The sequence below is a fragment of the Enterobacter asburiae genome (assembly GCF_001521715.1).
Lineage (GTDB): Bacteria > Pseudomonadota > Gammaproteobacteria > Enterobacterales > Enterobacteriaceae > Enterobacter > Enterobacter asburiae.
On the sequence record NZ_CP011863.1, the window covers coordinates 342554 to 399981 of the forward strand.

Annotated in this window: 58 protein-coding genes and 6 tRNA genes (2 of these 64 running past the window's edge); 29 read left to right on the top strand and 35 right to left on the bottom strand. The window is 54.4% G+C overall.

Going from position 1 to position 57428, the window contains the following annotated elements; translation table 11 throughout:
* The 6 genes in view from ACJ69_RS01685 to ACJ69_RS01710 are tightly spaced (at most 24 nt apart) and all read left to right on the top strand, a layout consistent with a single transcriptional unit that may run on beyond the window.
* Positions 1–12, top strand: the final stretch of a protein-coding gene (locus tag ACJ69_RS01685; protein ID WP_000941096.1) for a DUF1804 family protein. 489 nt of this gene lie to the left of the window's left edge; only the last 12 of its 501 coding nucleotides appear in the window; the start codon falls outside the window, past its left edge; it ends in the stop codon at positions 10–12.
* Positions 5–211 (top strand): hypothetical protein, encoded by a 207-nt coding sequence (locus ACJ69_RS01690; protein ID WP_001568913.1) that lies wholly within the window; start codon positions 5–7, stop codon positions 209–211. The genes ACJ69_RS01685 and ACJ69_RS01690 overlap by 8 nt, the downstream gene beginning before the upstream one ends.
* Positions 212–235: 24 nt before the next feature.
* Positions 236–1885 carry a phage terminase large subunit gene (gene terL, locus ACJ69_RS01695; protein ID WP_059346330.1) on the top strand — a complete coding sequence of 550 codons (1650 nt, stop codon included), beginning with the start codon at positions 236–238 and terminating at the stop codon, positions 1883–1885.
* Positions 1886–1887: 2 nt separating this feature from the next.
* Positions 1888–3456: a DUF935 domain-containing protein gene (locus ACJ69_RS01700; protein ID WP_048703798.1), complete on the top strand. Its 1569-nt coding sequence runs from the start codon at positions 1888–1890 to the stop codon at positions 3454–3456.
* Positions 3443–4702: a phage head morphogenesis protein gene (locus tag ACJ69_RS01705; protein WP_059346331.1), complete on the top strand. Its 1260-nt coding sequence runs from the start codon at positions 3443–3445 to the stop codon at positions 4700–4702. The genes ACJ69_RS01700 and ACJ69_RS01705 overlap by 14 nt, the downstream gene beginning before the upstream one ends.
* On the top strand, positions 4699–5241 hold the full coding sequence (locus ACJ69_RS01710; protein WP_059346332.1) for a phage virion morphogenesis protein: 543 nt from the start codon (positions 4699–4701) through the stop codon (positions 5239–5241). Before ACJ69_RS01705 ends, ACJ69_RS01710 begins: the two co-directional genes overlap by 4 nt.
* Before the next feature lie 110 nt (positions 5242–5351).
* Here ACJ69_RS01710 and ACJ69_RS26025 read toward each other — a convergent pair whose 3' ends face one another.
* Positions 5352–5585 (bottom strand): hypothetical protein, encoded by a 234-nt coding sequence (locus tag ACJ69_RS26025; RefSeq protein ID WP_232248396.1) that lies wholly within the window; start codon positions 5583–5585, stop codon positions 5352–5354.
* Between the two features lie 37 nt (positions 5586–5622).
* Between ACJ69_RS26025 and ACJ69_RS01720 the strand changes: the two genes are divergently transcribed.
* The 19 genes from ACJ69_RS01720 (at position 5623) to ACJ69_RS01810 (ending at position 21123) form a co-directional block, all read left to right on the top strand.
* Complete coding sequence (locus ACJ69_RS01720) at positions 5623–6738, top strand: phage protease (RefSeq protein WP_059346333.1); 1116 nt, start codon at positions 5623–5625, stop codon at positions 6736–6738.
* Between the two features lie 11 nt (positions 6739–6749).
* Positions 6750–7142, top strand: coding sequence for a hypothetical protein (locus ACJ69_RS01725; protein ID WP_021567605.1), 393 nt, complete (start codon positions 6750–6752; stop codon positions 7140–7142).
* Positions 7143–7155: 13 nt separating this feature from the next.
* On the top strand, positions 7156–8064 hold the full coding sequence (locus ACJ69_RS01730; protein ID WP_021567604.1) for a Mu-like prophage major head subunit gpT family protein: 909 nt from the start codon (positions 7156–7158) through the stop codon (positions 8062–8064).
* Positions 8064–8471, top strand: coding sequence for an HI1506-related protein (locus tag ACJ69_RS01735; RefSeq protein ID WP_045261516.1), 408 nt, complete (start codon positions 8064–8066; stop codon positions 8469–8471). Before ACJ69_RS01730 ends, ACJ69_RS01735 begins: the two co-directional genes overlap by 1 nt.
* Positions 8472–8474: 3 nt before the next feature.
* Complete coding sequence (locus tag ACJ69_RS01740) at positions 8475–8903, top strand: gp436 family protein (protein ID WP_021567602.1); 429 nt, start codon at positions 8475–8477, stop codon at positions 8901–8903.
* Complete coding sequence (locus ACJ69_RS01745; RefSeq protein WP_059346334.1) at positions 8903–9562, top strand: DUF1834 family protein; 660 nt, start codon at positions 8903–8905, stop codon at positions 9560–9562. Before ACJ69_RS01740 ends, ACJ69_RS01745 begins: the two co-directional genes overlap by 1 nt.
* Positions 9549–9770 carry a hypothetical protein gene (locus tag ACJ69_RS01750; protein ID WP_054829991.1) on the top strand — a complete coding sequence of 74 codons (222 nt, stop codon included), beginning with the start codon at positions 9549–9551 and terminating at the stop codon, positions 9768–9770. The genes ACJ69_RS01745 and ACJ69_RS01750 overlap by 14 nt, the downstream gene beginning before the upstream one ends.
* On the top strand, positions 9757–11175 hold the full coding sequence (locus ACJ69_RS01755; RefSeq protein ID WP_054829992.1) for a phage tail sheath subtilisin-like domain-containing protein: 1419 nt from the start codon (positions 9757–9759) through the stop codon (positions 11173–11175). Before ACJ69_RS01750 ends, ACJ69_RS01755 begins: the two co-directional genes overlap by 14 nt.
* A 13-nt stretch (positions 11176–11188) precedes the next feature.
* The gene (locus ACJ69_RS01760) at positions 11189–11563 is read left to right on the top strand and encodes a hypothetical protein (RefSeq protein WP_054829993.1); all 375 of its coding nucleotides are present in this window, start codon (positions 11189–11191) and stop codon (positions 11561–11563) included.
* The gene (locus ACJ69_RS01765) at positions 11564–11956 is read left to right on the top strand and encodes a hypothetical protein (protein ID WP_059346335.1); all 393 of its coding nucleotides are present in this window, start codon (positions 11564–11566) and stop codon (positions 11954–11956) included.
* A gap of 134 nt (positions 11957–12090) precedes the next feature.
* Positions 12091–14232 (top strand): phage tail tape measure protein, encoded by a 2142-nt coding sequence (locus ACJ69_RS01770; RefSeq protein WP_059346336.1) that lies wholly within the window; start codon positions 12091–12093, stop codon positions 14230–14232.
* Positions 14229–15560 carry a DNA circularization protein gene (locus ACJ69_RS01775; RefSeq protein ID WP_059346337.1) on the top strand — a complete coding sequence of 444 codons (1332 nt, stop codon included), beginning with the start codon at positions 14229–14231 and terminating at the stop codon, positions 15558–15560. The genes ACJ69_RS01770 and ACJ69_RS01775 overlap by 4 nt, the downstream gene beginning before the upstream one ends.
* Positions 15544–16761, top strand: a complete 1218-nt coding sequence (locus tag ACJ69_RS01780; RefSeq protein WP_059346338.1) for a phage baseplate assembly protein — start codon at positions 15544–15546, stop codon at positions 16759–16761. Before ACJ69_RS01775 ends, ACJ69_RS01780 begins: the two co-directional genes overlap by 17 nt.
* The gene (locus ACJ69_RS01785) at positions 16745–17350 is read left to right on the top strand and encodes a phage baseplate assembly protein V (RefSeq protein ID WP_054829994.1); all 606 of its coding nucleotides are present in this window, start codon (positions 16745–16747) and stop codon (positions 17348–17350) included. Before ACJ69_RS01780 ends, ACJ69_RS01785 begins: the two co-directional genes overlap by 17 nt.
* A gap of 89 nt (positions 17351–17439) precedes the next feature.
* The gene (locus tag ACJ69_RS01790) at positions 17440–17790 is read left to right on the top strand and encodes a phage GP46 family protein (protein ID WP_059346339.1); all 351 of its coding nucleotides are present in this window, start codon (positions 17440–17442) and stop codon (positions 17788–17790) included.
* Positions 17790–18857, top strand: a complete 1068-nt coding sequence (locus tag ACJ69_RS01795) for a baseplate J/gp47 family protein (RefSeq protein WP_059346340.1) — start codon at positions 17790–17792, stop codon at positions 18855–18857. The genes ACJ69_RS01790 and ACJ69_RS01795 overlap by 1 nt, the downstream gene beginning before the upstream one ends.
* Positions 18854–19420, top strand: a complete 567-nt coding sequence (locus ACJ69_RS01800) for a YmfQ family protein (protein WP_054829995.1) — start codon at positions 18854–18856, stop codon at positions 19418–19420. Before ACJ69_RS01795 ends, ACJ69_RS01800 begins: the two co-directional genes overlap by 4 nt.
* 6 nt (positions 19421–19426) lie before the next feature.
* Complete coding sequence (locus tag ACJ69_RS25555) at positions 19427–20746, top strand: hypothetical protein (protein WP_059346341.1); 1320 nt, start codon at positions 19427–19429, stop codon at positions 20744–20746.
* Positions 20746–21123: a tail fiber assembly protein gene (locus ACJ69_RS01810; protein WP_096216684.1), complete on the top strand. Its 378-nt coding sequence runs from the start codon at positions 20746–20748 to the stop codon at positions 21121–21123. Before ACJ69_RS25555 ends, ACJ69_RS01810 begins: the two co-directional genes overlap by 1 nt.
* Positions 21124–21170: 47 nt before the next feature.
* Here ACJ69_RS01810 and ACJ69_RS01815 read toward each other — a convergent pair whose 3' ends face one another.
* The 13 genes from ACJ69_RS01815 to leuS all read right to left on the bottom strand — a co-directional run bounded on the left by ACJ69_RS01815 (position 21171) and on the right by leuS (position 34759).
* Positions 21171–21923: a YbeF family transcriptional regulator gene (locus tag ACJ69_RS01815; protein WP_407027161.1), complete on the bottom strand. Its 753-nt coding sequence runs from the start codon at positions 21921–21923 to the stop codon at positions 21171–21173.
* A 291-nt stretch (positions 21924–22214) separates the two neighbouring features.
* A complete protein-coding gene (gene lipB / locus ACJ69_RS01820; protein ID WP_059346342.1) occupies positions 22215–22856 on the bottom strand; it encodes a lipoyl(octanoyl) transferase LipB in 642 nt (213 codons plus the stop codon).
* Between the two features lie 94 nt (positions 22857–22950).
* The gene (gene ybeD / locus ACJ69_RS01825; RefSeq protein ID WP_006177135.1) at positions 22951–23214 is read right to left on the bottom strand and encodes a DUF493 family protein YbeD; all 264 of its coding nucleotides are present in this window, start codon (positions 23212–23214) and stop codon (positions 22951–22953) included.
* A 106-nt stretch (positions 23215–23320) separates the two neighbouring features.
* Entirely contained in the window at positions 23321–24532 is a 1212-nt protein-coding gene (gene dacA, locus ACJ69_RS01830) for a D-alanyl-D-alanine carboxypeptidase DacA (protein WP_014069323.1), read from the bottom strand.
* 139 nt (positions 24533–24671) lie between these two features.
* Positions 24672–25784, bottom strand: a complete 1113-nt coding sequence (gene rlpA, locus ACJ69_RS01835) for an endolytic peptidoglycan transglycosylase RlpA (RefSeq protein WP_059346343.1) — start codon at positions 25782–25784, stop codon at positions 24672–24674.
* 16 nt (positions 25785–25800) lie between these two features.
* The gene (gene mrdB / locus ACJ69_RS01840) at positions 25801–26913 is read right to left on the bottom strand and encodes a peptidoglycan glycosyltransferase MrdB (RefSeq protein ID WP_023310746.1); all 1113 of its coding nucleotides are present in this window, start codon (positions 26911–26913) and stop codon (positions 25801–25803) included.
* 2 nt (positions 26914–26915) lie between these two features.
* Positions 26916–28817: a peptidoglycan DD-transpeptidase MrdA gene (gene mrdA, locus ACJ69_RS01845; protein WP_023310747.1), complete on the bottom strand. Its 1902-nt coding sequence runs from the start codon at positions 28815–28817 to the stop codon at positions 26916–26918.
* Between the two features lie 28 nt (positions 28818–28845).
* Positions 28846–29313: a 23S rRNA (pseudouridine(1915)-N(3))-methyltransferase RlmH gene (rlmH, locus tag ACJ69_RS01850; RefSeq protein WP_023310748.1), complete on the bottom strand. Its 468-nt coding sequence runs from the start codon at positions 29311–29313 to the stop codon at positions 28846–28848.
* A 3-nt stretch (positions 29314–29316) separates the two neighbouring features.
* On the bottom strand, positions 29317–29634 hold the full coding sequence (gene rsfS / locus ACJ69_RS01855; protein ID WP_023334893.1) for a ribosome silencing factor: 318 nt from the start codon (positions 29632–29634) through the stop codon (positions 29317–29319).
* A 269-nt stretch (positions 29635–29903) separates the two neighbouring features.
* Complete coding sequence (gene nadD / locus ACJ69_RS01860) at positions 29904–30569, bottom strand: nicotinate-nucleotide adenylyltransferase (RefSeq protein ID WP_029740134.1); 666 nt, start codon at positions 30567–30569, stop codon at positions 29904–29906.
* Positions 30562–31593 (bottom strand): DNA polymerase III subunit delta, encoded by a 1032-nt coding sequence (gene holA, locus ACJ69_RS01865; RefSeq protein WP_059346344.1) that lies wholly within the window; start codon positions 31591–31593, stop codon positions 30562–30564. Before holA ends, nadD begins: the two co-directional genes overlap by 8 nt.
* Positions 31593–32162: an LPS assembly lipoprotein LptE gene (gene lptE, locus ACJ69_RS01870; protein WP_054830202.1), complete on the bottom strand. Its 570-nt coding sequence runs from the start codon at positions 32160–32162 to the stop codon at positions 31593–31595. The genes holA and lptE overlap by 1 nt, the downstream gene beginning before the upstream one ends.
* Positions 32163–32176: 14 nt before the next feature.
* Positions 32177–34759 carry a leucine--tRNA ligase gene (gene leuS / locus ACJ69_RS01875; protein ID WP_047648409.1) on the bottom strand — a complete coding sequence of 861 codons (2583 nt, stop codon included), beginning with the start codon at positions 34757–34759 and terminating at the stop codon, positions 32177–32179.
* Positions 34760–34973: 214 nt separating this feature from the next.
* Here leuS and ACJ69_RS01880 point away from each other — a divergent pair, with 214 nt between their 5' ends.
* Positions 34974–35456, top strand: a complete 483-nt coding sequence (locus ACJ69_RS01880; RefSeq protein WP_029740138.1) for a zinc ribbon-containing protein — start codon at positions 34974–34976, stop codon at positions 35454–35456.
* Positions 35457–35510: 54 nt separating this feature from the next.
* On the opposite strand, the gene rihA is transcribed toward ACJ69_RS01880, so the two are convergent.
* The 10 genes from rihA to miaB all read right to left on the bottom strand — a co-directional run bounded on the left by rihA (position 35511) and on the right by miaB (position 45786).
* Complete coding sequence (rihA, locus tag ACJ69_RS01885) at positions 35511–36452, bottom strand: pyrimidine-specific ribonucleoside hydrolase RihA (RefSeq protein ID WP_054830203.1); 942 nt, start codon at positions 36450–36452, stop codon at positions 35511–35513.
* 120 nt (positions 36453–36572) lie between these two features.
* On the bottom strand, positions 36573–37298 hold the full coding sequence (locus ACJ69_RS01890; RefSeq protein WP_059346345.1) for an amino acid ABC transporter ATP-binding protein: 726 nt from the start codon (positions 37296–37298) through the stop codon (positions 36573–36575).
* On the bottom strand, positions 37298–37972 hold the full coding sequence (gltK, locus tag ACJ69_RS01895; protein ID WP_023334900.1) for a glutamate/aspartate ABC transporter permease GltK: 675 nt from the start codon (positions 37970–37972) through the stop codon (positions 37298–37300). Before gltK ends, ACJ69_RS01890 begins: the two co-directional genes overlap by 1 nt.
* Positions 37972–38712 carry an amino acid ABC transporter permease gene (locus ACJ69_RS01900; RefSeq protein ID WP_023310756.1) on the bottom strand — a complete coding sequence of 247 codons (741 nt, stop codon included), beginning with the start codon at positions 38710–38712 and terminating at the stop codon, positions 37972–37974. The genes gltK and ACJ69_RS01900 overlap by 1 nt, the downstream gene beginning before the upstream one ends.
* Before the next feature lie 155 nt (positions 38713–38867).
* Positions 38868–39773 carry an amino acid ABC transporter substrate-binding protein gene (locus ACJ69_RS01905; protein WP_008501049.1) on the bottom strand — a complete coding sequence of 302 codons (906 nt, stop codon included), beginning with the start codon at positions 39771–39773 and terminating at the stop codon, positions 38868–38870.
* Positions 39774–40175: 402 nt separating this feature from the next.
* Positions 40176–41714, bottom strand: coding sequence for an apolipoprotein N-acyltransferase (gene lnt, locus ACJ69_RS01910; RefSeq protein WP_047648403.1), 1539 nt, complete (start codon positions 41712–41714; stop codon positions 40176–40178).
* A 5-nt stretch (positions 41715–41719) separates the two neighbouring features.
* Entirely contained in the window at positions 41720–42598 is an 879-nt protein-coding gene (corC, locus tag ACJ69_RS01915; RefSeq protein ID WP_021242574.1) for a CNNM family magnesium/cobalt transport protein CorC, read from the bottom strand.
* 89 nt (positions 42599–42687) lie between these two features.
* Positions 42688–43155: an rRNA maturation RNase YbeY gene (gene ybeY, locus ACJ69_RS01920; RefSeq protein ID WP_008501052.1), complete on the bottom strand. Its 468-nt coding sequence runs from the start codon at positions 43153–43155 to the stop codon at positions 42688–42690.
* Positions 43152–44198 (bottom strand): PhoH family protein, encoded by a 1047-nt coding sequence (locus ACJ69_RS01925; protein ID WP_008501053.1) that lies wholly within the window; start codon positions 44196–44198, stop codon positions 43152–43154. Before ACJ69_RS01925 ends, ybeY begins: the two co-directional genes overlap by 4 nt.
* Positions 44199–44361: 163 nt before the next feature.
* Positions 44362–45786: a tRNA (N6-isopentenyl adenosine(37)-C2)-methylthiotransferase MiaB gene (gene miaB, locus ACJ69_RS01930; protein WP_032641703.1), complete on the bottom strand. Its 1425-nt coding sequence runs from the start codon at positions 45784–45786 to the stop codon at positions 44362–44364.
* A 135-nt stretch (positions 45787–45921) separates the two neighbouring features.
* Between miaB and ubiF the strand changes: the two genes are divergently transcribed.
* On the top strand, positions 45922–47097 hold the full coding sequence (ubiF, locus tag ACJ69_RS01935) for a 3-demethoxyubiquinol 3-hydroxylase (protein ID WP_059346346.1): 1176 nt from the start codon (positions 45922–45924) through the stop codon (positions 47095–47097).
* Between the two features lie 109 nt (positions 47098–47206).
* Here ubiF and ACJ69_RS01940 read toward each other — a convergent pair.
* The 11 genes from ACJ69_RS01940 to nagB all read right to left on the bottom strand — a co-directional run bounded on the left by ACJ69_RS01940 (position 47207) and on the right by nagB (position 53966).
* Positions 47207–47281, bottom strand: a tRNA-Gln gene (locus tag ACJ69_RS01940).
* 36 nt (positions 47282–47317) lie between these two features.
* Positions 47318–47392: transfer RNA gene (locus ACJ69_RS01945), tRNA-Gln, on the bottom strand.
* Positions 47393–47432: 40 nt separating this feature from the next.
* A tRNA-Met gene (locus tag ACJ69_RS01950) sits at positions 47433–47509 on the bottom strand.
* A 17-nt stretch (positions 47510–47526) separates the two neighbouring features.
* Positions 47527–47601, bottom strand: a tRNA-Gln gene (locus tag ACJ69_RS01955).
* 23 nt (positions 47602–47624) lie between these two features.
* Positions 47625–47709 (bottom strand) — tRNA-Leu (locus ACJ69_RS01960).
* Positions 47710–47717: 8 nt separating this feature from the next.
* Positions 47718–47794: transfer RNA gene (locus ACJ69_RS01965), tRNA-Met, on the bottom strand.
* A 226-nt stretch (positions 47795–48020) separates the two neighbouring features.
* The gene (gene asnB / locus ACJ69_RS01970; protein ID WP_023310762.1) at positions 48021–49685 is read right to left on the bottom strand and encodes an asparagine synthase B; all 1665 of its coding nucleotides are present in this window, start codon (positions 49683–49685) and stop codon (positions 48021–48023) included.
* 249 nt (positions 49686–49934) lie between these two features.
* The gene (nagD, locus tag ACJ69_RS01975; RefSeq protein ID WP_059346347.1) at positions 49935–50687 is read right to left on the bottom strand and encodes a ribonucleotide monophosphatase NagD; all 753 of its coding nucleotides are present in this window, start codon (positions 50685–50687) and stop codon (positions 49935–49937) included.
* Positions 50688–50732: 45 nt separating this feature from the next.
* Positions 50733–51953 (bottom strand): DNA-binding transcriptional regulator NagC, encoded by a 1221-nt coding sequence (gene nagC, locus ACJ69_RS01980; protein WP_021242995.1) that lies wholly within the window; start codon positions 51951–51953, stop codon positions 50733–50735.
* Positions 51954–51961: 8 nt separating this feature from the next.
* Positions 51962–53110 (bottom strand): N-acetylglucosamine-6-phosphate deacetylase, encoded by a 1149-nt coding sequence (gene nagA / locus ACJ69_RS01985; RefSeq protein WP_054829874.1) that lies wholly within the window; start codon positions 53108–53110, stop codon positions 51962–51964.
* Positions 53111–53165: 55 nt separating this feature from the next.
* Entirely contained in the window at positions 53166–53966 is an 801-nt protein-coding gene (gene nagB / locus ACJ69_RS01990; protein ID WP_023310765.1) for a glucosamine-6-phosphate deaminase, read from the bottom strand.
* A gap of 328 nt (positions 53967–54294) precedes the next feature.
* Here nagB and nagE point away from each other — a divergent pair, with 328 nt between their 5' ends.
* Together nagE and glnS are read left to right on the top strand one after the other, a co-directional pair.
* Positions 54295–56316, top strand: a complete 2022-nt coding sequence (gene nagE / locus ACJ69_RS01995; RefSeq protein ID WP_071886541.1) for an N-acetylglucosamine-specific PTS transporter subunit IIBC — start codon at positions 54295–54297, stop codon at positions 56314–56316.
* A gap of 169 nt (positions 56317–56485) precedes the next feature.
* Positions 56486–57428 carry the 5' portion of a glutamine--tRNA ligase gene (gene glnS / locus ACJ69_RS02000; RefSeq protein WP_029740147.1) on the top strand. It continues 725 nt past the right edge of the window, so the window shows 943 of its 1668 coding nt (coding positions 1–943); its start codon is at positions 56486–56488; its stop codon lies beyond the right edge, outside the window.

The following is a 57428-nucleotide window of genomic DNA, read 5'->3' on the forward strand; positions in this document are numbered from 1 at the left end:
CACTATGGCTGACCAGTTAATCCGGGTTAACAGTGAAAATTATGTGATGGCCAGTGACGTGCTGGGGGTCCGGTTCGCGGGCGGTAGAAACGTAACCGTCGCGACGTCGACAGGTTGCTACAGCCTTGACGTTGATCGAGATAAAACCGGCATCGAGTCGATGAACCGCTTCATCAGCGAGGTTAATAAAGCCCTCCGTAATCACCATTAACAGGCTGTTAAGGGCAAATTAATCATGGCCAGAACTAAGTTATCCAGCAAAGATTTTCTTGCCGAACTGGCGGAACTCTCCGCCAGTCTTCGTCGCACCATTGAAGCCGAAGATGTGGGCTTTGACCCCTCTGCAGCGGCAATTGCTGAACGTCGCGGCCTCGTTGCAGACCCTGTAACGGGGTTTGAATACTTTGTGCAGCATTATTTCCCGCACTATGTTCGCCATTCCGCCCGCAGTGAGTTGCATAACTATCTTTACAAGCGCCTTCCTGAAATCATCCAGGCCACGGGGAGTCAGAACGATGCAATAGCGGCTCCGCGTGGTGAAGCCAAATCCACCATCGTGAGTCAGCTTTTTGTCATCTGGTGCATTGTGCTGGCGCTCAAGCATTACCCGGTCATCATTATGGACTCCATCGACCAGGCCTATCCGATGCTGGAGGCGATAAAGGCGGAACTGCAGTTTAACCCCCGCCTGCTGATGGACTTCCCTGAAGCGACGGGCGGCGGCCGCGTCTGGCAGGCCGGGACAATTCTCACCCGCAACGACATTAAGGTGCAGGTCGCCGGTAGTGGTAAAAAGCTGCGTGGCCTGCGCCATGGCCCGTATCGACCTGACCTAGCTGTGCTCGATGATATCGAGAACGACGAGCTGGTGCGTAACCCTGAGCAGCGTGACAAGCTCGATAACTGGCTCAAAAAAACCGTCCTGCCGCTTGGCGGCGCGGGGGCCAAGTTCGATGTGGTGTATATCGGGACAATCCTGCACTACGATTCCGTGCTTTCCCGCACCCTTAAAAATCCGCTATGGACGCGGGCCCGGTTTAAAGCGCTCATCAGCTGGCCGCACAATATGTCGCTGTGGGATAAATGGGAAGAGATCCTGCGTAACAACGACGAAGATGGTCAGATGCTGGCGCAGGCATACTACCGTGAGCATCAGGCTGAGATGGATGAAGGAGCTGTTGTGTCATGGGCTGCGCGTCCGCTTTATGCCCTGATGCTCATCCGTGCCCGTGATGGCCACAGCACCTTTGATGCGGAATATCAGAACGATCCCGTCAGCGGCGAAGATGCGCCATTTACCGGCTGCATTAACTTCTGGGTCAACCGCCTTAACGAGTGGCGCTTCTATGGTGCATGTGACCCCAGTCTGGGTAAACACGGTAACAGCCGTGACCCTTCTGCGTTGCTGGTCGGCGGTTTCAACCGCTTCACCGGCATTCTGGATGTTGTTGAAGCGCGTATCCGTAAGCGTGTGCCGGACAAAATTATCTCTGACGTTATCGAGCTGCAGCAGGATTATAACTGCCTGGTCTGGGCGGTCGAGTCCGTCCAGTTCCAGGAGTTCCTGCGCACAGAACTGGTGAAGCGTTCCGCTGCGATGGGTATCCCCGTTCCTGCCAGGGCCGTCACGCCTTCGGTTGATAAGCTCCTGCGCATTGAGTCACTGCAGCCACATATGGCCAACGGCCTGATACGTCTGCACCCTTCCCAGACCACACTTATCGACCAGCTCCGGCATTTCCCCAAAGCTGACCATGATGACGGGCCTGATGCCCTGCATATGCTCTGGATGCTGGCCGTTTCCGGCGCTGGTAATTTCGAGTTTAAAGCTGTTCCCCGCCGTGGCCATAGCGGGGACAGGTTCGGTCCTTCAGGAGGATTTTGATAATGGTTCAGATTCTTGACCAGTATGGTCGCCCGCTAAATAAAGAGGTGCTTAAAGCCCCCCAGTCCTCCCGCACGTTCGAGCTGCAGCGTGACTGGCCAACTCACCCCTCACGGGGAATGACCATTGCCCGTCTTCCTCGTTTGCTTGAAGCGGCAGAGCGCGGCGACCTGGCAGCTCAGGCTGACCTTTTCGAAGATATGGTTGAGCGGGACGGGCATATCTTTTCTGAAATGGCCAAGCGCAAGAATGCGCTGCTTACTCTGGACTGGAGCATCGAGCCACCGCCGAACGCGACGGCGGAAGAAAAGCAGATCGCCGCGATGGTGGCCAGCTGGTTCGCTGACCTTCAGGAGATGGAAGATATTACCCTGAACGCAGCGGAAGCTATCGGGCATGGCTTTTCCGCTCAGGAGATTGAAAAGTGGGAGCTTGACGGCAATCTGTGGCTGCCCGTCAAAATCAAACTGCGTCCGCATCGCTGGTTCTGTACCACGCCGGAAGCCGGGGACGAGGTGCGTCTTAACACCGGCACGCTGGGTGGAGAAGAACTCTGGCCGTTTGGCTGGCTGGTGCATACGCACAACGCCAAGTCAGGTTATATCGCGCAGTCAGGGTTATACCGCGTGCTGGTCTGGCCGTATCTGTTTAAAAACTACAGCGTGCGCGATCTCGCTGAGTTCCTTGAAATCTACGGACTGCCGCCGCGTATCGGGTCGTATATGTCCGGGGCCAGCCAGGATGAGCAGGATAAACTCATGGAGGCACTAGTCAGTATCGGTCATAACGCATCGGGGATTATTCCTGACAACACCAAAATCGAATTTAAGGATGCCGCCGAGGGGCAATCCGATCCTTTCATGGCGATGATTAACTGGTGCGAACGCACCGCGTCAAAAGTCATTCTTGGCGGCACGCTGACGTCACAGGCGGACGGTAAGTCCTCAACCAATGCGCTCGGAAATGTGCATAACGAAGTCCGCCACGATCTGCTGACCGCTGATGCCCGCCAGCTGGAAGGGTTTTATCGTGGCTTCATTCGTATGCTGCTGGCCATTAATGGTTATAACGTCAGCCCCCGCCGTCAGCCGCGCCTGGTATTTGATACCCGCGAGCTGGAGAGCATTGAAACCTTCGCCAATGGTGTTTCCGCGCTGGTACGCGCCGGGATGGACACTATCCCGACCTCATGGATACACAAAAAGGTCGGGATTCCGGTACCAAAAGATAACGAAGCTGTGCTGACGCCGCCTGCTGCACCCTCTCCGGTGGGGCTGAGCACCACGCCGGTATTCCGCCATTTCACGGCACTGAGCACCACGGGTGAGGTTATTGACCCTGCGCAGGATGCGCTGGACAGCGCCACATCGCCAGGGGAGAGCATCGCGGTGGCTATGGATAAGCTGATTGCGCCGCTGGTCTCGGCCCTGAGCAAGGGGCAAAGCCCTGATGAGGCACTGGATATCATTGCTGCGAGTTATCCTCAGCTGGATGATGCGCAGCTGCAACAGCTGATAAAGCAGGCGCTGTTTGTCAGCGAGGTCTGGGGACGACTCAATGCCGAAAGCTGATGTTGATCTGGGGTACGCCATCCGGTTAAAGCCCGAAGAAGCAATTGCCTACTTCGAATCGAAGGGCTACGTCACTGGCTTTAACTGGCACGATGTTGAAGCCCGCGCCCACGCCACCAGTTTCACCGTGGCGGGCGTCCTTAAACAGGATGTACTTGAGGATATTCATAAATCGCTGCGCGAGCATATTGTTAACGGCGGCACGCTCCGGGACTTCGAACGGCAGATTACCCCAACGTTGATCCGTAAGGGCTGGCTTGCCGACCGTGCCAGGCTGGTCGCCGATGAAGATGGCGTTCTGGAGGGTAAACAACTCACGCCACGCCGTCTGCGCACCATCTTTGAAACCAATATGCAGGCGGCGTATGGTGCCGGTCGCTATGCGGAGCAGATGGCCAACGCGGAGTTTCGCCCCATATGGGAACGCGTGGCCGTCATGGACATGCACACCCGGCCACTCCACGCCAGGCTCAATGGTTTCACTGCCCGCTATGACGATCCTGTGTGGCAGTTCATGTACCCGCCTGACGGATACCACTGCCGCTGCCGCATTCGCGCCCGAACCCAGGCGGATGCTGACCGCATGGGGATTGAGGTCAAATCGTGGGAGCAGGACATTGTCACGGTACAACAGGCATGGGGACCAAAAGAAACCCGTGACGTTAAGGCATTACGCTTCAACGGTGAGCTTTACACCCCTGATGCCGGATTCGGGCACAATCCAGGTCAGGGCTGGCTCTCTTCTCTCGGACAGCGCCTTATGGATAAATCTGCAACCACCACGCCCCGGATTGCCTCTCAGGCCATCCATGAAACACTGTCTGAACCTGCTGTGCTGGATGCCGTCAGCGATGATGTGCGTCGCTGGGTCGACACCGTCAGCGTGCGGCAGAAGACCCGTGGCGACCTGAGGCGCGTCGGCGGTATCCAGCCTGAGCTGCTGAATCGCCTCGAAGAGCGTGGTGTTAACGGTGCGATCACATTAAGCATTCACGAAGAGGATGTCCGGCTGGCCCCAGGCCCGATGTGGTCAGAGCTTCCCGTACTGCTCCGTCAGCCAGCTGGTGTCTGGCTTGATGATGATGCTCTGGTGTGGCTCCTCTCCGGGCAGAACGGCATCCGCGCGGTGCGTGGTGTGGAGTCTGACGATGGCTGGCGTCTGTCGCTGATGAACGCAGGTGCCACAGTCACCCCAGGCGATGTGTTATCTGAACGCGCGGCGCAGCTGCTGGAGCTGAAACCATGAGCTACGCCATCAAATATGACATTGGTGACTTTGAGCGCTCACTCGGGGAACTCATTAAAAAGCTGGAAAACCGCGCTCCCCTGATGCGCGAGATGGCCGCTGCCATGGGCGATGCCGTCGAAGAAAACTTCGCGCAACAGGGTCGACCGGCGTGGATGGGCTGGAGCCCGGCATACGCCCGTCAGCGCCGGGGCGGTAAAATTCTCCAGAAGAGCGGTCGACTGGCGGCAAGTATCACCCAGTACAGCACGAATGATGAGGCGACGGTCGGGACCAATGTGAAATACGCCCGCATCCACCAAGAGGGCGGGGAAATCAGCATTCCGGCCCGCAGCCAGAAAGCCTACTATCGCCAGAACAAGGATGGTTCAGTGGGTAACCGGTTCGTTAAAAAATCCCGCTCCAACTTTGAGCAGTGGAACACTATCGGGGCGTATAAAATTAAGATGCCCGCGCGTCCTTTCCTCCATCTCACCGAAGATGACGTGGAGAAGATGGAGAATACGGCTGAGCAGTATCTGAAACGTATTTTAGACTGAGGGCAAATTCGTCCTGTAACGCGCTGTGACGCGTTCAGTCTGATTGTGCTAGAGTGATTCGCCAAAGAGGTGTTCAGACGTTTTTAAAAGCGGTTTAAAAAGGTCTGGGCTCATAAATGCATTACGGGAGCGAGCAACTGGACACATTCAAAGCTTTCCTTGATTATTTCACCCCGCAGCAGTGGGTTTTCATTGGCATCTTTGGGGGCCTGGTTATAAAGGTTGCTGAGTGGTTCACTGACCGATACTTTTCCCGCAGGCATCAGAAGCGTCAGTCTGCTAAACCCGATAAGCCGACAACCAAAGAAAACGATCCTCAGCGTTAATCCACTGAACCCCTTCATCTGAACCTCCCCGCAGTGGTGCCGTATCGTCGGCACCATGAAAAAGACACTCATCGCTTCACTCACCCAGGAAATAAACACCGCTACCCCCGGTGTCATTCAGCTCTTTCCGGCTGGTGAATTCCGCGCCCGTGATGGTCGCCCGACCGAATGCGCCGCCTGGCTGATGACGCGGGAAATTGCAGAGCGCCTTATTGCCGCAGCTGATGCCCGCGATACCCCTTACGTCCTGGACTACGAACACCAGACCCTTCGGGCCGCTAAAAACGGTCTGCCTGCTCCTGCAGCTGCATTCTTCAAAAAGCTGGAGTGGCGGGACGGTGAAGGTTTGTTCGCCATCGATGTCGAGTGGACAGCCGCTGCGGCTGCGATGGTCGAGGCGAAGGAGTATCGCTTTATTTCCCCCGTATTTTCTTACGACAAAACCGGTCAGGTGATGGAGTTGCTCAACGCCGCTCTGACCAATACACCAGCGGTCGACGGGATGGAGGAAGTGTTACTTGCTGCCGCCTCCCTGATGGCCGCGCATTTAACCACAGAGGGTCAGACCGAAATGGATGAAGAATTTCTCAACGAGTTACTGAGCAACCTGCGCTGGATGCTCAATCTGCCAACCGCTTCAACGAAAGAAGAGATCATGGCTGAGCTGCAAAAAATCATCACCATGATTTCCGGTGGCCAGGGGACTGCAGCGGCGTCGGTCAGTCTGCTGGATATCCTGAACCAGAACGCGCAGAACATCGCTGACCTGACGGCGAAACTCGACACGCCTGACCCGGCTAAATGGGTTTCGGTGGAGGTCATGCATTCAGCCGTTCAGCAGGCGACAGAGCGTGCCGGTGCGGGTAATACCGCCGCACTCGCCATGCAGCAGGCTGAAGCGTTGATTACGGTTGCCCTCAGCGACGGTCGTCTGCTTCCGGCGCAACAGGAATGGGCTGCATCACTGGCGAAATCCGATCCGGCCAGTCTTACCGCCTTTATCGAAAAAGCGCCAAAGATTGCCGCACTGACTACCAGTCAGACTCAGGGGCAACCGCCTGCAGGCCTTCCGTCACGCCCGTCACAGGGTGCTGAAGATGATGCGATTGACCCGGCCATCTGCTCAATGATGGGCAATGACCCGGAAAGCGTCGCGAAATACCTCAAATAAAGGAGAGCGAAATGGATCGTCATACCCCTTATCGCGACGGCCAGCTGTTTGCCGTCCCGGTTGCGGCAGCCACTGAACTCTTTGGCGGCCACATTATTGCGGCCAACGCAGCGGGCTTTGCTGTACCAGGCAGCGCCACGGCAGCCAATACCACCCTCGGCATCTGTGATGGCTGGGTGGATAACTCTGCCGGTTCCGCCGGTGATGCGAGTGTGCTGGTTCGTCGCGGTAAAGCCTGGTTCCTTGCCAACAGCACTGCTGACGCGGTCACGCAGACGCAGATTGGCAAGGATTGCTACGTGGTGGACAGCCAGACCGTGGCCAAAACCAGTGATACCAACGCCCGTCCGATCGCCGGAAAGGTGCTTGGTCTTGAGAATGATGGCGTCTGGGTTCTGATTTAATAAGGAGAGAACCGTGTTAATTAACGTAAAAAATGTACGTCAGATTTTCATTAATCTGAAAGCGACCTTCCAGAACGCCTTTGATCAGGCTCCGTCCGACTGGCAGAAGATTGCCATGGTGGTGCCGTCGACCGGGAAAGAAAACGACTACAGCTGGCTAAGCCGTTTCCCGAAAATGCGTGAGTGGATTGGCGACAAGGTGGTTAAAGCGCTCGCCGCGTTCAACTACACCATCCGCAACAAAGACTGGGAAGCGACGGTAGAAGTTGAACGTAACGATATCGAAGACGATCAAATCATGGGATATGCCCTGCAGGCGAAAGGTGCGGGCCAGTCCGCTGCAGAACTGCCTGCCGATATCGTCTTCGCTCTCCTGAGCAAAGGTTTCACCAATCTTTGCTACGACGGTCAGCCCTTCTTTGATACCGACCACCTTTCGGGGGGCAAGTCGGTCTCTAACAAAGGCACGAAAAAGCTTGCCGTTACCTCGCTTGCCGCCGCAAAAGCAAGTTACGGGGCTGCACGAACGGCCATGCGCAGCCTGAAGGATGATGAAGGCGCGTCCCTGAAAATTCGCCCGACCATCCTGGTTGTGCCTCCGGCTCTTGAAGACGATGCCAACTATCTGATGACGGCTGACCGCTTCCCTGACAATACGCCAAACCCATACAAGGGGACGGCTGAAGTTCTGGTTGTCCCAGAGCTGACGTCAGATACCGCCTGGTTCCTTCTGGACACGTCAAAACCCGTGAAGCCCCTGATTTATCAGGAGCGTAAAAAACCGGTCTTTGTCGAGCAGACCGACTACAACGCTGACAACGTCTTTATGCGCAAGAAGTTCATCTTCGGTGCTGAAGCCCGTGCAAATGGTGGCTACGGCTTCTGGCAGATGGCGTATGGCTCCACCGGGGAGGACGCATAATGCCGATTCAAATCACTGCCCGCCGCGATGGCTTTCGCCGTCTCGGCATCGCCCACAGCGCGAATACTGTCACCTGGCCGGATGACCATTTCAGCGACAGCGAACTCCAGATTCTGGAAAACGATCCCAATCTGATTGTGGTTCGTTTGCAGGATGTGCCTGAAAACGCTGGCGACGGCGATGCTGTTTCCGCCCTGACCACCGAGCGTGACGGCCTCAAGGCACGCGTCAGCGAGCTGGAGGCGACGGTTCTGCAGCTCAACCAGGATGGCGACGCGCTTAAGCAGCAGCTTGCCAGTGCAAACGGCACCATCACGGAGCTGGAGACGGTACGTGATGCACTGAGTCAGAAGCTGGATGCGCTGCAGGCCGGTTCGGAAAACCCGGACAAAAAGGCCAAGGGGTAAGCCATGTACGCGAACCGGGAGGACATGGTCAGGGCGTTTGGTGAGCGCGAATGCGTGTCGCTCACCGACCGCAACTACACCGGGCAGATTGACGATGATGTGCTGAACGGCGCACTCGTTCAGGCCAGCGCTGAAATCGACGGATATCTCTGTGGTCGCTATCCGGTGCCCTGGGCTGATGAGCCCCGTGTTCTCGTTGGTCGCTGCTGCAACATCGCCCGCTATCTTCTGTGCGGCTCTGAGACCCAGATGACAGCAGAAATCCGCGAGCGGTATGAAGACACCGTTCGCTACCTGGAAAAAGTTGCATCCGGGCGAATCAATCTGGGCCGCACGACGACAGGTGAAGTGGTGAAAAGCGGAACCGGTGCGCGGATGGTGTCAGGTGGTCGCGTCTTCGGGCGTGACCAGACTGGCGGAGGAAGTTTCTGATGGTGATTACGGATATTGAAAAAGCCATCGTGGAGCGCCTTCGCAAAGGTATGGGGCGTATGGCGAAGAATGTGCGCTCCTACGGTGGCGAGCTGGATGGCGAGCCTGCAGAGGTACTGCGCCAGCTGCCTGCGGTCTGGGTGACCTTCGGCGGGGTACAAAAAACCGAGCCATACAGCACAGCACGGCAACGGTTTGTGACCCACGGTCGTTTTGTCGTGGTGGTTGGCGAGCGCAGCCTGCGCAGTGAAGAAGCGGCCAGAATGGGTGGGCCGCATGTGCAGGAGGTGGGGACGTATATTCTGGTCGCCGCCGTTCGTCGTCTGCTGTCGGGTCAGGATATGGCCGATACGGGTATCAAGATTGCCCCGCTCAGCCCCGGTCGCGTACGCACGCTCTTCAACACCCAGATAGAGGCACAGGCTTTTTCCGTTTTTGCCTGTGAGTTCGACACGAAGTGGATTGAATCTGCACTCGAAAACGGGCGTTACCCGCTTACGGATGCACCTGAAGGTCATGCTGACCATATGTTCCAGATTTATGACGGTGTCACCTCAGACGGCGACCCGGACTGGCTGAGAACACGGCTCAGTTACGACCTTAAGCAGCCTGATAAAGACAATGCAGCAGAGGACATTATCAGTCATGAGCAAAATTAAAGTGATAGCCGCCAAAGGATTGAACGTGCCGCGCGAGGATAATGCGCGTCGCTACATCACCGATGCGGCCTCCCTTGAGGTGGAGAACACCGCTTATTACCAGCGTCAGGTAATGGCCGGTGATCTGATTGTTGTCACGGACAGTGACAAGAACACCAAAAACAAAAACAACGCAGTCAGCACGGAGGTGAACGGTGAGCAGTCCTAATATCAGTTTTGACACTATCGGTACGAACCGCAAACCGGGACAGTATTTTGAGTTCAACACCCGCCTGGCCGTTCGTACCCTGCCGGGTAACACCCAGAAGGTGCTGATGATTGCGCCAATGCTGGCCTCCGGTTCGTCTGCGCCGCTTGTCATTCAGTCTGTTTTCTCTGATGAAGAGGCCGCGACGTACTTTGGCCGTGGCTCACTGGCGCATCTGATGGCCACTGCGGCCATCGGAGCATACCCCTACCTGCAGCTGCAGATCGTCGGGGTCAGCGATGCGGCCACTGCAACAGCCGCGACGGGCAAAGTCACTGTGACCGGCACAGCATCTTCCAGCGGGAAGCTGAGCGTATCCATTAATGGCACGCGTATTGATGTCGGTATTTCGGCAGCAGATACGGCGGAGACCATTGCGGCAGCGCTGACGGAACTGATTACCCAGAAAGACGGGTTGCCAGTGACGGCAACGGCAAACGCGGGGGAAGTGACCCTGACCTGCCGCCATAAAGGGGCGGTTGGTAACGATATTATTGTCTCTTCCGGGGTGACGGCAGCGGGTATCACAGCGGCGGCGACCACGCTTGCAGGCGGCAATGTTGATCCGGATATTACGCCAGCGCTGGCAGCGGCGTTTTCTGCAGGTCATAACATTGTTGTTTGTCCGTTCTCCACCCAGGAGGCGATGACGGCGCTGCGTAACCATCTGACAAACGTCAGCAATGCGATGGAACAGCGCGGCGCAATCGGTGTGGGTGGGTGGCGCAAGTCCCTTTCCACCGGCATTGCACTGGCTGCCTCACTTAATGACGGGCGTATCACGCTGGGCTGGCATAGCGGTTCGGTAAAAACCCCGGCGCAGATTGCTGCTGCCTATGCCGCTGTTATCGCCAGTGAAGAGGACCCGGCCCGCCCGCTGAATACCCTTGCGATGAGCACGCTGGATGTGACAGCTGTTGAGAGTCAGCCTGGTCGAACCGAGCAGGAAAATGCCCTGCGTAATGGCCTTACGCCGTTTGAGATTGGCCCCGGCGACAAAGTGCAGATCGTCCGCGCTATCAGTACCTACACCAAAAACGCCCAGGGCGTGGATGATGTGGCACTGCTGGACATCACCACTATCCGAACGCTGGACTATGTGCGCAAGGCCTGCCGTGAACGCATCGCACTGCGATTCCCGCGCGACAAGCTCAGCTCAAGGACGCCACCTAAGGTGCGCAGTGAGCTGCTGGATGTGCTTTATAAGCTCGAAGAGCTGGAGATTGTCGAGGAGGTGGATGCCAACAAAGACGGTCTTATTGTCGAGCGCGATCTGCAGGATGCTAACCAGCTGAACGGTCGCATTCCTGCGGATGTTGTGAATGGCCTGCACGTCTTTGCCGGTCGAATTGATTTGCTGCTCTGAGGGGGAAACCAGAATGGCTCTTGAAGAATATGTTGGCGCGATCGTCATGGAAGTCGACGGCCAGGAAATTGAAGTAACCGACCTCAAGGAAGATGTGACCACCGGGCGTAAGCTGGTGAAGACGATGAACAAGACGGGCCGTGCCAAAGGTTTCTCCCGTGGCATCGAAGAGATCCAGCTGACTGTTACTGTGGTCATACCGGAGTCCGGCGACCTGAACTGGGGCGGTATTGAAGGTGCGAAAATCACCCAGTACCCGCTGAACAACACGGGCAAACGTGTTTCGTACCTGGACTGCTTCAGCACTCAGGCCGGGGCTCAGTATACCGTCGACAACGAAGCGAAGCGCGATATCACCATGAATGCGCTTCGTCGGGTGGAGGAATAAATGGAAAAGCAGCAGCTTTTATATGGCGTTAAATACGGTGATAAAGTCCATTTTGACTTTGCCGTCAGGCTGCCTGTGGTGAACGATACCATTGAAGCGCTGCGGGCAACCGATGAAGCCTGCGGCACTACCGAAGGCGCAGCCGCAAACATGTATTATCGCGTTGCGGTGATGGCGTGTGCAATTACTTCCCTCGGAGACCTGCCGAAGGAGGAAATCACGGCAGAGCTGTTACTTAACGAGCTGAATGACGATGATTTCGATCTCATCGATGCTCAGATTGAAGCCATTAAAAAAAAGCGGATGGATTTGAACAAAAGCTCACCGGGTACCGAACCCTCGTCCTTGCCCTCGGGCGATACGGGATCAGTGAACAACAAATCGGAAGCATGACCCGAACGGAACTTGACGGCTACACCGAAGCGCTTGCCCGGTTACATGGAAAGAAAACCGGGCAAACCACCACCCGCACAACCCGCACTGTCAAATCGCAACGCCGGAAGAAAGTCGGCAAACGGAGATAATCCATGGCGCGTAACTTACAACTGGCGCTGCAGCTGCTTGCCCGTGATACCGGCTCCAAAGTGCTTAAGCAGGCGCTGCAGGGCATCAGCCGTGATACCAAAGCGGCGCAAAAGACCGATGACGAGCTGGCGAAATCCCGCCAGCAGAACTCAACCACAGCGATTCGCGCCTCCCGTTCTCTGATTGAGGAATACCGTCGCGCCAGTTCGGCGCGAGCAACTCTTGGCATTCGCTCAGAGCGCGAAATACAGCGCGAAATACAGCAGACCATGGCGGCCTATAATCGCCTTACCCGCACAGGTATGCTGTCCGCAAATGAGCAGAACCGGGCTTTCAGGGCCATGACTGACAGGGTCAAGACGCTTAGAACTGAGCTTGGCGGCGTGAATGACTCAATGACACGCATGCAGCGCTTGCGTGCTGCAGGTTCAACCGTGGCAGCAGTAGCCGGTGGGTTAACCGCTGCGGGTATGATTATAAAAGACCCGGTTCAGCGTCAGATGGCTTACGAACGGCGTAATGCTGAGATTGCAAATACCGCTTATAACAACCTCTCAGCGCCAGACCGTATTAATAAAATACCTGAGATCAATAATGCAATCCGTGGGGCTGTTCGTTATGGCGGTGGAACACCGGAGGCTGCACAGGAAACTATTAATTCGCTTTTCGCAGGTGGTCTTGATGATAAAACGGCATTAAAAATCCTGCCGGATATTACTCGTTATGCTACGGCCTCAGGTGCAAACCCTAATGACCTTGCTCGTATTGCTATTGGTGCAATTAAGAACTTTGATATAAAGGCTGAGGATTTGCCAGCGGTATTTGATAAAACCATCAGGTCTGGGGAGAATGGTAAATATGAACTTGCTGATATGGCTGGTTCATTACCTTTAACCATGACAAAAGCTAACTCTGTAGGTATGTCAGGGTTAAAAGATTTGGATGTAATTCTCGCTATGCTACAGGCTAACGCTGAAACAGCAGGTGATAATAGCGCTGCATCAACAAACGTTAATAACCTGCTTGATAAATACACCAGTGCTGACACTCAGAATGCGTTAAAAAATAAAAGATTCAGGACTAAAGACGGAAGGATGCTTGCCTATGCTGATTATATGGCTGACCAGCGATTTTCAGGCGTAAATACTTCTGATGCATTCACCAATGCAGTATCAGGTATTGTTTCAGCCGACCCACGCGTGAAGAAATTACGGGCTCAGGCTACGAAATTTAAAGGGACGGACAAGGAGAAAGATATCCTTGCCTCACTGGATATTATAGTTTCCTCAATTACATCGAAAATAGTTGCTGACCAGCAGGCCAGTACCGCACTAAAAACAAGCATAATGAAAAAAGACTTCATTAAGGAGCAGATTTCAGGAACGCGTGATTCCGTTGGCGCTGGTGCTGCTTCATATGATGTGATCTCATCAACCAATGATTTTAAATCACAACAATTTGAATCAGAGAAAATGTTCTCTGAGCAGGATGCAATGAAACCTGTCGCCGATTTATATGGTGATTTGACGTCAAAACTTTCTGATTACGCTAAAGAATATCCTGAGCTAACCACGGCTATTTCTGGTGCCACCACAGGTATTAAAGCCATGACTGCAGCGGCGGTAGCTTTTGCAGGGCTAAACTTCCTGACTGGTGGGGGAATAAAAATGCCAGGCTCTCCAGGCGGTGGAGTGCCGACTGCAGGGGGATCTGCTCTTGGGCGTGCCTGGTCCGTTATTCGTGGCGGAGCTGGCAAGGTATTAGCCCCACTGGCCCTCTATCAGGGTATGCAGGATGCGCCACTTGTTCATGTTGAGCGAGGTGATGCTGATGCACGTGCGCGGCTTAAGGTTGACAACTATTCCAGTGAGTCAGCACGCATGCTGGATGCAGTAAAAGCCCGCCCCGGATTGCTGGATGTCGTGGATGAGGTCAAATCATGGTGGAGTTCTCCGGCCACGATGGGGCAAAACACACCAGCAACAACAGGCGTGCCGTCTTATCTTTTGCCCCAACAGCAACAAAAATCACAACCCATTAACCTCACCACAAAGTTGATTCTGGACGGCCGTGAAATTGCATCAGCGGTCAATGAATACAACGGCCAACAATCCGTTCGCGGCTCAACAGGAGGCCCGCAGTGAGCTGGGAAGATTCATTACAGGATGCCTCATTCAGGGGCGTCCGCTTTGATGTGGTTAATACCCGTGACAGCGCCAGCCGAGACATTGCAACGTATGAGTATCCCTATGTGGATGGTGGTGATGTTGATGACCTTGGCCGCAAGCCTCGTAACCTGCGAATGACGGTCCTTTTCTGGGGCGACGATTACGATGTGCGACTGCAGGCGTTTCTGGCCGCGCTGGATACCCGCGGCAGTGCGGAATTAATTCATCCCGTTTTCGGCTCCATGACGGGCATGCAGTGCATTGAGTATCAGGCATCGCATGAAGCGGAAAACGTTGATTACTGCGTTGTCGAAGTAGTCTTTATCCAGGGGGGACGTAATCTGCCTTTCTTTGGCAGCGACTTCCCGCTGTCGAAAGCCGATATCATTTTCAACCAGGCGCAATCCGCTCTGGAGAAAGCCCAGACGGCCATCGACAATATTCTCTCGCCTCTGCGTACAGCGAAAAAGTGGATGAAAAAAGCGAAATCGCTGGCAACCACGACGCTGAACATGGTGACCGTGCTTAAGGGGGAACTGACGGGATTTGTCAGTACCACCTCGGATTTTGTTAATTACCCGAAAGCGTTCATGAATGACCTGCAGAGTGCGCTGAGTCTGACGTCGTTTCAGTCCAAATCAAGTGTCAGTAATAATCCCGGAAGCTATTCACAGTCCTCAGACGTTTCCGGCACAGCGGGCATCGTGATGGCCGACTGGAAGAATGGCCGTAATAATCTGCAGGATGTGGCCGCATTACCTCAGCAGATAGTGACCGGGCAAAAGACGGTTGCTGTTGCCGTTCCGGCAGGGTCATCAACCTCGGATATTACCGAGCTGGTAACGGCGGTAAAAATTCAGGTTGCAATCCAGCTGGCACTTGATGCTTCAGACATACTCAGTGACAGCAGCATCAGCGATATTCTGTCTCCTGTCGATATTGAGCAAATCACCAATGACACCAGGACGGCCATTCAGGAGGCAATCGACCAGACGCGGGACACCTTTGCTGCCGATACGCAAAACGTGAGTGCCGGTGAAACACCTGGTGGCGTGACCTGGCAACCCGTGGTTGAAGGACTCAAGGATATCGCCCTGACCGTTCAGGAGCTGGGAGCAGCGGTTATTACCAGCAGACCACCACTGACTACGCGAGTGGCATTGTCCGACACTAACCTGCATTTGCTGGCCCACCTGTGGTACGAGGACTACACGCGCGCCGCCGAGCTGCTGCACCTTAATCCGACACTACGTAATCCTAACAATATCAAAGCCGGTGACGTTCTGAATGCCTACTCAAGATAAAGATTCGCAGAATACAGTGAGCCTGGTTATTGATGGCAAAATCCATAGTGCATGGAGCCGCTATCAGATTGACTCCGATTATCTGATCCCCTCCGATGCATGGAGCGTAACGCTTGGGCTGCCTGATGGTATTTTCCCTCCGGCCATTAAACGTGGTGTGCCGGTGCTGGTCAGGGTGGGTAATGATGTTGTCATGTCCGGTCGGGTGGATGTGGTTCAGCGCCGGGTATCCCGTCAGCAGGTCTCTTTATCGCTTTCCGGTCGCGATGGCGCAGCCGTGCTTGTTGACTGCGCTTCACCCGTTTTCACCTCCCGCCAGCTCAGTCTTGAAGAAGTGATCGCCCAGGTTGTCAGGCCGCTGGGGATAACGAACATCCGCATCGAGGCTGAATCATCCCTGCGTAATGACAAGGTCAGCGTGGAGCCCGGAGAGCGTGCGTGGGATACCCTTGAACGTGCAGCTGCCGCACGCGGGTTATGGCCATGGTTTGAGCCAGATGGCACGCTGGTAATTGGAGGGCCGGACTACACAAAAGACCCCGTGGCCACGCTTGTTTTGAATCGTGACGGTCGGGGAAATAATGTCCTCGATCTCAGTGACCGGTCATCCATTACCGGTGCGTTCTCTGAACTGACAATGCTGGCACAGGGACACGGCCAGGGGAAAAAGTCAGGGAAACTGGAAGTTATTGACGTTGATGACCAGAGCGCCGAGGCTGAAGACGATGATGATGCCGACGCAATTTATGACAGCACCGGCTCTGCAGAGAATGGCTTTCATGGCTTACGTAGTACCGTTCGCGACAGTACCGTACCTTTCTATCGTCCGCAGATTATGGTTGCCGGTGATGCTGATAATCAGGCGCAGGTTGATTATCGCGCGAGAAAGGCCATGGCTGACGCCCGTCTGAACGGGTTTGATCTGACGGCTATTGTTAAAGGCCATCGCATGGATAACGGTCAGTTATGGCAACCGGGCCAGCGTATTCGTGTCCGAAGCGAGCCACATGGCATTGATGACATTTACTTCCTCATGGGAAGAGAGTTTTCAGGTGGACGGCCAGACAACACCATTACCACCCTGCGTCTCAAAGAGGACGCCATATGGATACCGGATGCTTATCCGAAAAAACGCAAATCACGTAAGCGTCGCGCCAAAGTAAATAAAGAGCTGGAGATTATCGATGTGGAACAAAATTGATTCTCGTATTAACACGGCGTTAAACCGTATAAGACAGGCCTTCAGGGGCGTTTTAATAAGGGTTAACAGCGGCGGTGATATTCAGACCATTCAGGGTAAAGGCCTGGCTACTGAGTCTCTGCAGGATGTGGAGATGTTCCAGCAGTACGGTTTTACATCCAACCCGCCCAGGGGGACTAAAGCCATTATGCTCCCGCTTAACGGGCGCACCAGTCATAGCGTGGTGATTGCCACGGAACACGCTGCATACAGGCTAAAGAACCTGAAAAGTGGTGAGCTTGCCATTTATTCGGATGAAGGAAGCAACATTATTCTGAAGCGCGGAAAAATAATTGAAGTAAACTGCGATGAATATATCGTTAATACTAAAAAGCACACGGTGAATACCGAACAACATATTGTTAATACCAGAACGTATAAAACCACAGCCTCAGAGCGGGCAGATTTTGATACACCACTGCTGAAAGGCAGTAATGAAGTCGCTGACGGTAAGTCTACGCTGAACACCATGCGTGAGACTTATGACGGTCACGACCACAACCACGGCGGCGACGCAGGCACAACGCAGAAACCTAATCAGCAAATGTAATTTGTGGTAACGTAAGTTCTCCTTCAAAAGCAATACCCACTGAACCCCTTCACCGATAATTTAAATTTCCATGCCGATAGTATTACGGCATGGAAATGTTGATTGATCCAACGACCGGCGATTATACCGGCGACAGCTCAGACTCTTTAGCGAATGCCGTCTACTTACGGCTGATGACGCCCCTTGGCTCATGGTGGGCAGATCCAACGCTGGGCTCTCTTTTACATACACTCCGCCGCGAGAAGGATGTGTCCCGCGTTCAGAGACTCGCGGTGCAGTATTCGCAGCAAGCCCTGCAGCCGATTATTGACGACGGTCGTGCTCTGTCCATTTCCATCACCGCCGAGCACTGGCAACAAGGCTGGATGCTGCTTCATATCATCGTCACGTCTGCGAGCGGAACACCGCAGACGTGGAAATATCCGGTTAAGGTCAGCTGATGCCATTCATTACCAAAAATGCCGCACAAATCCGCACTGACATGCTGCGTGACATCAAGAACCTGCTGCAATTACCTGATGACAAGCTGGGGCCAGACAGCGACTGGTATGTACGGGCATCGAGTGTGGCCAGCGTTGCCGAAGGTCTGTATCAGCATCAGGGATGGATAGTCCGCCAGATTTTCCCGGATACGGCAGACGCTGAATTTTTGTACCTGCATGCCCGTTTACGCGGGTTAACCAAAAAAGCCGCCAATAATGCCTCCGGGCCCGCCACCTTTACCGGCGAACCAGGAGCAATTGCTGCTGCGGGGCTTGTTTTCAAACGCGACAGCGTTTCATGGACAACCACCGAAGACATAACTATCGGGCCAGATGCGAAAGCCTCCGTTAATGCGATTTCTTCTCAGGCCGGAACGACAGGCAACACAACGTCCGTCATATCCGCCACACTGACCACCACACCTGATGGGTTCGACAGCACTGTGATGGTCGGCCTGATGACCGGAGGCACGGATGAAGAAAGCGACGCCGAACTTCTTGCCAGGCTGCTTGAAATCATTCGTCGCCCACCTGCCGGAGGTAATAAGTACGATTATAAACGCTGGGCGCTGGAAGTATCAGGTGTGTCCGCAGCATATGTGTATCCCTTAAGGCGAGGTCTCGGAACGGTCGATGTTGCTGTTACATCTGCCGGAGGTTTACCGTCGCAGGACGTTATAAACAGAACCCAGGCACATATTGATGAAATGCGCCCGGTGACTGCCAAAAACACAATGGTCATTATTCCTGCTATTCAGACATTTAATGTGCTGGTCAGGGTGTCACTGGATGGCATCACGCTGACCGATGCCAGAACCGCCATTAAAGCTGCTTTAGAGGATGATGACCTGCGTCGTGAGCCCGGCGTGGCGTTTATCCGAAGCCAGGCGGGAACATTGATCTCACTCATTCCAGGTATAACGGACTATGACATCGTCACTCCGGCCGCGAATATTTACCCGGCAATAGACGAGGTCAAAGTTGAATGGCTTCGCCTGGGGGATGTGGAGGTTGAGCTTCTGTGAGTTACTACAACCTTCTGAACCGCCTGTTACCCCTGTCTTCATATAGCCCAGGACAGCCATTGCTTGATGCCTCCATTCGCGCTGAGGCTACGGTATTTGATGTTGTAGAAAACTCTGCCGGGCTGGCTGAATGCGGCGTTACGCCCTTCTATGCACAAAGCCTTCTCCCTGACTGGGAGCGTGTGCTGGCTATTACCCCACCAGAGGGCGCGACCTATCAGCAACGTCAACAAAGGGTTATTGCAAAGCTGTCAGAAGTTGGCGGTCTCAGTATTCCTTATTTCATTCAACTGGCAAAGAACCTTGGTTACACCATCACAATTGATGAACCTCAGCCATTTCGCGCAGGGATAAACCGCGCCGAAGATCGTCTCTGGATAAAGGACATCATCTGGGTATGGCGCGTCAATATTCAAAATTCTGGCGCTCAGATTTACCGATTCAGGGCGGGTAGTTCAGCCGCTGGCGAACGTCTGACAGAGTTCGGCGATTCAATTATTGAAGAGGTGTTTCGCGATCTTAAACCCGCACACACCTTTTGTTACTTCGCGTATCAGGAGTAAGTAGAAATGCAAAATTTAATGCCACCAGTAAACACACCAGATAACCTCTTTCATGATGGTAATCCGGTGACGGGCGAGCTGGGAACAATAGTCGAAGCTGAACATCTCAATAATGAGCAATCAGCTATTCGTGATGTTCAGAGAGAACTGATTAATGTTCTTACTGCTGCAGGAATCGATGTTGACCCTAATAATCATCAACAATTACTTACAGCGTTAACAGTCATCTTAGTCTCTGCTACAGGCGGTGACTACAATGGCACTTTCCGTTTCAAAAAAGTCAGTACATTACCCTCTATCGACAACCCATCCTCCCTTTTCAGCGCAGAGGGGAATCCCGCCCAGAACACCCTTGTTGCGGGTGTAGAAGCTGCATGGCATGCGCATAAAGTACGTGCGGGTGTTCTCCGTGACAGCGGTATTAACGTCTTAGGTTATGCTGTTGAAATCGACGGAAACAGGCAATTTCAGACCGACCTCAACGGCAATCTGATTGCAACAGCAGCACTCTACGAATCAGGCGGGACTGGAAATCCGGTCCGAGCCTATTCCCCGAATAACCCTCCACCGCAACAGGACTTATCAGGTTATCTGAAAAAAACTGACGTTGGTACGACAGCTGGCTCTGTCGCAGCAGGTAATGATTCCAGGATAATCGGCGCTCTGCAGTTGAATAATCGTCTGTCTGAAATTGCTCAGGCTGGAGCTGCGGCACAACAGCAAGCGATTGATAATCTTGGGGGCATTCATGGGCGGCTTGTTGGCTCCCGTGCGTATACCTCTTCGGGTACGTATGTTCCCGGTGCGGGCATTAAATATGCACGCGTCACCGTCACAGGTGGTGGCGGTTCGGGTACGGGGACGCCGGGCGGGGGATATCGCGGCGCAGGTGGTGGAGCCGGTGGCACGGCCATTAAGTATCTGGCCCTCACTGCTGGAAGCTATCAGGTGAATGTAGGTGAAGGCGGGAAATCAGGTAATGCTGGCGGCACCAGTTCCTTCGGCACTCTGGTTTCAGCTACTGGCGGAAGTGGTGCCACTGGTGCCACTGGTGGTTATGGTGGTGAAGGGGTTGGCGGTGATATCAATATTGCTGGCGGCGCTGGAGATGACTCTCCTGGAGATAACACCGGTTCAACTGGTGGCGGTGGCGCTGGCCATGGTGGTGCTTCTTACTGGGGCGGAGGTATGAGATCCAGCACTGAAACGGGCGCTATTAGCATCAAAGCAGCTGCCGGTGGTGGCGGTGGTGGCAACGTATCCAATGGTGGTGCGAATGTTCAGCCAGGTAGTAATGGCATTGTATATATTGAGGAGTTCGTCTGATGAAATATGCACGCATTGATGGCGGGATTGTCGTTGAGTTATTCGAAACCGATGGTGATATATCTCAGATGTTCCATCCTGACCTTAAGTGGGTGGATGTCACGAATATCAAACCACAGCCGGATTTTAACTGGTGCTATGACGGTAAGGCGTTTACAGCTCCAGTCGTCGATTTTATGAAACTGGCAGAGCAGGAAAGGTCGTATCGCCTGCTTGAAGCGGAGCGGATTACCGCCGACTGGAAAGTTGAGCTTTCGCTGGGGATCATCATTGATGATGACAAAAAATCGCTGATTGCATGGATGGAGTACATCAAGGAAGTTAAGCTGGTAGATACTTCAACAGCCCCGGACATCACCTGGCCTGTTAAACCGTAAATTCGATAAAGCGTTTATTATTGCACCGTGCGTAATCCTGTTTTTTTTCAGGGTTCGGCGGTGCAATTTTTTTTGCTTTTCAGTGCGAAAAATTTCGCCGCGCTACAAATGCGCTGACGAAGTGCATGATTAGATTGCCCTTTGGTCATGAAAGATGAGTGATCGTAGTTGCGCAGGTTTTCGATGGTTAACGGCTCGCTAAGAGCAGGATGCTGCTGGCGGCAAACCAGTACCAGGTTATCCGCATAAAGCACATTTTGCCCCAGCGCTCTGGCACTGAAGCTGCCGCTTTCAATAATCAGGTCCGTCTGGAACTGGGCAAGCTGAATGTCAGGTTCATTGAGAGGCACATTGCGAAGCAGGAGCTGCGGAGCATGTTCTTTCACGGCCTGGAAGATCGCCGGCATCACCAGCACCCCCACAGAAGGGGAACAACCGATGGTGATGGTTCGCTGCTTATCATAGCTCCCGGTTAAATCCAGTGCGCCCAGAATCGACTCCAGCCCCTGGCTGATGTACTCATGGAGATGCGTGGCATAAGCCGTCGGCGTTACCCCCTGGCCCTTGCGGATAAATAATGGGTCAGGAAATATAGCGCGAAGCTTTTGGATTGACTGGCTTATTGCTGATGGCGTGAGATTAAGAATTTTCGCAGCGTTAACGATACCCTTATGGACATATACCGCCTCAAAAATAGTCAGTAAATTGAGATCAATATTACGTAAAGTCCGAAAAATTTGCGGCTTGTCTTCGCCACCGGGTTCATTCAGTCGTTTGGCTGGTAAATTATTATACTCCACGCTTTCACTCCGTATACATTCACAATATGAATGATAGTTGAATTTATTTATTATGCTTGTAGAGATTCGTAAAGTGTTGGTTTTGTTTCACTTGTTTATCAAAAGCAAACAGTTGAGTGATTATTGCTCACGTTACTTATGCCGTGTTTGCCTTGCTTGCTGGAGGCTAAATAATATGTAGCGGTAATATTCGGGCGCTTCGAAAATATAGAATCTGTGGATTATTGTAAAGTGCAAAAGCGGTAAATAAACAGTGGCCCGCCAAATTATCGAGCCCTGTTGTATGATGTATTAAGCAGAGATATATTCGTGTGGTGGATTGTTAAGTAGTGCTAAAACGTTCTTCAAAAGCACTGGACGAATAGTTTCTGGCGTAGCGGTTTCAACCCAATGGCGTACCTGCGTCATTTCCATGCCGGCATAGCCGCAGGGGTTAATGCGCTGGAAAGGCGCGAGGTCCATATTAATATTCAAGGCCAGGCCATGGAATGAGCAGCCTTTACGAATACGCAGCCCCAGGGAGCAGATCTTCATTTCCCCAACGTAAACGCCCGGCGCATCGGCGCGTGGATGCGCGTCAATACCATATTCCGCCAGCGTGTTGACGACAGTTTGTTCCAGTAAGGTAACCAGTTCACGTACGCCAAGCTTTCTGCGTTTCAGATTGAGCATGACGTACATCACCTGCTGTCCGGGCCCATGGTAAGTGACCTGACCGCCGCGATCGCTCTGGATAACCGGGATATCTCCCGTCATTAGCAAATGTTCTGCTTTACCCGCCTGGCCCTGCGTAAATACCGGCAGGTGTTCGACCAGCCAGATTTCATCCGGGGTGCTGTCATCGCGTGAATCGGTGAAGTCATGCATAGCCTGGGAGACAGGCTCATAAGGTTGCAGGCCGAGGTGACGGACCAGAATTTTATCCTGATACAAAACTGCGTCTCCGAAGACGAGGGACAAAAGGTGTGGGGGAGTATATCACAGCGGGGAGAGGGGTTACCCGGCAAACCGGGTAACCGCAAAGGGACTACAGCACCATACGAACAATTTCGATATTGCCGAGCTCTTCGTACAACGTTTCAACCTGCTCAATGTGTGTCGCAGTGATGGTAATAGAGACAGAGTGGTAGTTGCCCTTGCTGCTTGGTTTTACTGACGGAGAGTAGTCACCCGGCGCATGGCGCTGTACCACTTCAACCACCTGATCAACCAGCTCAGGTTTCGCCAGACCCATTACTTTGTAGGTAAATGAGGTAGGGAATTCAAGCAGTTCGTTAAGTTTGGTTTTCATGTCAGCTCCGGCGTAACGTCAAAAAATAATAACTCCCACGTCAGGTGGGAGTTATCAGGATACTTAGTATATGGGGATCAAAATCACACTTTCAAGTGTTCAATTTTTAACCAAACCAGTGGTGGAACATCAATTTAATGTAATCAATGATTTTGCCGAAGAAATTGCCTTCAGGAATTTCTTGCAGGACAACCAGCGGACGCTGATCGATCGTTTTTCCATCCAGCTGGAAGTTGATTGTGCCCACAACCTGGTTTTTCTGCAGCGGGGCATGCAGCTCGGTGCTGTTCAGCACGTAGCTGGCTTTCAGATCCTTCATACGACCGCGTGGAATGGTCAGGTAGAGATCTTTATCAACGCCGAGTGAAGCACGGTCGTTGTCGCCGAACCAGACGGGTTCAGACGCAAATTCTTTGCCTGCTTTCAGTGGGTTCACGGTTTCGAAGAAGCGGAAGCCCCAGGTCAGCAGTTTCTTGCTTTCTGTTTCACGACCTTTAAAGGTGCGGCCGCCCATCACGGCAGAGATCAGACGCATCTGACCTTCAGTGGCAGAGGCCACCAGGTTGTAGCCCGCTTTGTCGGTGTGGCCAGTTTTGATGCCGTCAACGTTCAGGCTGTTATCCCACAGCAGGCCGTTACGGTTGGTCTGACGAATGCCGTTGAAGGTGAACTCTTTCTCTTTATAGATAGAGTATTCATTAGGGACATCGCGGATCAGCGCCTGACCAATCAGGGCCATATCACGTGCGGAGCTGTACTGACCGTCTGCGTCCAGGCCGTGTACGGTCTGGAAATGGCTGTTTTTCAGACCCAGCGCGGTAACGTAGCTGTTCATCAGGCCCACAAAGGCATCCTGGCTACCGGCGGCGAAATCGGCCATCGCCACGCAGGCATCGTTACCAGACTGCAGGTTGATACCACGAATCAGCTGGGAAACAGGAACCTGCATACCCGGCTTCAGGAACATCAGAGAGGAACCTTTGAACACAGGGTTTCCGGTTGCCCACGCATCGTTACCGATGGTGACCAGATCCGATTCTTTGAATTTACCTGCCTTCATCGCCTGGCCGATAACGTAGCTGGTCATCATTTTGGTCAGGCTGGCCGGATCACGGCGGGCATCGGCATTCTGTTCTGCCAGCACTTTGCCAGAGTTGTAATCGATCAGGATGTAGGATTCCGCGTCGATTTGCGGAACGCCAGGGATCATGGTCTTGATATTCAGGTCATCGGCGTGAGCTGCAGAGAGCGCAGCAGCGCAAAGGGCCGTGGTCAGCGCCATGCGCTGCACAAAACGAGCAGAAAAAGTGGTCTTCATGGTCAGAACTACGACATCCGTGATGGAATTAAAAAAAGTGCCTTACTATAGCAAATGCTATTCAGGCAGGCATCCGACTTTAAGCATGAGTTTGTGAATGTGTTTTACACTAACTGACAATTCGGATACCGCCGGTTAATTATTTCGCAACAGCGATAAATGACTGAAGTTGAGCTTCATTCTGCAGACGCTGCTGCAGGGACGCGGCCTGCGATTTGCTGGCAAACGGCCCCATCTGAATGCGCCAGACCGCGCCGTTTTGCTCAACGCGTCCTGGTACGCCAAACTGCTGGCTCAGACGCTGTTGATACTGTTTGGCCCGGGCCTGATCGCTCACTGCGCCTACCTGAACCACATAGCTGCCGCTGGCCGCTGCTGGAGCCGCCACCGCCGCACTTTGCGTGGCCGCTGGCGCCGTTACGGGAGCCGGCTGGGTCGCTGGCACAGCAACGGGAGCAGGGGCCGGAGTTGGCTCACTGCCTTCCAGCACGCCCGAGGCTAAGGTCGTCGGTGCGCCAAGAAAGCCGCTACTCTTTACCGGCGCGCCGGTAGAATCCTCGCTTTGCAGCGTGTCATTGCTGATCGGGCGTATTTCTCCCCCCGGCTGAGCAGGCTCTGCCGGAGACGAGACGCTTCCCATTCCGCCGTCAAGATTTGGGCGGTCAGGAAGGGCATAGGTCTGTTTTGCCACTGTCGTACAGGCGGTACCCGGCCCGGAGAGCGAACCATCCTGTGCGACGATAATCGGATCAATACGGACTTTGGTGTTGTTCGAAGTGTTCAGGCGATCGGCAGACGCGCGCGACAGGGAAATCACCCGGTCATTTCCGTAAGGACCACGGTCGTTGATCCGCACGACGATCATACGGCCATTCGCCAGGTTGGTGATACGGGCGTAGCTCGGGATCGGCAGCGTCGGGTGTGCTGCCGTCAGCTGCATTGGGTCGAACGCTTCCCCGGAAGCCGTCAGGTTACTGCCTGGCTCGGCATCATAAATGGCGGCAAAGCCCGCCTGACTGAAACGGGAAGGATCCTGAACAATTTTATAGCTTTTGCCGTCGCGCTCGTAATCCTGATTGGCACTGGCATTCAGCGGTTCATAAACGGGATCGGCACCGCTGATTTCAACGATCGGGCCATTACACACCGCAGGCTGCGGCGGCGCGACGGTTGCCTGTTGCTGACCATCATCACTTGTGCAGGCCGCAAGTAAACTTGCCGCGATGCAGATCCCCAGCCACTGCTTACGCATTCCGATCCCCTTATTTTTATACGCTTTTTGACAACATTTTTCTGTGGGTATGGATCGACATCACGATACCAAACCCGGCCATCAACACGATCAGTGCCGAGCCTCCGTAACTCACCAGCGGCAGCGGTACGCCTACCACCGGCAGAATACCACTCACCATACCAATATTTACGAAGACATAAACGAATAAAATCAGCATCAACCCGCCAGCCATGACGCGACCAAAAGTGGTTTGCGCGCGTGCTGCAATCCACAATCCCCGCATGATCAGCAGTACGTACAGCGCCAGCAATATTAAGATGCCAACCAGCCCCAGCTCTTCCGCCAGTACCGCAAAAATAAAGTCGGTGTGGCGTTCCGGTAAGAATTCCAGCTGCGACTGCGTGCCGTGCAGCCAGCCTTTACCGCGCAGGCCGCCGGAGCCAATCGCAATCTTGGACTGAATAATATGATAGCCCGCGCCCAGCGGATCGGTTTCCGGATCGAGCAGCATCATAACGCGCTGGCGCTGGTAATCATGCATCAGGAAGAACCAGAGGATAGGAATGAACGCCGCAATCAGCACCACCGCGATACCAATCAGGCGCCAGCTCAGTCCCGACAGGAAAAGAACAAACAGGCCGGAGAGGGCGATAAGAATTGAGGTGCCAAGGTCAGGCTGTGCCGCAACCAGCAGCGTCGGCAGGAAAATCAGCACCAGCGCGATGGCCGTGTTTTTCAGCGACGGCGGACAGACGTCGCGGTTGATAAAGCGCGCCACCATCAATGGAACGGCGATTTTGGCAATTTCCGAGGGCTGGAAGCGGACAACGCCCAGATCCAGCCAGCGCTGCGCCCCTTTTGAAATGGCGCCAAACGCATCTACCGCAACCAGCAAAATAATACAGAAGATGTAGAGGTAGGGCGCCCAGCCTTCGTAGACGCGCGGCGGGATTTGCGCCATCACCACCATGATGATCAGACCCATAGCGATCTGGCCGATTTTGCGCTCCATCATGCCGATGTCCTGGCCGCTGGCGCTCCAGATAACCAGGGCGCTGTACACCAGCAGAGCCAGCAGGATCAGCAGCATGGCTGGGTCGATGTGGATTTTATCCCACAGCGATTTTTTATTTGGATTATCCGTCATGATTATTGGTCCTCCGCCGCAGCGGCGGCCGGGTTTTCAGCCGGCAGTTCGGTGTTGTTATCACCCAGCATAATGTGGTCAAGGATCTGGCGCATGATGGTCCCTACTGCTGGCCCGGCACCGCCGTTCTCCAGAATCATCGCCACCGCGACCTGCGGGTTATCATAAGGGGCAAACGCCGTCATCAGCTTATGGTCACGCAGACGTTCAGCAATGCGGTGCGCGTTATAGGTTTCATTGGCTTTCAGACCAAATACCTGGGCAGTACCGGACTTTGCGGCCACTTTGTACGGCGTACCGGCGAAGTACTTGTGCGCGGTACCGTTCGGGCGGTTTGCCACGCCGTACATACCGTCTTTCGCAATTTCCCAGAAGCCGGAATGAATGTCACCCACCGGGGCCTCGTGCGGCTGGTTCCACGGCACTTTTTTGCCGTCTTCAACCGTGCTCTGCAGCAGATGAGGCACTTTTACCACGCCGTCATTGATGAGGATCATCATGGCTTTGTTCATCTGAATCGGCGTCGCTGTCCAGTAGCCCTGGCCGATACCCACCGGAATGGTGTCACCCTGATACCACGGTTTTTTAAAGCGCTTCAGCTTCCATTCACGCGTTGGCATGTTGCCAGAACGTTCTTCTGAAAGGTCCACGCCGGTGTAATGCCCGTAGCCGAATTTGCTCATCCACTCTGACAGACGGTCGATACCCATGTCATACGCCACCTGATAGAAGAAGGTATCCGCAGACTCCTCCAGCGATTTGGTGACGTTCAGATGACCGTGGCCCCATTTTTTCCAGTCACGATAGCGCTTGTCTGAACCCGGCAGTTGCCACCAGCCCGGGTCAAACAGGCTGGTATTACGGTTGATGACGCCGGCACTCAGCGCAGAGACCGCCACGTACGGTTTAACCGTTGATGCCGGCGGGTAAACCCCTTGCGTCGCGCGGTTGACCAGCGGCGTGTTCGGGTCATTCAGCAGACCGGAATAGTCTTTACTGGAAATTCCGTCAACAAAGAGGTTCGGGTCATAGCTAGGCATGGAGACCATCGCCAGGATGCCGCCGGTACGAGGATCGGTGACCACAACGGCTGCACGGCTGCCCGCCAGCAGGGTTTCGATATACTGCTGAAGTTTAAGATCGAGCGTCAGATAGACGTCATGCCCCGCCTGAGGCGGCACTTCTTTCAGCTGGCGGATCACGCGGCCGCGGTTGTTAACCTCAACCTCTTCATAGCCGGTTTGCCCATGCAGGACGTCTTCGTAGTAACGTTCGATCCCCAGCTTACCGATATCGTGCGTAGCAGCGTAGTTGGCCAGCTTGCCGTCTTTATCAAGGCGGTCGACGTCTTTGTCGTTAATCTTGGAAACGTAGCCAATCACATGCGTCAGCGCGGAGCCGTAGGGATAGTAGCGACGCTTATATCCTTTCACTTCCACGCCGGGGAAACGGTACTGATTCACCGCAAAGCGGGCCACCTGGACTTCCGTAAGATTGGTTTTAACCGGAATCGAGGTGAAGCGGTGAGAGCGGGCGCGCTCTTTTTTGAAGGCCGCGATATCGTCATCGTTAAGGTCGACAACGCTTTTCAGCGCTTCCAGCGTATCCTGAACATTATCGACTTTTTCCGGCATCATCTCGATTTGATAGATGGTGCGGTTCAACGCCAGCGGAGTGCCGTTACGATCGTAAATAATGCCGCGGCTGGGTGCGATAGGCACCAGCTTAATGCGGTTTTCGTTTGAACGCGTCTGGTAGTCGGTAAAGCGGACAATTTGCAGATTATAGAGGTTGGCAATCAGCACGCCGGTAAGCAGCAAAATCCCGGTAAAGGCGACCAGCGCCCGGCGCACAAACAGCGCGGACTCAGCCGTATAGTCGCGAAAAGAATTCTGTAGTTTCATCCGCTGCTTAATCTACCCTGGTCAGTCATTACTCGCGGTGATAGGGGTGGTTGGTAGTAATGCTCCACGCGCGATACAGGCTTTCTGCCACCAGTACCCGGACGAGCGGGTGGGGAAGCGTCAGCGCGGAGAGAGACCAACTTTGTTCAGCCGCCGCTTTGCAGGCAGGGGATAACCCTTCTGGTCCGCCAATCAACAGACTGACGTCACGACCATCCTGCTTCCAGCGCTCCAGTTCTTGCGCCAGCTGCGGCGTATCCCAGGGTTTACCTGGAATATCGAGGGTGACGATGCGGTTTTTGCCTGCGGCAGCCAGCATCAGTTCGCCCTCTTTATCGAGAATACGTTTGATATCAGCGTTCTTGCCGCGCTTACCGGCGGGAATTTCCACCAGCTCGAACGGCATGTCTTTTGGAAAACGACGCAGATATTCAGTAAAACCGGTTTGTACCCAGTCCGGCATTTTGGTGCCGACGGCGACCAGCTGCAACTTCACGCATTAACCCCAGAGTTTTTCCAGCTCATACAGGCGACGGCTCTCGTCCTGCATGACGTGGACAATCACATCGCCGAGGTCGACTACTACCCAGTCAGCCGTCGCTTCACCTTCAACACCCAGCGGTAACAGCCCTGCTGCACGCGATTCCTGAACCACGTGATCGGCAATTGAAACAACATGACGCGTCGATGTACCGGTGCAGATGATCATGCAGTCGGTAATACTGGATTTACCCTTAACGTCGATAGCGATGATGTCCTGACCTTTCAGGTCATCAATTTTGTCAATAACAAAATCCTGGAGTGCTTTACCCTGCAAGTTTTCCCCCTGGGGTGAATGAGATTGTAAAACTTTGAATTCGTAGCCAGACAGTATACCTGAACTCACGCCTGCGTCGGGACAAATGTCTCCGGCCGGGCTTTTGAAGGCGGGTATCATCCCACCCTCCGCCTGAGATTGCATTGCCATTTTTGTAAAACAATTTCTGTAAAGCAACGATCGGCGGGAAAGTCTGGCAGCGGAGAATAACAGTATGGCTTACCCTGTCAAGGCAGGATAAACAATAAGACGCTTTTTATGCTCTCCGGCTATTCATCTGCGCTTTTCTGGTACAAACCGTGCGCATGGATATAGGCCAGCACCGGGGTTGGCAGCAGATCGTCACACGCTAAACCCTGCTGTAAACGCTCGCGAATGAGGGTTGCAGAGATATCGAACCACGGCGTTTCCGCCAGATAGATCTTCCCGGCAGGCTGGTTGTGAAGATCTTCAACATTATCGGTGAGATGGTCTTCCAGCCACTGCTGGTACTGCTCTTCGCGCATGGTCAGCGGATAGCCAGGACGGCGGCAGACGAGCAGGTGGCTGTTCTCCAGAATGGTTTCATACTGATGCCACGTAGGGAAATTCAGCAGGGAATCCTGGCCGATGATAAAAGCCAGCGGCTGGTCTGGTCCTTGTTCGGCGCGCCACTCCTGAAGCGTCTGAGACGTCCAGGAGGGCGTGTCGCGACGCAGCTCACGCTCGTCAAGGCGGAATAGCGGTTTATCTGCGATGGCAAGGGCAAGCATCTCTTTTCGCTGCTCGCTGGTCGCCTCGGGCTGTGGACGATGGGGCGGGACATTGTTGGGCATGATGGTGACGCGCTGAAGTCCGATCAGATTCGCCAGAATTTCAACCGGCTTCAGATGGCCGTAATGTACCGGGTCGAAGGTGCCGCCATATAAGGCCTGTAAAGAATGCATACTATCCATCAATAAAAACGTCTGCCAGCGCCTTGTGGCAGAGCAGCAGAGAAAGGCTTTCCAGCTCCGCCCAGACCGACTGGCCGTAATCTTGTTTTAACGTGAGCTCAGCGCGCATCAGAAGCTGCACAGCCTGACGAAGCTGTTCATGACTCAGGCGGTTGACGGCCTCGGTGATCAAAGCGCGGCGATTTTGCCACACGCGGTGTTTATCAAACAGCGAACGCAGCGGCGTATGGGTAGACTGACGCTTGAGCGTAATCAGCAGCAGCAATTCGCGCTGTAGCGTACGCAGCAGAATAACCGGTTCGCTCCCTTCGAGACGCAGCTGTTGCAGAATATGCAGGGCGCGTTTGCTCTTCGCCGACAGCAGCGCGTCCACCCAGTGGAACGGCGTGAAGTGCGCCGCGTCGTTAACGGCCTGCTCGACGCGCGGCAAGGTCAGCTTGCCATCTGGCCAGAGCAGGGAGAGTCTGTCCAGCGCCTGCGCCAGGGCCAGCAGGTTACCTTCATAGCAGTAGCAGAGCAGTTGGTTCGCCGCATCATCCAGCTGAAGGTTGTTCTGCTTCGCTCTCGCTGCCACCCATTTGGGCAGATGCGCCTGTTCAGGCGTCTGACAGGTGACCTGCACCGCGTGGGCTGCAAGTTGGGTGAACCACGCCGCATTTTCCTGCGCTTTGGTGAGCTTGTTGCCGCGCACAATCAGCAGCAGATCGCTGTGAAGCAGGCTGACCAGCGTCGCCAGCTGTTCATTGATGGCCGCGTTAGGGCCGTTCTCAGGCAGCAGGATCTGAATAGTCTGGCGCGACGCAAAAAGGCTCATCGCCTGACAGAGTGAGAAGAGGGCATTCCAGTCGGTGTTGTTATCCAGCTGGACGGTGTGGTGTTCATCGAAGCCCTGAGAGGCGGCCTCATGCCGCACGGCATCCAGGCTTTCCTGAAGTAATAACGGATCGTTTCCAAGAAGCAGATACGCCGCGCGCAGCCCTTCTTTGAGCTGCGCGCGGAGTTGTTCAGGATACAGCCTGATCATCATTTACCCAGAGAGTTAGCAGCAGGAAGCGTGCTAGCAACCGGTTTTTCAACAATGTCAGAGCCTTGTCTGGTAGACGCTGCAATAGCTGGCAGTTTACGGATCAGCTGTTCTGCCACCTTGTCGTACATTTCGTTGATGATAATCTGCTGTTCGGCATCTTTTGCCAGCGCCGTCTGCGGGTTATCGAAGAACGAACGGTACACTTTAGCGCTGATTGGGTAGATGTCTTTGCCTGGGATCAGAACGGCTGCGTTGACCGTCATAACCATCTGGTATTCAGCGGTACGACCATCCTGGAAGATAGATGCCGTATCTTTGCCGAGAGTCATCCCCAGGACACGCAGAGAGGGAATGTCCTGGCGCAGCGTTTGTTTCTCAACAAGCTCAACGCCGTTCAGACGCAGCTGATTACGAATTGCCCGGCTGAGTGGACCATTCGGATCTGATGAGTCGAAAATCATCGTTTTCATCTCAGCAGGCACCGCCGTGGTATTGCGCAGGTGCCAGCCACAGCCGGCGGTGACAAGCACCGCCAGTGATAAGAGTATTGTTGCCAGTTGTCGCACGTTTCCTCCCGCGCTTAGCCAACGACCAGATTGAGCAGTTTACCCGGTACGTAGATCACTTTACGTACGGTAACGCCCTCAAGATATTTTGCGACCAGAGGTTCCTGGCCCGCGCGCTCGCGAACCTGTTCTTCGGTTGCATCGACCGCCACGGTAATTTTACCGCGGACTTTGCCGTTTACCTGGACCACAACCAGCGTCGTGTTTTCCACCATCGCTGATTCGTCAGCCTGCGGCCACGGCGCGTTGTCGATATCGCCTTCGCCTTTCAGCTCCTGCCACAGGGTGAAGCTGACGTGCGGAGTGAACGGGTTCAGCATGCGAACAACAGCAAGCAGCGCTTCACGCATTAAGGCACGATCCTGCTCGCCGTCCTGCGGAGCCTTCGCCAGCTTGTTCATCAGTTCCATAATAGCCGCAATTGCGGTATTGAAGGTCTGACGACGACCAATATCATCGGTCACTTTCGCAATCGTTTTATGAACATCACGACGCAGTGCCTGCTGATCTTCAGTCAGTGCGGCGGCGTTAAGCGCCGGGGCATCGCCCAGTGCAGTGTGTTCGTAAACCAATTTCCAGACGCGTTTCAGGAAGCGGTTCGCCCCTTCCACGCCAGACTCCTGCCATTCCAGGGTCATGTCCGCCGGAGAGGCAAACATCATGAACAGACGCACGGTATCCGCACCGTAACGCTCAACCATCACCTGCGGATCAATACCGTTGTTTTTCGACTTGGACATCTTGCTCATGCCGGTGTAGACCAGTTCATGACCTTCGGCGTCTTTCGCTTTAACGATACGGCCCTTCTCGTCACGCTCGACGATCGCATCAACCGGTGAAACCCAGTTACGCTCGCCGTTGGCACCAACGTAATAGAACGCATCTGCCAGTACCATGCCCTGACACAGCAGCTGTTTTGCTGGTTCGTCAGAGTTCACCATGCCTGCATCGCGCATCAGTTTGTGGAAGAAGCGGAAGTAGAGCAGGTGCATGATGGCGTGTTCGATGCCACCAATGTATATATCTACCGGCAGCCAGTAGTTTGCCGCATCGGAATCGAGCATACCGTCCTGATACTGCGGGCAGGTGTAGCGCGCGTAGTACCAGGATGATTCCATAAAGGTGTCAAAGGTGTCGGTTTCACGCAGCGCAGGCTGACCGTTAACGGTGGTTTTTGCCCACTCCGGATCGGCTTTGATCGGGCTGGTGATACCGTCCATGACCACGTCTTCCGGCAGGATCACCGGCAGCTGATCTTCCGGGGTTGGCATCACGGAGCCATCTTCCAGCGTCACCATCGGGATTGGCGCACCCCAGTAACGCTGACGGGACACGCCCCAGTCGCGCAGACGGAAGTTAACTTTACGCTCGCCCACGCCCAGAGAGGCCAGCTTATCGGCGATGGCGTTGAAGCCCTCTTCGAAGCTGAGACCGCTAAATTCACCGGAGTTGAACAGGGTGCCTTTTTCAGTCAGCGCGTGTTCAGACAGGTCTGGTTCTGAACCGTCAGCCGCCAGGATAACAGGCTTGATGGTCAGGCCATATTTGGTGGCAAATTCGTAGTCGCGCTGGTCGTGACCCGGAACAGCCATCACGGCGCCTGTGCCGTATTCCATCAGAACGAAGTTGGCGGCCCAGACAGGGATTGCTTCGCCAGTCAGTGGGTGAATGGCTTTAAAGCCGGTATCAACCCCTTTTTTCTCCATCGTCGCCATGTCGGCTTCGGCCACTTTGGTGTTGCGGCACTCGTCGATGAAGGTGGCCAGCTCCGGATTGTTTTCCGCTGCTTTCTGCGCCAGCGGGTGACCTGCGGCTACGGCCAGGTAGGTCGCGCCCATGAAGGTGTCCGGACGGGTGGTGTAGACAGTCAGGGTCTGGTCGTAGTTCTCAACGTTGAAGGTAATCTCCACGCCTTCAGAACGGCCGATCCAGTTGCGCTGCATGGTCTTAACGGTATCTGGCCAGTGATCCAGGTTATCCAGATCGTTCAGCAGCTCATCAGCGTAAGCGGTGATTTTGATAAACCACTGTGGGATCTCTTTACGCTCAACTTTGGTGTCACAGCGCCAGCAGCAACCGTCGATAACCTGTTCGTTCGCGAGAACGGTCTGGTCGTTCGGACACCAGTTAACGGCAGAGGTCTTCTTATATACCAGGCCTTTTTTGTACAGCTCGGTGAAGAACTTCTGCTCCCAGCGATAGTATTCCGGGGTACAGGTTGCCAGCTCGCGGCTCCAGTCATAGCCAAAGCCCAGCATTTTGAGCTGGTTTTTCATGTACGCGATGTTGTCGTACGTCCAAGGTGCCGGTGCGGTGTTGTTTTTGACCGCCGCGCCTTCCGCAGGAAGACCGAACGCATCCCAGCCGATAGGCTGCAGAACGTTTTTGCCCAGCATGCGCTGGTAGCGTGCAATCACATCGCCGATGGTGTAGTTACGCACATGGCCCATGTGTAGTCGACCAGAAGGATAGGGAAGCATCGACAGGCAGTAATACTTCTCTTTGCTCTCGTCTTCGGTTACTTCAAAGGTGCGCTTCTCGTCCCAGTGTTGCTGGACTTTTGATTCTATCTCTTCCGGGCGGTATTGCTCTTGCATGGCAGCCAGTGGTCCTGTTTTCAATACAGCTACAAATGTAGCCAATGGATGTGGTAATTCAGATCCGCATAGCATAGCCCAAACGCCCGCGTCAAAACAGCCTTTCGCACAAATGCGCTTTGCAGGAATTTACCGGGTCTGTGCTTCACCTGACAAAGCGGCGATGAAATAAGGTCTATTATTAGAAATAGTTACTTACCCGGGAGGCAAAATGATGAACAAGGTTGCTCAATTTTACCGCGAACTGGTGGCGACACTGACGGAACGGCTGCGTAACGGCGAGCGAGATATCGACGCGCTGGTGGAGCAGGCGCGTGCCCGCGTGACGCAAACGGGTGAGTTAACGCGAACCGAAGTGGAAGAGGTGACTCGCGCCGTGCGTCGCGATCTGGAAGAGTTCGCTCGCAGCTACCAGGAGAGTCAGGAGGAGGTCACGGACAGCGTTTTTATGCGGGTGATTAAAGAGAGCCTGTGGCAAGAGCTGGCCGACATCACGGATAAAACGCAGCTGGAGTGGCGCGAGGTCTTTCAGGATTTGAACCATCACGGTGTTTATCACAGTGGTGAGGTGGTCGGCTTGGGAAATCTGGTGTGCGAGAATTGCCACCATCATATTGCGGTGTATACGCCGGATGTTCTACCGATGTGCCCGAAATGCGGCCACGATCAGTTCCAGCGTCGGCCGTTTGAGCCCTAGAAAAGCAAAACTGTTTGCACCCTCTCCCCGTGGGAGAGGGTTGGGGTGAGGGCATCAGGCCGCACTATAGTAAGCAAGTCTCTCCGCCAGCAAATCCACAAACGCCTCGCGATCGATGTCCACCATCACCGTGGTATTCGCTTTATTCCCCGTCAGCGAGTAGTAATCCACCACCGTCATTCCCTGGGTGTATTTTCCCTGCGTCTCAACGCCGACCCATCTGTCCACCGTGGTGAACATCTCCGGCTTCAGTAGCCAGGCAATGGTGCTCGGGTCGTGCAGCGGCGCGCCGTGGAAGCCCCACTTCTCGGCTTTGTGATACTCCATAAAGAAGTCGAGCAGCTCGGCCACGGTTGTCGCAACCGGGTTGCCCACCGAGCGGAAACGCTCAATATCGTCCGCCATAATCTGCGCGCGGTGGGTAACGTCCAGTCCGGCCATCACAATAGGCAAGCCGGACTGGAAGACGATTTCCGCCGCTTCCGGATCGACAAAGATGTTGAACTCCGCCGCAGGCGTCCAGTTCCCCAGCCCCATGGCCCCGCCCATAATCACAATACGGGCAATTTTATTATGCAGCTCAGGATGGCTGTTCAGCAGCAGCGCAACGTTGGTTTGCGGTCCGGTTGCCACCAGCGTTACCGGTTCCGCGCTTTCGCGCAGCACCTTCGCCATCAGCTCCACGGCGGTACAGTTTTGCGGCGTGAAACCCGGCTCCGGCAGTGCCGGACCGTCCAGCCCGCTTTCACCATGAACGCTGTCGGCAATAATCAGCTCGCGCATCAGCGGCTTCACGGCCCCGCCGGCGACAGGAATATCGGTGCGTTTGAGCAGCGTGAGCATGCGCAGCACGTTGCGCAGGGTTTTGTCTGGCGTCTGGTTTCCGGCGGATGAGGTGACGGCTTTCACGTCGAGTTCAGGGGAGGCAAGTGCAAGGACGAGCGCGATCGCGTCATCATGACCCGGATCGCAATCGAGAATAATAGGCTGTGCCATAGCGTTCTCCATACGTAGCGTTATTTTGTGACAAGGTTAACGCTGCAATGTGACGCCGACGAGAGGAAGTGAGTGAAAGCGTGAAGCAGTGCGCAATCCGCAGATTGCGCACCGGGAAGATTAGTGCAGGATTTTCGCAAGGAAGTCTTTGGCGCGGTCGGATTTCGGGTTAGCGAAGAACTCTTCTTTCGGTGAGTCTTCGACAATTTTCCCTTCGTCCATAAAGATCACGCGGTTGGCCACTTTACGGGCGAAGCCCATTTCGTGGGTCACCACCATCATGGTCATCCCTTCGTGAGCCAGCTCGACCATCACGTCCAGCACTTCGTTGATCATCTCTGGATCGAGCGCCGACGTTGGCTCATCAAACAGCATTGCCACCGGATCCATACACAGCGCGCGGGCGATCGCCACACGCTGCTGTTGGCCGCCAGAAAGCTGTGCCGGGAACTTATCGGCATGCGCCGAAAGCCCAACGCGTTCCAGGAGTTTCAGACCTTTCTCGCGCGATGCTTTTTTATCACGCTTAAGCACTTTTACCTGCGCCAGCGTCAGGTTCTCAATAATGGAGAGGTGAGGGAACAGCTCAAAGTGCTGGAACACCATGCCAACATGAGAGCGAAGCTGAGCGAGGTTGGTTTTCTTGTCGTTGACCCTGGTGCCGTTGACGACAATCTCACCCTGCTGCACCGGCTCCAGTCCGTTGACGGTTTTGATCAGCGTCGATTTACCGGAGCCGGACGGCCCGCACACCACCACCACGTCACCTTTTTTCACTTCGGTGGAGCAGTCGGTCAGCACCTGAAAGTGCCCATACCATTTAGAAACATTTTTCAGGGAAATCATTATACCGTCCTTTTCTTCAGCCAGCTGACCAACAGCGACGCGCTTAAACTAATCACAAAATAGACCGCACCCGCGAAGAGCACCATCTCGACCTGCGTACCATCACGTTCACCGATGGTTGACGCGGTACGGAAGAAGTCTGCCAGACTCAGAACGTAGACCAGGGAGGTATCCTGGAACAGCACGATGCCTTGGGTCAGCAGGAGCGGAACCATGGCGCGAAACGCCTGCGGCAGAATAATGAGCTGCATGGACTGCCAGTGCGTCATCCCCAGCGCCAGCGCAGCGCTGGATTGCCCGCGGGAAATACTCTGAATGCCCGCTCGGATAATCTCCGAGTAGTAAGCGGCCTCGAACATTGAGAACGCCACCATGGCGGAGATCAGACGGATATCGGTTTTCGGCGACAGCCCCAGCACGTTCTGCAGGAAGCCGGGCACAATCAGGTAAAACCACAGCAGCACCATCACCAGCGGGATGGAGCGGAACACGTTAACGTAGGCGGTCGCAAACCAGGCGAACGGCTTAAAGCTCGACAGGCGCATGACGGCCAGCAGGGTACCCCAGACGATACCAATGATGATGGCGATAACGGTGATTTTTAAGGTAATCACCAGGCCATCAAGCAGGTAAGGCATGGATGGAACGATAGAACTCCAGTCAAATTCGTACATTATTTGCCCCCCAGATTACCCGGCAGGCGGATTTTGCGTTCAACCAGGTTCATCACCAGCATGATGAAAGCGTTAATCAGAACATACGCGAGCGTGATCGCGGTGAAGGATTCCCACGCGTGAGCGGAGTAATCCAGCAGCTTGCCCGCCTGCGCGGCCATATCGACCAGGCCGATGGTTGAGGCGATGGCCGAGTTTTTCACCAGGTTCATCATCTCAGAGGTCATCGGTGGAACGATAACGCGGTAGGCGTTAGGCAGCAGCACGTAGCGGTAGGTTTGGGGCAGCGTCAGGCCCATTGCCAGGCCCGCGTTTTTTTGTCCGCGCGGCAATGACTGAATGGCGGCACGCACCTGCTCGCAAACGCGCGCAGCGGTAAAAAGCCCCAGACACATCATGGAGGAGACAAAGAACTGCACGTTCGGATCCAGTTCCGACTTGAACCACATGCCAATATTTTCGGGCAGCAGTTCAGGGATGACCAGATACCAGGTAAAGAATTGCACGATCAGCGGAACGTTACGGAACAGTTCCACATACAGGGTGCCAAGCGTTGAAAGAAAACGGTTAGGGACGGTGCGCAGAATACCGAACAAAGAACCGACAAGAAACGCGATGATCCACGCCGTTATCGATAATGCCACGGTGACCTGAAAGCCGCTCCACAGCCAGCCAAGATAGGTGGTGTTGCCGAACGGGGCTTGTTGCAGGAATATGCCCCAGTTCCAGTCTATTGACATAATAAACTCCAGAAAAAAAAGGGTAGCAGCGCTACCCTCGAAGATTGGTGAGAAGCTCATTTTTCGCGCTGAGTGGGGAACGACCACTCAACGTATAGTCTGTCCATGCTTCCCGACAATCGAGAGGGCAGGAGATCCCGCCCCTGTTGTTCTAATTAGTTAAGAGCCTTGTCATTTGGAGATTTGAACAGCGCTTTCATGTCGTCAGACAGTTCAAAATTCATGTTCAGGTTTTTTGGTGGAATCGGGTTCTTGAACCACTTATCGAACCATTTTTCGGCTTCGCCGGAGGTCTGCACCTGAGCGATGGTGTCATCGATCAGCTTTTTGAACTGCGGATCGTCTTTACGCAGCATACAGCCGTAGGCTTCTTTGGACTGCGCGGTACCGACGATATCCCAGTTGTCTGGTTTTTTCGCTTTCGCACGTTCGCCCGCCAGCAGGGCGTCATCCATCATAAACGCGACGGCACGACCGCTTTCCAAGGTACGGAAGGAGTCGCCATGGTCTTTCGCGCTGATGATGCGCATATCCATTTTCTTCTCGTCGTTCAGCTTGTGCAGCAGCACTTCTGACGTGGTACCGGAGGTCACAACAACCGCTTTGCCTTTCAGGTCAGCGAAGTCTTTGATCTCACCGCCTTTCTTCGTCAGCAGACGGGTGCCCACGACAAAGATAGTGTCAGAGAAGGCAGCCTGTTTCTGGCGCTCGAGGTTATTGGTGGTGGAGCCACACTCGAAGTCAAAGGTGCCGTTTTGCAGCAGTGGAATACGGTTCTGTGAAGTGATTGGGATCAGCTTCACCTGCAGGTCAGGTTTGTTCAGCTTTTTCTTCACAGCTTCAACGATGGCGTTGGAGTAATCCTGTGAATAGCCCACGACTTTTTGCGTGTTGTCGTAGTAAGAGAACGGGACTGAAGATTCACGGTGGCCGACCACGATCACGCCGTTTTTGGCAATCTTGTCGAGAGTGCTGCCTGCTGCAGGCGCATCTTCAGCGTGAACCACGCCTGCAGACATTCCCATAACCAGCATTGCTGTGGCCAGTTTACGTAATTGCATACCCAACTCCTTTTTTATCAGCGCCAGAGACGCTTTGATACCCATTGTGATGTTGTTATATCTCGCGCAGTGCGAGTGCAGTGTTATGCAAGCTTGTTAACATTTAGTCTGGCTTAATGTAAAGATTTTGCTGCGTTATTGTTTATTTTTGCGAAGCGCGCCGCACCAATCAGAGGCAAATATCTCCCGTTGCACCGTTTCGGTGCTACCGATGATCTACGCTGGTGCGACAAAGTTGCACGTTAAGCCAAACTGCGTTTACCTGAATAAACAAAGCAATATCCGTGCCAGAATGGGAGTCTGGAGAAAATTGTCGGGTGGCGGCAACGCCTTACCCGACCTACAGCATGGGAAACCAGGCCGGGTAAGCGTCAGCGCCACCCGGCAACAGAAGGGAAGGTTTTATTTACGACGCTGACGCAGGCTCATCAGCACTGCGCCAAAGCCGAACAGCACGGTCAGTATCCACAGCGGCCAGTTGCCGGTGCGCGCGTATGGCGTCAGCCCCGTGGTTGGCGTGACTTTAGTGGTCAGTACCTCACGGGTAAACTGCGGGATCATCGCCTGAATCTCGCCCTGCGGACCAATCACGGCGGTGATGCCGTTGTTGGTGCTGCGCAGCAGCGGACGCGCCAGCTCCAGGGAGCGCATACGTGCCATCTGGAAGTGCTGCCACGGGCCGATTGACTTACCAAACCACGCATCGTTGGAGATGGTCAGCAGGTAGTCAGTATCCGGGCGGAAGTTATCGCGCACCTGCTCGCCGAGAATGATTTCGTAGCAGATGGCCGCCGTCAGGGCCAGGCCGTGCGCGTGCAGCTGAGGCTGTACGTACGGGCCGCGGCTGAAAGAGGACATCGGCAGGTCAAAGAACGGGGCCAGCGGGCGCAGAATCGACTCCAGCGGGACAAATTCACCAAACGGCACCAGATGATTCTTGTTGTACCGATCAGTGGAGTGATAGCTGTACTCGCTATCTTTCCCGAGCGTAATGATGCTGTTGTAGGTGTCGTAGCGGTTCTGCTGATTCAGACGCGCATCGACAATCCCGGTGATCAGCGTGCTGCCGCGCGCCAGCAGCAGGTCGTTCATCATGTTGAGGAACGGCTGCTGGTTAATTTCCAGATCGGGGATTGCAGATTCCGGCCAGATAATCAGCTGGGATTTACCCATCACCTCTTCGGTGGCGTTGGCGTAAATCTTCAGCGTATTCAGCAGCTCTTTCTCATCCCATTTCATAGACTGCGGGATATTCCCCTGGACCATGGAAACCTGCATGGCGCGCTCTGGCACAGGCGTGAACCACTGGATATAGCGCAGCGGGAAGGGCAGGGCAAACAGCACCAGCGCCACAGCCAGCGGCTTCCAGCAGCGTGTGACCAGCGCTAATACCAGCAGGCCGCTCACCACCATCAGCAGGAAGTTGATGGCCTCAACGCCCATTACCGGTGCCAGCCCTTTCAGCGGGCCATCAATCTGGCTGTAGCCAAACTGCAGCCACGGGAATCCCGTCAGCACCCAGCCTCGCAGGAACTCGGTTATTTGCCAGACCACCGGTGCGGCAATAGCGACGCGCAGCCACGTGGTTTTTGGCCACAGGCGAGAAAGGATGCCGGCGAACAGACCGGTATAGAGCGAGAGATACGCGGCGAGCAATACCACCAGGAAGACGTTTACCGGGCCTGGCATACCGCCAAACTGGGCGATGCTGACATAAACCCAGTTGATGCCTGAGCCAAAGAGCCCCAGCCCCCAGAAGTAACCGATGGCAGCAGCCTGTACCGGACGACGATTCAGGGTCAGGCCCTGAAGCCCCATCAGGGAGAGAATGGCCGCGGGCCAGATATCGTAAGGAGAGAAAGCCAGCGTACCGCTGGCTCCAAGTAACAGCGCCAGCAGCAAACGGACGCGCTGGCGTTCAAGCAGTGGGGCAAATGCCATTTACATTAATCTTCCAGTTTTGGCACCGGTGAGTCGTCCGGCGTTCTGACGTGAACCTGTATAATACGTCGGCTGTCGGCCATTGCCACTTTGAACTGGTAACCGTCGATGTCAACGGTCTCACCGCGCGCCGGGAGGTGACCAAAGGCCTGCATCACCAGCCCGCCAATGGTATCGACCTCTTCATCGCTGAAGTGGGTACCGAAGGCGTCGTTGAAATCCTCAATCGAGGCCAGCGCACGCACGGTCCAGGTGTGGCGGCTAAGCTGACGGAAGTCGATATCTTCTTCTTCGTCGTACTCGTCTTCGATTTCGCCCACGATCAGCTCAAGGATATCCTCGATCGTGACCAGACCGGAAACGCCACCAAATTCATCAATAACAATCGCCATGTGGTAACGCTGAGAGCGAAACTCTTTCAGCATCCGATCCACACGTTTACTTTCCGGCACAACCACGGCCTGGCGTAACACTTTTTCCATGCTGAAGGCTTCGGCATCGCTGCGCATAAACGGCAGCAGATCTTTCGCCATCAAAATCCCTTCGATGTGATCTTTGTCTTCGCTGATGACCGGGAAACGCGAGTGGGCGGATTCGATGATCACATCGAGGCACTCGTCCAGCGTCTGGTTACGTTTCAGGGTGATCATCTGCGAGCGGGGGATCATGATATCGCGAACGCGCTGGTCGGCGATGTCCATAACCCCTTCGAGCATTTCGCGCGTATCTTCGTCGATAAGGTCGTTCTGCCCGGAATCACGAATCAGCTCCAGCAGTTCATCACGGTTTTTGGGTTCGCCGTGGAAAAGCTGGTTCAGAATGAGGGAGAAAAATCCCTTTTTACTGGTTGTCGTGTCGCTACTGTGTGAATTGTCGTCGCTCATGGCGTTTGTTAAGGGTTCTCTTGTTAGTTCAACGTTTACCGCCACGCGATGTCCTTTCGTGGCGGCATGTGAGTCAGTCAGGTGACGGACTATTCTTTCTCGGCAATGTACGGATCCTCATAGCCCAGAGCAAGCATTATCTCTGTCTCGAGGGACTCCATCTCTTCCGCTTCGTCATCTTCAATGTGATCGTAGCCCAGCAGGTGCAAGCTGCCGTGTACCACCATATGCGCCCAGTGGGCCTCAAGCGGCTTTTGCTGTTCTTTAGCTTCCTGCTCAACCACCTGACGGCAGATGATCAGATCGCCCAGCAGCGGCATCTCAATGCCCGGCGGCGCTTCGAATGGGAAAGAGAGCACGTTGGTCGGCTTATCTTTCCCACGATAGGTCAGGTTAAGCTCATGGCTTTCTGCTTCATCCACCAGGCGAATCGTCACTTCTGATTCTTCCTGAAACTGAGGAATAACGGCATCCAGCCATTTCTGAAACTGTGCCTCATCTGGCATGCCGGAATTGTCTTCACAGGCCAGCTGTAAATCGAGGATCACCTGACTCATTTCTGTTCTTGCTCCTGCGCTTCGCGCTTACGTTCTGCGGCCAGTTCGGCCTTACGCTTCTGATCCGCCTCTTCCCAGGCTTCATAGGCGTTAACGATACGCGCGACCACCGGGTGGCGTACCACGTCTTCACTGTGGAAGAAGTTAAAGCTTATTTCGTCGACCTCGGCCAGCACCTCAATGGCGTGGCGCAGGCCTGATTTGGTGCTGCGCGGCAGGTCGATCTGGGTGACGTCACCGGTGATGACCGCTTTCGAGTTAAAGCCGATACGCGTCAGGAACATCTTCATCTGTTCGATGGTGGTGTTCTGGCTCTCATCAAGAATGATGAACGCATCGTTCAGCGTACGACCGCGCATGTAGGCGAGCGGGGCAACTTCAATAACGTTACGCTCAATGAGCTTCTCGACCTTCTCAAAGCCCAGCATTTCGAACAGCGCATCGTATAAAGGACGCAGATACGGGTCGACCTTCTGGCTTAGATCGCCCGGCAGGAAGCCCAGCTTTTCGCCCGCTTCAACGGCCGGGCGGGTCAGCAGGATGCGACGGATCTCCTGGCGTTCCAGCGCATCTACCGCAGCGGCAACGGCAAGATAGGTTTTACCCGTCCCCGCCGGCCCCACCCCGAAGGTGATGTCGTGGTCGAGGATATTGGCGATGTACTGCGCCTGGTTTGGCGTACGCGGCTTAATGACGCCACGTTTGGTCTTGATGTTAATGGCCTTGCCGTAGTCCGGCACGCTTTCCGCGCTTTGCTCAAGCACGCGCGCCTCTTTAATGGCGAGGTGAATTTGTTCCGGTTCGATATCCTGAATTTCGCCGCGCATGGGGGATGTATCCACATACAGGCTACGCAGAATGTCCGCAGCGGCGTTGACGCAGATAGGGCGTCCGGTAAGTTTGAAATGATTATCGCGACGATTGATTTCGATACCCAGACGTCGCTCCAGTTGTTTGATGTTGTCATCAAACGGCCCGCACAGGCTCAGCAGGCGAGCGTTGTCTGCTGGCTCAAGGCTAATTTCACGCGTATCTATATTCAAACTGTTCCTCTTTAATTGGTTAACTGACCTAATGCGATAGGGCGTAATAAAACGGTCATTACCGAAATTATTCACGCCACAGAATAAAGGCGCAAGCGTTGCGGAAGATATTGGGGACGATGAGAGGAAATACAAGGCCTGCCGGAAAGGCAGGCCAGGAGGATTAAGGCTGGTAAATCCCCACGCCAGAATCGTTTTCTTTGCGGGTACGAGAGATCACGGATTCCGGTGACTCGGCAATACGCAGGCCCATTTCGTCCTCGGTGCGTACCAGCTTAGCGCGCAGCGAGTTGGTCAGCACTTCGACAATCTCGACGTCCACGAATTTACCGATCATATCCGGGGTGCCTTCAAAGTTCACCACGCGGTTGTTTTCGGTACGACCGGAGAGTTCCATAATGCTCTTGCGGGAGGTGCCTTCCACCAGAATGCGCTGAACGGTGCCGAGCATACGGCGGCTCCACGCGTTGGCCTGCTGGTTAATACGCTCCTGCAGAATATACAGACGCTGCTTTTTCTCTTCTTCCGGCACATCGTCAACCATATCGGCCGCAGGTGTTCCAGGACGCGCAGAGAAGATGAAGCTGTAGCTGACGTCAAAATTCACTTCACCGATGAGCTTCATGGTGCGCTCGAAGTCATCAGCGGTTTCGCCAGGGAAGCCGACGATAAAGTCGGAGCTGATCTGGATATCCGGACGCGCTTCACGCAGCTTGCGAATGGTGGACTTGTACTCCAGCACCGTATGCGGGCGGCCCATCAGGTTCAGCACGCGGTCAGAGCCACACTGAATCGGCAGGTGCAGGAAGCTCACCAGCTCTGGCGTATCGCGATACACGTCAATGATGTCGTCGGTAAACTCCATCGGATGGCTGGTGGTAAAGCGAATGCGGTCTATACCGTCAATCGCGGCCACCAGACGCAGCAACTCGGCAAAGCTGCCGGTGGTGCCGTCGTAGTTTTCTCCGCGCCAGGCGTTTACGTTCTGGCCCAGCAGGTTCACTTCGCGAACGCCCTGTGCGGCAAGCTGTGCAATTTCAAACAGAATATCATCTGCCGGACGGCTGACTTCTTCACCACGGGTGTAAGGCACCACGCAGTAAGTGCAGTATTTGTTGCAGCCTTCCATGATGGAGACGAAGGCGGTCGGGCCATCTGCGCGCGGCTCCGGCAGACGGTCAAACTTTTCGATTTCCGGGAAGCTGACGTCAACGACCGGACTACGGTTGCCGCGAACCTGATTGATCATCTCCGGCAGGCGGTGAAGGGTCTGAGGGCCAAAGACAATATCCACATACGGGGCTCTCTGGCGGATCAGCTTACCTTCCTGCGACGCGACGCAGCCACCCACCCCGATGATCAGGTCCGGATTTTTTCGTTTGAGAAGCTTCCAGCGGCCTAACACGTGAAAGACTTTTTCCTGCGCTTTTTCACGAATCGAACAGGTGTTCAGCAGCAGTACGTCCGCTTCTTTCACATTTTCTGTCAGCTGGTATCCGTGGGTTGAATCCAGCAGATCGGCCATCTTGGATGAATCGTATTCGTTCATCTGACAGCCCCAGGTTTTTATATGGAGTTTTTTAGTCATCGACTTGCTCAGCTCAGGAATGCAAGCCGCGTATTGTAATGCTTTGGTGGGGTTGTGACCAGTATGAAGGTTATGTGTCTCAGGGCCGCAAAAATCCGGTAAACTTAAGGGATTCTCCAATAAGGAAAATTGACCATGACACTCCTACACACCGAAGTTGCCGTTGTCGGCGGCGGTATGGTCGGCGGCGCGCTGGCGCTGGGGCTGGCGCAGCAGGGATTTGAGGTAACGGTAATTGAACAGGCTGCTCCGCCGGCCTTCGATCCCGCCAGCAAACCGGATGTGCGCATTTCCGCGATCAGCGCGGCGTCCGTCGATCTGCTGCGCGGGCTGGGCGTCTGGGAGGCGGTGCTGGCGATGCGCGCCCATCCTTACAGCCGTCTTGAAACCTGGGAGTGGGAAAATGCCCACGTCGCGTTTGATGCCGCTGAGCTGAAGCTGCCGCGCCTGGGTTATATGGTGGAAAACAACGTGCTTCAGCAGGCGCTCTGGCAGGCGCTGGAGGCGCATCCGAGGGTGACGCTGCGCGTTCCGGCGTCGATTAAGGAACTGCATCCTCACGAGAGCGGGTATTTGCTGACGCTCGACAGCGGCGATGAACTGGCCGTGAAGCTCGTCGTCGGAGCGGACGGCGCTAACTCGCAGGTCAGACAGATGGCGGGAATTGGCGTTCATGCCTGGCAGTATGAGCAGTCCTGCATGCTGATTACCGTCGAGTGCGAGAATGCGCCGGGAGAAAGCACGTGGCAGCACTTTACGCCGAATGGCCCGCATGCGTTTTTACCGCTGTTTGATAACTGGGCTTCGCTGGTCTGGTACGACAAACCGGCACGCATTCGCCAGCTGCAGGGGCTTTCAATGGAACAATTGCAGCGGGAAATCCGCCTGCATTTCCCGGGCCGTCTGGGCAACGTTACGCCGGTGGCTGCCGGGGCGTTTCCCCTCACGCGACGCCATGCTTTGCAGTATGCCCGTGAAGGGCTGGCGCTGGTGGGCGATGCGGCACACACCATTCATCCGCTGGCCGGGCAGGGCGTGAACCTGGGGTACCGTGATGTCGATGCGTTACTGGATGTGCTGGGCAGCGCCCGCGGGCACGCGGAAAACTGGGCCAGCCATCAGGTGCTGAAGCGTTATCAGACGCGACGCATGGCGGATAACTTTATTATGCAGTCAGGGATGGATCTGTTCTATGCCGGATTCAGCAATGACCTGGCCCCGGTGCGCATACTGCGTAATATTGGACTGATGGCAGCGGAGCGTGCAGGTGGTTTGAAGCGTCAGGCGCTGAAATACGCCTTAGGACTTTAGTTTTCATTCCCTCTCCCCGTGGGAGAGGGTCAGGGTGAGGGCATCAGGCCGCACAATTCTGAACAACAAAAACAAAAAAGCCCGCAGAGCGGGCTTTTTGTTACTTAAGTGGCTGGGGTGCAGGGATTCGAACCCCGGAATGCTGGTATCAGAAACCAGAGCCTTACCGCTTGGCGACACCCCAATTGCGTTAAACAAGCTGCTTAACGACTTTTTAAATTGGCTGGGGTACGAGGATTCGAACCTCGGAATGCCGGAATCAGAATCCGGTGCCTTACCGCTTGGCGATACCCCAACAATTTTTCTTGATTACCGAAAAATCGACAATCTAAATTTGGTGGCTACGACGGGATTCGAACCTGTGACCCCATCATTATGAGTGATGTGCTCTAACCAACTGAGCTACGTAGCCAGTACTGCAATCTTCGATGGCTGGGGTACCTGGATTCGAACCAGGGAATGCCGGTATCAAAAACCGGTGCCTTACCGCTTGGCGATACCCCATCCGTGCAACGCTTACCTGGGAATGGTGCGGGAGGCGAGACTTGAACTCGCACACCTTGCGGCGCCAGAACCTAAATCTGGTGCGTCTACCAATTTCGCCACTCCCGCAAAAAAGATGGTGGCTACGACGGGATTCGAACCTGTGACCCCATCATTATGAGTGATGTGCTCTAACCAACTGAGCTACGTAGCCATCTTTTTTCGCGTTACCTTATCGGCGTTGCGGGGCGCATTATGCGTATAGACCCTTGCAGCGTCAACACCTTTTTCAACGAAAATAGCCGGAATGTGACTGTTTGGTTAGGTTGCGAACAGCGTGACCGAATATTCGGCAATTATTGGTTATTAATCAGATTTAGGCGGTGAAATACGAGGCAAAAAAATCAGGCCCCTGAGGGGCCCGATTGCGATCTGAGTGATTATTTGTAGGCTGACTGGTGAACGCCTACCGCGCGTCCTGATGGATCGTTCATGGATTTGAAAGATTCATCCCATTCAATCGCTTTGGCAGAAGAGCAGGCGACGGACGGGCCACCCGGTACGCACTCCGCGGCGCTCGGTACCGGGAACAGCTCTTCAAAAATTTCACGGTACAGATAGGCCTCTTTCGAACCCGGCGTGTTGTACGGGAAGCGGAAGCTTGCGGTTTCCAGCTGTTGGTCAGAAACCTGTTTTGCCGCGACCTCTTTCAGGGTGTCGATCCAGCTATAGCCTACGCCATCAGAGAACTGCTCTTTCTGACGCCATGCCACGCTCGCCGGCAGGTAGGATTCAAAACATTCGCGCAGGATATGTTTTTCCATTTTGCCGTTGCCGCACATTTTGTCCTGCGGGTTGATGCGCATCGCCACGTCGAGGAATTTCTTATCCAGGAACGGCACGCGCGCTTCCACGCCCCATGCGGACATCGCTTTGTTGGCACGCGCACAGTCAAACATATGCAGGGCCTGCAGCTTGCGCACGGTCTCTTCGTGCAGCTCTTTGGCGTTCGGCGCCTTATGGAAGTACAGGTAGCCGCCAAACACTTCGTCAGAACCTTCGCCGGAGAGCACCATCTTGATGCCCATCGCTTTGATCTTACGCGACATCAGGTACATCGGGGTCGAGGCGCGGATGGTGGTCACGTCATAGGTTTCAATGTGATAGATCACATCGCGGATCGCATCCAGACCTTCCTGCACGGTGAAGTGAATCTCATGGTGCACGGTGCCGAGGTGGTTCGCCACTTCCTGCGCGGCTTTCAGGTCAGGTGCGCCTTCCAGGCCAACGGCAAAAGAGTGCAGCTGTGGCCACCAGGCTTCTGAGCGCTCCTGATCTTCCACGCGACGGGCCGCGAATTTCTTAGTGATCGCGGAGATCACGGAGGAGTCCAGACCGCCGGAGAGCAGCACGCCGTAGGGCACGTCAGACATCAGGTGGCTTTTCACGGAATCTTCCAGGGCCTGACGCAGCTCGGCTTTGTCCGTGACGTTGTCTTTTACCGCATCATAGTCGAACCAGTCGCGCTGGTAATAGGAGCGGATCTCGCCGTCTTTGCTCCACAGATAGCTGCCAGCCGGGAACTCTTTAATGGTGCGGCATACCGGCACCAGGGCTTTCATTTCAGAGGCGACGTAGAAGTTGCCGTGCTCATCGTGGCCCATGTACAGCGGGATAATGCCGATATGGTCACGGCCAATCAGGTAAGCGTCTTTTTCGCTGTCGTACAGGGCGAAGGCAAACATGCCCTGCAGGTCGTCCAGGAACTCGGGCCCTTTCTCCTGATACAGCGCCAGGATCACTTCACAGTCAGAGCCGGTCTGGAACGCGTAGCGGTCGCCATATTCGGCGCGCAGCGCCTGGTGGTTGTAGATTTCACCGTTGACAGCCAGCGCGTGCGTTTTTTTCTCGTTATACAGCGGCTGTGCACCGGCGTTGACGTCAACAATAGACAGACGTTCGTGAGCCAGAATCGCTTTGTCACTGGCGTAAACGCCTGACCAGTCCGGGCCGCGATGGCGCATCAGGCGGGACAGTTCGAGTGCTTTTTTACGCAGTTCGCCCGCGTCAGTTTTAATATCCAGTACGCCAAAAATTGAACACATAACCTTCTCCGTTAACCCTGTTGCTTTGTAATGTTGCTTGCTTATGAAAATGCCGCAAAGGGGCAGGGCGCGCAAGCGTTTTACGGGTGAAAACGCAAATAGTGCAACAGTGATTGCGGAATAGTGAAAAAAGAGTACGCCATAAATTCTTTTATTGATGATTATGCAATGAAATGTGCTTTTTGTTAGATGAGGCTTTATTTTTGTAGGCCATAAATGAAAAACCACGCCCTGAGGCGTGGTTCGGTATCAGATGATGTCGATTTCATCGACGGAGGGGTAAATCCAGCTTGGCCGGAACGGCATCGAATCAATGTCATCAAGTTGAGAGACGCCGGAGAGAACCAGGATGGTCTCAAGACCCGCCTGGAAACCAGCCAGAATATCGGTGCGCAGGTTGTCGCCGACAATAACGGTTTCTTCAGAGTGGGCCTGCATTTTGTTCAGCGCGGCACGGATGATCCACGGGCTAGGTTTCCCGACCACAAACGGCTTACGGCCAGAGATTTTCTCGATACCGGCGCACAGCGCGCCGCAGGCCGGATAAAAACCACGGCCGTGCGTATCCGGGTTGGTGGCGATAAAGCGCGCGCCGCTGGCGACAAAGTATGCAGCTTTATGCATCATTTCCCAGTTAAAGGAGCGCGTCTCGCCGACAATCACAAAGTCCGGATTAACATCGGTGATGGTAAAGCCTGCTTTGTACAGCTCATGGATCAGCGCACCTTCACCCACCACGTAGGCTTTTTTCCCTTCCTGACGCTTCAGAAAATCCGCCGTGGCCATTGCCGAAGTATAAAACACGCTGTCCGGGACGTTGACACCCGCCGTGGCGAAGCGGTTAGCCAGGTCCTGACCGGTTTGGGAAGGGTAGTTCGTGAGCAGAACCAGAGGCATTCCTTTGTCGATGATGCGGTGAAGAAACTCCGCAGCACCCGGCACGGCAACGTTGTCGTGCATCAGCACGCCGTCGATATCACAAATTACATTCTTAATGGTCATGGACAGTCCGACATCAAAAAAAGAAGGCGTTACTATAAGGTCCGATCAACTTTCCAGCAAATGCTGCAGCAGAATTCCGTTGAGCATGGCGCGTTTGACCAGCGCGAACGCGCCGATCGCCGAGCGATGGTCAAGCTTTGAACGAACCACCGGGAGGTTCTGGCGGAATGCTTTCAGCGCCTGGGTGTTAATACAGCCTTCAATGGCGGGGAGCAGCACCTTTTCCGCCTCCACAATTTCACCGGCAATCACCACTTTTTGAGGGTTAAACAAGTTAATGGCGATGGCGATGGTTTTCCCCAGGTGGCGTCCTACCTGCTCGATCACTTCGCAGGCCAGCGCGTCGCCCTTATTGGCGGCTTTGCAGATGGTGCCTATCTTGCAATCGTCCAGCGTGACGCGGCTTTGGTAGCCCTGTTCAAGGAGATGGCGAACCCGCTGCTCGATGGCCGTGTTTGCGGCAATGGTTTCAAGACAACCGAAGTTGCCGCAGTGGCAGCGCTCCCCGAGGGGTTCAACCTGAATGTGGCCAATCTCGCCGACGTTACCGTTGCGACCAATAAAAATACGGCCGTTAGAGATTATACCGGCGCCCGTTCCGCGGTGAACGCGCACCAGAATAGAGTCTTCGCAGTCCTGGCTCGCACCAAAGTAGTGCTCTGCCAGCGCCAGCGAGCGAATGTCGTGGCCCACAAAGCAGGTCACCTTAAAACGCTTTTCCAGCGCGTCGACCAGCCCCCAGTTTTCAACCTGAATGTGCGGCATATAGCGGATCACGCCGCTTTCCGGGTCGACCAGGCCGGGCAGAATCACGGAGATGGCGATGAGTTCGCGGATCTTGCGCTGACAGCTTTCAATAAACTGCGCGATGGTATTGAGCAGCGCATGCTCCAGCGTCTCCTGGGTGCGCTCCGGAAGAGGGTAGTGTTCTTCTGCAATGGCTTTACTGCTCAGATCGTACAGCGTGAGCGTGGTGTCATGACGGCCCAGACGGACGCCAATGGCCTGAAAATTGCGGGTTTCGGTAATAATCGAGATGGCGCGGCGGCCCCCGGTGGAGGCCTGCTGATCGACTTCTTTGATCAGACCGCGCTCAATGAGCTGGCGGGTAATTTTTGTCACGCTGGCGGGAGCAAGCTGGCTTTGTTCGGCTATCTGAATTCGCGAGATTGGTCCGTGCTGGTCAATCAGGCGGTATACCGCCGCACTGTTAAGTTGTTTAACGAGATCGACATTACCGATTTGAGCTTGTCCGCCAGGTGTCATACTTTTACTTACTCAGTGACGACCTCGTTACCATTAACGATGGTCTTAATAATTTTATAATCGTGTGTGAATGCCGTCAGGTTTGCAATCATACCTGGTGCAATTCCGCCGAGCTGCTTATCTACGCCCATTGCGCGAGCCGGATAAAGGGTTGCCATACGCAGGACTTCATCAAGCGCAATCCCGCAATGTTCAACCAGGTTACGCACCCCTTCAATCATGGTCAAAGAGGAACCGCTCAGCGTACCGTTTTCATCCACACACAGTCCATTGCGGTAGTATATTGTTTTACCGGCAAAAATGAACTGCTCAATATTTGCACCTGCCGGCGCGGTGGCATCCGTCACCAGACAAAGCTTGTCACCTTTCAGCCGCTTAGCGTTGCGGATGTTGGTGTAATCGACATGTAAGCCGTCAGCAATAATGCCGCAGTAGACGTCTGGCTCATCCAGGATCGCCCCGACCAGACCCGGTTCACGGCCTGTGATATACGGCATGGCGTTGTAAAGGTGCGTTGCGAAGGTAATGCCCGCGCGGAAACCGGCTTTCGCTTCTTTCAGCGTCGCGTTTGAGTGACCTGCTGAAACGATAATCCCGGCACCAGCCAGTTTGCTGATGACATCCGTACCCGTCATTTCAGGCGCCAGCGTCACTTTGGTGATCACATCGGCGTTCGCACACATGTAGTCAACCAGCTCCGCATCAGGTTTACGCACGTAATTCGGGTTATGCGTTCCTTTCTTAACCATATTCAGCCATGGCCCTTCAAGGTGCAGACCCAGCGCCTGATTAGGGTGTTTGGCCAGGTATTCGCGCATCACGCGGATACCCTGCTTCATGAGATCATCACTGCTGGTGATGAGCGTTGGCAGATAGCTGGTGCAGCCCGATTTCTCGTTGGCTTTCTGCATGATCTCCAGCGTTTCGACCGTCACCGCATCCGCGGTGTCATTGAATTGCACACCGCCGCAGCCGTTGAGCTGTACGTCGATGAAACCGGGGGAGATTACTGCTCCATTGAGTGAGCGCTGTTCAATCTCCGGCGGCAGTTCTGCCAGCGGGCAAACACGTTCAATCAGGCCATCAGCGATAACAATCGCATGGTCATCCAGAATTTCATGGCCGGTATAAATCCGACCGTGGGTTAAAGCGTACATAACGACCCCCGGTTAAAAAAAGCGGCCGCCTCTTGATGAAGAGGCGGTTATTCAATTACAGACCTTTGATGTTCTCAGCTTCTAACTCGTTGAAGTATTTCAGCGTTTTAACCTTCAGTTCCATCGTGGACGGTTCGTCGCAGACGATGACTGATTTCGGATGCAGCTGCAGGCAGCTTATGGTCCACATATGGTTAACGTTGCCTTCAACGGCAGCCTGGAGCGCTTGCGCTTTCACGCCGCCCAGCACCAGAATCATCACTTCTTCGGCATCCAGCAGGGTGCCTACGCCTACGGTCAGGGCGTATTTTGGAACCTGGTTCACGTCGCCGTCAAAGAAGCGGGAGTTTGCCACGCGCGTGTCATGGGTCAGCGTTTTAATACGGGTGCGGGAAGCCAGAGATGACGCCGGTTCGTTAAACGCGATATGACCATCATTGCCTACACCACCCATGAACAGGTGGATCTTACCGTAAGAACGGATTTTTTCTTCATACTGACGGCATTCTGCGTCAATATCAGGCGCGTTTCCATTCAGCAGGTTAATATTTTCAGATGGAATATCAACGTGATCAAAGAAATTGCGGTGCATAAAGCTATGGTAGCTTTCCGGGTGGTCTTTCGGTAAGCCAACGTATTCATCCATATTGAAGGTCACAACATGTTTGAAGCTAACCTGGCCTGCTTTATGCATCTCAACCAGCGCCTTATAGGCGGTCAGCGGGGTACCGCCGGTTGGAAGACCAAGAACGAAAGGACGATCGGCGGTCGGTTTAAACGCGTTAATACGATTAACGATATGGCGAGCGGCCCATTTACCGACTTGTTCAGCAGTTGCCAGGGGAATCAGTCTCATTGTTCACCTCAAGAGTTAAAGTAGAAGAGTGGGCGGATGGCTATCGGAACCTGATACTTAAGCGTAACCTGGAAACTTTCAGGCCGGATCAATCCGTCTTGATTTTTTGAATGATAAAATAAGTTTTCGCTGTTAGCCAGTATGAGGGAGGGTAAATAACGATATTTGGTGACAAAAATCACAAAAAGTACGCGTTTAATTTGCGATACGAATTAATTTTTCACACACTCACAATGCCAGTGAAGCATCAACGGTATCTATCGTTCGTGACACAATAAAAAACAGAGCTGAGAACATGCCTTAAACGGGGTCTCATAGGGGGAAGAAAGTGAGTATTCTAGGTTATTTACAAAAGGTTGGTCGCGCACTGATGGTGCCGGTCGCCACGCTGCCTGCCGCAGCCATCCTGATGGGTGTCGGCTACTGGATCGACCCCAACGGCTGGGGTAATACCAGCGCGCTGGCGGCGTTCTTTATCAAGTCAGGTTCCGCCATTATCGACAACATGTCCGTGTTGTTCGCGATTGGTGTGGCCTACGGTATGTCAAAAGACAAAGACGGCGCCGCTGCGCTGACCGGTTTTGTCGGTTTCCTCGTGTTAACCACCCTCTGCTCGCCTGCAGCGGTGGCCATGATCCAAAAAATTCCGGCGGACCAGGTTCCGGCGGCGTTCGGTAAGATCAGCAACCAGTTCGTCGGTATCCTTGTGGGTATCATCTCCGCCGAACTGTATAACCGCTTCAGCAGCGTAGAGCTGCCGAAAGCGCTCTCCTTCTTTAGCGGACGCCGTCTGGTCCCCATCCTGACCTCGTTTGTGATGATCGTTGTTGCGTTCATCATGATGTACGTCTGGCCGATGATCTTCGACGGTCTGGTGAACTTCGGTGAGCACATCCAGAAGCTGGGTTCTGTCGGTGCGGGCGTGTACGCGTTCTTCAACCGTCTGCTGATCCCGGTCGGTCTGCACCACGCGCTGAACTCCGTATTCTGGTTCGACGTTGCCGGTATTAACGATATCCCTAACTTCCTGGGGGGCGCACAGTCCATCGAAGCAGGTAAAGCGGTTGTCGGTATCACCGGTCGTTACCAGGCGGGCTTCTTCCCGATCATGATGTTTGGTCTGCCGGGTGCTGCGCTGGCTATCTACCACTGCGCGCGTCCAGAGAATAAAGCGAAAGTGCTGGGTATCATGATGGCGGGGGCATTCGCAGCCTTCTTCACCGGTATCACCGAGCCGCTGGAGTTCTCCTTCATGTTCGTGGCGCCGGTTCTGTATGTGATCCACGCCGTGCTGACCGGTATCTCCGTGTTCATCGCTGCCAGCATGCACTGGATTGCCGGTTTCGGCTTCAGCGCCGGTCTGGTGGATATGGTGCTGTCGTCCCGTAACCCGCTGGCGACCCACTGGTGGATGCTGATCCCGCAAGGTCTGGTGTTCTTCGCGATCTACTACATGGTGTTCCGTTTCACTATCACCAAATTCAACCTGATGACCCCGGGTCGTGAACTGGCCGTGGCCGGTAGCGAAGCGGATGGTCAGGATGTGAACGTAAGCGGTGCTCAGGATCAGGACGTTTCAGGCCTGGCGCGTCAGTACATCGCCGCTGTCGGCGGTTCTGACAACCTGACCGGTATCGACGCCTGTATCACTCGTCTGCGTCTGAACGTCAAAGACTCTTCCCTGGTGAACGAAGCGCTGGCCAAACGTCTGGGTGCTTCCGGTGTTATTCGCCTGAACAAAACCAGCGTACAGATTATCGTTGGCTTTGTGGCAGAGAAAATTGCTAACGCCATGAAAACTACCGGTCCGGTAGCCGCAGCAGAAGCTTCTGCCGCACCTGCCGCCGCGCCAGCGGCTGCAAAACCGCAGGCGGTACCGAACGCCAAAACGGTAGCCGCGCTGGTTTCACCGGTAACCGGTGAAGTGATTGCGATTGAGCAGGTGCCTGACGAAGCCTTCGCCAGCAAAGCGGTGGGTGACGGTGTGGCGGTGAAACCAACGGAAAAAACCGTTGTGTCTCCGGCGGCCGGTACCATCGTGAAAATCTTCAACACCAACCACGCGTTCTGCCTCGAAACCGAAAATGGCGCGGAGATCGTTGTCCACATGGGTATCGATACCGTTGCGCTGAACGGTCAGGGCTTTACTCGCCTGGTGGAAGAGGGTGCTGAAGTGGTGGCCGGGCAGCCGATTCTGGAAATGGATCTGGACTTCCTCAACGCCAACGCGCGCTCCATGATAAGTCCGGTCGTTTGCAGCAACATCGACGACTTCAGTGGCTTGGTCATTCAGGCGAAAGGTCAGGTTGTTGCGGGTCAAACGCCGCTGTATGAGATTAAAGGCAAGTAATCGCTCCTGAGTAGAGTCATGCCTTAAGCGGCGGGGGATATCCTCCGCCGCTTTTTTTTGCAGCAAAAGCCCCCATTATTTTCTTCAGAGACGTTTTAAGGGTTGTCACTACGTCCGGCTTATAAGATCATATGCCGTTATACGTTGTTTACGCTTTGAGGAATCCACGATGAGTGAGGCAGAAGCCCGCCCGAGTAACTTTATTCGTCAGATCATCGATGAAGATCTGGCCAGTGGTAAGCACACCACAGTTCATACCCGCTTCCCGCCGGAGCCGAACGGCTACCTGCATATCGGGCATGCGAAGTCCATCTGCCTGAACTTTGGCATTGCGCAAGACTACCAGGGACAGTGCAACCTGCGTTTCGATGACACCAACCCAGTAAAAGAAGACATCGAATACGTTGAGTCCATCAAAAATGACGTGCAATGGCTGGGCTTCAACTGGTCTGGCGATATCTGCTACTCCTCTGACTATTTTGATCAGCTGTACGCCTACGCGGTTGAACTGATCAACAAGGGTCTGGCGTATGTTGACGAACTGTCTGCTGATGAAATCCGTGAATATCGCGGTACGCTGACCGCGCCGGGCAAAAACAGCCCGTTCCGCGATCGCAGCGTGGAAGAGAACCTGGCGCTGTTTGAAAAAATGCGTGCAGGTGGCTTCGAAGAAGGCAAAGCGTGCCTGCGTGCCAAAATCGACATGGCGTCTCCTTTCATCGTGATGCGCGATCCGGTGCTGTACCGCATCAAGTTCGCAGAACACCACCAGACCGGCAACAAGTGGTGCATCTACCCGATGTACGACTTTACCCACTGCATCAGCGATGCGCTGGAAGGCATTACGCACTCCCTGTGTACGCTGGAGTTCCAGGACAACCGTCGTCTGTACGACTGGGTTCTGGATAACATCACCATTCCTGTGCATCCGCGCCAGTACGAGTTCTCTCGTCTGAATCTGGAATACACCGTGATGTCCAAGCGTAAGCTGAACCTGCTGGTGACGGACAAGCACGTTGAGGGCTGGGATGACCCGCGTATGCCGACCATCTCCGGTCTGCGTCGTCGTGGCTACACAGCCGCCTCTATTCGTGAGTTCTGCAAGCGCATCG

Coding starts and splice junctions, on each gene's coding strand:
- ACJ69_RS01810 (WP_096216684.1), top strand. CDS start 20,746: ATGAAATATGCACGCATTGATGGCGGGATTGTCGTTGAGTTATTCGAA.
- nadD (WP_029740134.1), bottom strand. CDS start 30,569: ATGGATAGTATGCATTCTTTACAGGCCTTATATGGCGGCACCTTCGAC.
- ACJ69_RS01760 (WP_054829993.1), top strand. CDS start 11,189: ATGGCTCTTGAAGAATATGTTGGCGCGATCGTCATGGAAGTCGACGGC.
- asnB (WP_023310762.1), bottom strand. CDS start 49,685: ATGTGTTCAATTTTTGGCGTACTGGATATTAAAACTGACGCGGGCGAA.
- nagB (WP_023310765.1), bottom strand. CDS start 53,966: ATGAGACTGATTCCCCTGGCAACTGCTGAACAAGTCGGTAAATGGGCC.
- ACJ69_RS01905 (WP_008501049.1), bottom strand. CDS start 39,773: ATGCAATTACGTAAACTGGCCACAGCAATGCTGGTTATGGGAATGTCT.
- ubiF (WP_059346346.1), top strand. CDS start 45,922: ATGACACTCCTACACACCGAAGTTGCCGTTGTCGGCGGCGGTATGGTC.
- ACJ69_RS01750 (WP_054829991.1), top strand. CDS start 9,549: ATGAGCAAAATTAAAGTGATAGCCGCCAAAGGATTGAACGTGCCGCGC.
- holA (WP_059346344.1), bottom strand. CDS start 31,593: ATGATCAGGCTGTATCCTGAACAACTCCGCGCGCAGCTCAAAGAAGGG.
- corC (WP_021242574.1), bottom strand. CDS start 42,598: ATGAGCGACGACAATTCACACAGTAGCGACACGACAACCAGTAAAAAG.
- ACJ69_RS26025 (WP_232248396.1), bottom strand. CDS start 5,585: ATGAAGGGGTTCAGTGGATTAACGCTGAGGATCGTTTTCTTTGGTTGT.
- ybeD (WP_006177135.1), bottom strand. CDS start 23,214: ATGAAAACCAAACTTAACGAACTGCTTGAATTCCCTACCTCATTTACC.
- rihA (WP_054830203.1), bottom strand. CDS start 36,452: ATGGCACAGCCTATTATTCTCGATTGCGATCCGGGTCATGATGACGCG.
- ACJ69_RS01795 (WP_059346340.1), top strand. CDS start 17,790: ATGCCATTCATTACCAAAAATGCCGCACAAATCCGCACTGACATGCTG.
- ACJ69_RS01720 (WP_059346333.1), top strand. CDS start 5,623: ATGAAAAAGACACTCATCGCTTCACTCACCCAGGAAATAAACACCGCT.
- ACJ69_RS01900 (WP_023310756.1), bottom strand. CDS start 38,712: ATGTCAATAGACTGGAACTGGGGCATATTCCTGCAACAAGCCCCGTTC.
- ACJ69_RS01725 (WP_021567605.1), top strand. CDS start 6,750: ATGGATCGTCATACCCCTTATCGCGACGGCCAGCTGTTTGCCGTCCCG.
- ACJ69_RS01890 (WP_059346345.1), bottom strand. CDS start 37,298: ATGATTTCCCTGAAAAATGTTTCTAAATGGTATGGGCACTTTCAGGTG.
- ACJ69_RS01735 (WP_045261516.1), top strand. CDS start 8,064: ATGCCGATTCAAATCACTGCCCGCCGCGATGGCTTTCGCCGTCTCGGC.
- ACJ69_RS01880 (WP_029740138.1), top strand. CDS start 34,974: ATGAACAAGGTTGCTCAATTTTACCGCGAACTGGTGGCGACACTGACG.
- ACJ69_RS01780 (WP_059346338.1), top strand. CDS start 15,544: ATGCCTACTCAAGATAAAGATTCGCAGAATACAGTGAGCCTGGTTATT.
- ACJ69_RS01785 (WP_054829994.1), top strand. CDS start 16,745: ATGTGGAACAAAATTGATTCTCGTATTAACACGGCGTTAAACCGTATA.
- lnt (WP_047648403.1), bottom strand. CDS start 41,714: ATGGCATTTGCCCCACTGCTTGAACGCCAGCGCGTCCGTTTGCTGCTG.
- miaB (WP_032641703.1), bottom strand. CDS start 45,786: ATGACTAAAAAACTCCATATAAAAACCTGGGGCTGTCAGATGAACGAA.
- ACJ69_RS01770 (WP_059346336.1), top strand. CDS start 12,091: ATGGCGCGTAACTTACAACTGGCGCTGCAGCTGCTTGCCCGTGATACC.
- mrdB (WP_023310746.1), bottom strand. CDS start 26,913: ATGACGGATAATCCAAATAAAAAATCGCTGTGGGATAAAATCCACATC.
- ACJ69_RS01790 (WP_059346339.1), top strand. CDS start 17,440: ATGGAAATGTTGATTGATCCAACGACCGGCGATTATACCGGCGACAGC.
- rlpA (WP_059346343.1), bottom strand. CDS start 25,784: ATGCGTAAGCAGTGGCTGGGGATCTGCATCGCGGCAAGTTTACTTGCG.
- nagC (WP_021242995.1), bottom strand. CDS start 51,953: ATGACACCTGGCGGACAAGCTCAAATCGGTAATGTCGATCTCGTTAAA.
- mrdA (WP_023310747.1), bottom strand. CDS start 28,817: ATGAAACTACAGAATTCTTTTCGCGACTATACGGCTGAGTCCGCGCTG.
- ACJ69_RS01740 (WP_021567602.1), top strand. CDS start 8,475: ATGTACGCGAACCGGGAGGACATGGTCAGGGCGTTTGGTGAGCGCGAA.
- terL (WP_059346330.1), top strand. CDS start 236: ATGGCCAGAACTAAGTTATCCAGCAAAGATTTTCTTGCCGAACTGGCG.
- dacA (WP_014069323.1), bottom strand. CDS start 24,532: ATGAAGACCACTTTTTCTGCTCGTTTTGTGCAGCGCATGGCGCTGACC.
- ybeY (WP_008501052.1), bottom strand. CDS start 43,155: ATGAGTCAGGTGATCCTCGATTTACAGCTGGCCTGTGAAGACAATTCC.
- ACJ69_RS01745 (WP_059346334.1), top strand. CDS start 8,903: ATGGTGATTACGGATATTGAAAAAGCCATCGTGGAGCGCCTTCGCAAA.
- nagA (WP_054829874.1), bottom strand. CDS start 53,110: ATGTACGCTTTAACCCACGGTCGGATTTATACCGGCCATGAAATTCTG.
- ACJ69_RS01710 (WP_059346332.1), top strand. CDS start 4,699: ATGAGCTACGCCATCAAATATGACATTGGTGACTTTGAGCGCTCACTC.
- ACJ69_RS01690 (WP_001568913.1), top strand. CDS start 5: ATGGCTGACCAGTTAATCCGGGTTAACAGTGAAAATTATGTGATGGCC.
- leuS (WP_047648409.1), bottom strand. CDS start 34,759: ATGCAAGAGCAATACCGCCCGGAAGAGATAGAATCAAAAGTCCAGCAA.
- ACJ69_RS25555 (WP_059346341.1), top strand. CDS start 19,427: ATGCAAAATTTAATGCCACCAGTAAACACACCAGATAACCTCTTTCAT.
- gltK (WP_023334900.1), bottom strand. CDS start 37,972: ATGTACGAATTTGACTGGAGTTCTATCGTTCCATCCATGCCTTACCTG.
- ACJ69_RS01700 (WP_048703798.1), top strand. CDS start 1,888: ATGGTTCAGATTCTTGACCAGTATGGTCGCCCGCTAAATAAAGAGGTG.
- nagD (WP_059346347.1), bottom strand. CDS start 50,687: ATGACCATTAAGAATGTAATTTGTGATATCGACGGCGTGCTGATGCAC.
- ACJ69_RS01705 (WP_059346331.1), top strand. CDS start 3,443: ATGCCGAAAGCTGATGTTGATCTGGGGTACGCCATCCGGTTAAAGCCC.
- ACJ69_RS01765 (WP_059346335.1), top strand. CDS start 11,564: ATGGAAAAGCAGCAGCTTTTATATGGCGTTAAATACGGTGATAAAGTC.